The sequence below is a fragment of the Curtobacterium sp. MCLR17_007 genome (genome assembly GCF_003234655.2).
Lineage (GTDB): Bacteria > Actinomycetota > Actinomycetes > Actinomycetales > Microbacteriaceae > Curtobacterium.
Genome location: NZ_CP126271.1, coordinates 1,417,220 through 1,474,890 on the forward strand (window position 1 = coordinate 1,417,220; position 57,671 = coordinate 1,474,890).

General features: G+C 70.6%; 48 protein-coding genes (1 of these 48 cut by a window edge). 41 read left to right on the top strand and 7 right to left on the bottom strand.

Features of this window, described 5'->3' with window-relative positions:
• Window positions 1–140 precede the first annotated feature (140 nt).
• The 3 genes from DEJ13_RS06745 to DEJ13_RS06755 all read left to right on the top strand — a co-directional run bounded on the left by DEJ13_RS06745 (window position 141) and on the right by DEJ13_RS06755 (window position 2,066).
• Window positions 141–620: an FHA domain-containing protein gene (locus tag DEJ13_RS06745; protein WP_056125493.1), complete on the top strand. Its 480-nt coding sequence runs from the start codon at window positions 141–143 to the stop codon at window positions 618–620.
• Window positions 620–1,324: a transcriptional regulator FtsR gene (ftsR, locus tag DEJ13_RS06750; protein ID WP_056125492.1), complete on the top strand. Its 705-nt coding sequence runs from the start codon at window positions 620–622 to the stop codon at window positions 1,322–1,324. The genes DEJ13_RS06745 and ftsR overlap by 1 nt, the downstream gene beginning before the upstream one ends.
• 217 nt (window positions 1,325–1,541) lie before the next feature.
• Window positions 1,542–2,066, top strand: coding sequence for a MerR family transcriptional regulator (locus tag DEJ13_RS06755; protein ID WP_414835831.1), 525 nt, complete (start codon window positions 1,542–1,544; stop codon window positions 2,064–2,066).
• Window positions 2,067–2,718: 652 nt separating this feature from the next.
• On the opposite strand, the gene DEJ13_RS06760 is transcribed toward DEJ13_RS06755, so the two are convergent.
• Entirely contained in the window at window positions 2,719–3,531 is an 813-nt protein-coding gene (locus DEJ13_RS06760; RefSeq protein WP_056125490.1) for a ParA family protein, read from the bottom strand.
• A gap of 60 nt (window positions 3,532–3,591) precedes the next feature.
• Here DEJ13_RS06760 and DEJ13_RS06765 point away from each other — a divergent pair, with 60 nt between their 5' ends.
• The 3 genes from DEJ13_RS06765 (at window position 3,592) to DEJ13_RS06775 (ending at window position 7,793) form a co-directional block, all read left to right on the top strand.
• Entirely contained in the window at window positions 3,592–7,002 is a 3,411-nt protein-coding gene (locus tag DEJ13_RS06765) for a pyruvate carboxylase (protein ID WP_111106754.1), read from the top strand.
• 1 nt (window position 7,003) lies between these two features.
• Window positions 7,004–7,507, top strand: coding sequence for a peptide deformylase (locus DEJ13_RS06770; protein ID WP_056125485.1), 504 nt, complete (start codon window positions 7,004–7,006; stop codon window positions 7,505–7,507).
• Between the two features lie 151 nt (window positions 7,508–7,658).
• Complete coding sequence (locus tag DEJ13_RS06775) at window positions 7,659–7,793, top strand: hypothetical protein (protein ID WP_258374075.1); 135 nt, start codon at window positions 7,659–7,661, stop codon at window positions 7,791–7,793.
• 112 nt (window positions 7,794–7,905) lie between these two features.
• On the opposite strand, the gene DEJ13_RS06780 is transcribed toward DEJ13_RS06775, so the two are convergent.
• Window positions 7,906–9,771 carry an AMP-dependent synthetase/ligase gene (locus tag DEJ13_RS06780; RefSeq protein ID WP_111106755.1) on the bottom strand — a complete coding sequence of 622 codons (1,866 nt, stop codon included), beginning with the start codon at window positions 9,769–9,771 and terminating at the stop codon, window positions 7,906–7,908.
• A gap of 122 nt (window positions 9,772–9,893) precedes the next feature.
• Between DEJ13_RS06780 and DEJ13_RS06785 the strand changes: the two genes are divergently transcribed.
• The 3 genes from DEJ13_RS06785 (at window position 9,894) to DEJ13_RS06795 (ending at window position 13,056) form a co-directional block, all read left to right on the top strand.
• Complete coding sequence (locus DEJ13_RS06785) at window positions 9,894–10,847, top strand: ROK family glucokinase (RefSeq protein ID WP_056125482.1); 954 nt, start codon at window positions 9,894–9,896, stop codon at window positions 10,845–10,847.
• 36 nt (window positions 10,848–10,883) lie between these two features.
• Window positions 10,884–11,609 (top strand): lysophospholipid acyltransferase family protein, encoded by a 726-nt coding sequence (locus DEJ13_RS06790; protein ID WP_056125480.1) that lies wholly within the window; start codon window positions 10,884–10,886, stop codon window positions 11,607–11,609.
• Between the two features lie 61 nt (window positions 11,610–11,670).
• Window positions 11,671–13,056, top strand: a complete 1,386-nt coding sequence (locus tag DEJ13_RS06795; protein ID WP_111106756.1) for a class II 3-deoxy-7-phosphoheptulonate synthase — start codon at window positions 11,671–11,673, stop codon at window positions 13,054–13,056.
• 470 nt (window positions 13,057–13,526) lie between these two features.
• On the opposite strand, the gene pknB is transcribed toward DEJ13_RS06795, so the two are convergent.
• The gene (gene pknB / locus DEJ13_RS06800; RefSeq protein ID WP_056125477.1) at window positions 13,527–15,548 is read right to left on the bottom strand and encodes a Stk1 family PASTA domain-containing Ser/Thr kinase; all 2,022 of its coding nucleotides are present in this window, start codon (window positions 15,546–15,548) and stop codon (window positions 13,527–13,529) included.
• A 127-nt stretch (window positions 15,549–15,675) separates the two neighbouring features.
• Window positions 15,676–16,917, bottom strand: coding sequence for a LysM peptidoglycan-binding domain-containing protein (locus DEJ13_RS06805; protein WP_258374076.1), 1,242 nt, complete (start codon window positions 16,915–16,917; stop codon window positions 15,676–15,678).
• Window positions 16,918–17,115: 198 nt separating this feature from the next.
• Here DEJ13_RS06805 and DEJ13_RS06810 point away from each other — a divergent pair, with 198 nt between their 5' ends.
• The gene (locus DEJ13_RS06810; RefSeq protein ID WP_111106792.1) at window positions 17,116–17,448 is read left to right on the top strand and encodes an Rv2175c family DNA-binding protein; all 333 of its coding nucleotides are present in this window, start codon (window positions 17,116–17,118) and stop codon (window positions 17,446–17,448) included.
• Window positions 17,449–17,511: 63 nt separating this feature from the next.
• Here the strand turns inward: DEJ13_RS06810 and DEJ13_RS06815 are convergent, their stop codons facing one another.
• Window positions 17,512–18,630 (bottom strand): polyprenyl synthetase family protein, encoded by a 1,119-nt coding sequence (locus tag DEJ13_RS06815; protein WP_056125474.1) that lies wholly within the window; start codon window positions 18,628–18,630, stop codon window positions 17,512–17,514.
• An 83-nt stretch (window positions 18,631–18,713) separates the two neighbouring features.
• Here DEJ13_RS06815 and DEJ13_RS06820 point away from each other — a divergent pair, with 83 nt between their 5' ends.
• The 25 genes from DEJ13_RS06820 to DEJ13_RS06940 all read left to right on the top strand — a co-directional run bounded on the left by DEJ13_RS06820 (window position 18,714) and on the right by DEJ13_RS06940 (window position 47,315).
• Window positions 18,714–19,100, top strand: a complete 387-nt coding sequence (locus tag DEJ13_RS06820; protein ID WP_056125471.1) for an SCO2097 family morphological protein — start codon at window positions 18,714–18,716, stop codon at window positions 19,098–19,100.
• A gap of 493 nt (window positions 19,101–19,593) precedes the next feature.
• The gene (gene mraZ / locus DEJ13_RS06825; RefSeq protein WP_056125468.1) at window positions 19,594–20,025 is read left to right on the top strand and encodes a division/cell wall cluster transcriptional repressor MraZ; all 432 of its coding nucleotides are present in this window, start codon (window positions 19,594–19,596) and stop codon (window positions 20,023–20,025) included.
• A 105-nt stretch (window positions 20,026–20,130) separates the two neighbouring features.
• A complete protein-coding gene (gene rsmH, locus DEJ13_RS06830; RefSeq protein WP_111106758.1) occupies window positions 20,131–21,102 on the top strand; it encodes a 16S rRNA (cytosine(1402)-N(4))-methyltransferase RsmH in 972 nt (323 codons plus the stop codon).
• 1 nt (window position 21,103) lies between these two features.
• On the top strand, window positions 21,104–21,817 hold the full coding sequence (gene ftsL, locus DEJ13_RS06835; RefSeq protein ID WP_111106759.1) for a cell division protein FtsL: 714 nt from the start codon (window positions 21,104–21,106) through the stop codon (window positions 21,815–21,817).
• 60 nt (window positions 21,818–21,877) lie between these two features.
• The gene (locus DEJ13_RS06840; protein WP_258374077.1) at window positions 21,878–23,647 is read left to right on the top strand and encodes a peptidoglycan D,D-transpeptidase FtsI family protein; all 1,770 of its coding nucleotides are present in this window, start codon (window positions 21,878–21,880) and stop codon (window positions 23,645–23,647) included.
• Between the two features lie 35 nt (window positions 23,648–23,682).
• A complete protein-coding gene (locus DEJ13_RS06845; protein ID WP_056125461.1) occupies window positions 23,683–25,305 on the top strand; it encodes a Mur ligase family protein in 1,623 nt (540 codons plus the stop codon).
• Window positions 25,302–26,777, top strand: a complete 1,476-nt coding sequence (locus DEJ13_RS06850) for a UDP-N-acetylmuramoyl-tripeptide--D-alanyl-D-alanine ligase (protein ID WP_111106760.1) — start codon at window positions 25,302–25,304, stop codon at window positions 26,775–26,777. The genes DEJ13_RS06845 and DEJ13_RS06850 overlap by 4 nt, the downstream gene beginning before the upstream one ends.
• On the top strand, window positions 26,774–27,877 hold the full coding sequence (gene mraY, locus DEJ13_RS06855) for a phospho-N-acetylmuramoyl-pentapeptide-transferase (protein ID WP_111106761.1): 1,104 nt from the start codon (window positions 26,774–26,776) through the stop codon (window positions 27,875–27,877). Before DEJ13_RS06850 ends, mraY begins: the two co-directional genes overlap by 4 nt.
• Window positions 27,870–29,405 carry a UDP-N-acetylmuramoyl-L-alanine--D-glutamate ligase gene (gene murD / locus DEJ13_RS06860; RefSeq protein ID WP_181437016.1) on the top strand — a complete coding sequence of 512 codons (1,536 nt, stop codon included), beginning with the start codon at window positions 27,870–27,872 and terminating at the stop codon, window positions 29,403–29,405. Before mraY ends, murD begins: the two co-directional genes overlap by 8 nt.
• Window positions 29,406–29,466: 61 nt before the next feature.
• Window positions 29,467–30,666: a putative lipid II flippase FtsW gene (gene ftsW, locus DEJ13_RS06865; protein ID WP_258374078.1), complete on the top strand. Its 1,200-nt coding sequence runs from the start codon at window positions 29,467–29,469 to the stop codon at window positions 30,664–30,666.
• A complete protein-coding gene (locus DEJ13_RS06870) occupies window positions 30,663–31,778 on the top strand; it encodes a UDP-N-acetylglucosamine--N-acetylmuramyl-(pentapeptide) pyrophosphoryl-undecaprenol N-acetylglucosamine transferase (protein ID WP_111106764.1) in 1,116 nt (371 codons plus the stop codon). Before ftsW ends, DEJ13_RS06870 begins: the two co-directional genes overlap by 4 nt.
• Window positions 31,775–33,214 carry a UDP-N-acetylmuramate--L-alanine ligase gene (murC, locus tag DEJ13_RS06875; RefSeq protein WP_111106765.1) on the top strand — a complete coding sequence of 480 codons (1,440 nt, stop codon included), beginning with the start codon at window positions 31,775–31,777 and terminating at the stop codon, window positions 33,212–33,214. Before DEJ13_RS06870 ends, murC begins: the two co-directional genes overlap by 4 nt.
• Window positions 33,211–34,398, top strand: a complete 1,188-nt coding sequence (locus DEJ13_RS06880; protein WP_111106766.1) for a cell division protein FtsQ/DivIB — start codon at window positions 33,211–33,213, stop codon at window positions 34,396–34,398. The genes murC and DEJ13_RS06880 overlap by 4 nt, the downstream gene beginning before the upstream one ends.
• Before the next feature lie 192 nt (window positions 34,399–34,590).
• Window positions 34,591–35,757, top strand: a complete 1,167-nt coding sequence (gene ftsZ / locus DEJ13_RS06885; protein ID WP_111106767.1) for a cell division protein FtsZ — start codon at window positions 34,591–34,593, stop codon at window positions 35,755–35,757.
• Between the two features lie 7 nt (window positions 35,758–35,764).
• Complete coding sequence (locus tag DEJ13_RS06890) at window positions 35,765–36,463, top strand: YggS family pyridoxal phosphate-dependent enzyme (RefSeq protein ID WP_111106768.1); 699 nt, start codon at window positions 35,765–35,767, stop codon at window positions 36,461–36,463.
• Between the two features lie 46 nt (window positions 36,464–36,509).
• On the top strand, window positions 36,510–37,079 hold the full coding sequence (locus DEJ13_RS06895) for a cell division protein SepF (RefSeq protein WP_111106769.1): 570 nt from the start codon (window positions 36,510–36,512) through the stop codon (window positions 37,077–37,079).
• Window positions 37,080–37,186: 107 nt separating this feature from the next.
• Complete coding sequence (locus DEJ13_RS06900) at window positions 37,187–37,483, top strand: YggT family protein (RefSeq protein ID WP_056125443.1); 297 nt, start codon at window positions 37,187–37,189, stop codon at window positions 37,481–37,483.
• A 197-nt stretch (window positions 37,484–37,680) separates the two neighbouring features.
• Entirely contained in the window at window positions 37,681–38,373 is a 693-nt protein-coding gene (locus DEJ13_RS06905; RefSeq protein ID WP_056125441.1) for a DivIVA domain-containing protein, read from the top strand.
• A gap of 2 nt (window positions 38,374–38,375) precedes the next feature.
• Entirely contained in the window at window positions 38,376–39,041 is a 666-nt protein-coding gene (gene lspA / locus DEJ13_RS06910) for a signal peptidase II (protein WP_258374079.1), read from the top strand.
• Window positions 39,038–39,967: an RluA family pseudouridine synthase gene (locus DEJ13_RS06915; protein WP_056125439.1), complete on the top strand. Its 930-nt coding sequence runs from the start codon at window positions 39,038–39,040 to the stop codon at window positions 39,965–39,967. Before lspA ends, DEJ13_RS06915 begins: the two co-directional genes overlap by 4 nt.
• Before the next feature lie 144 nt (window positions 39,968–40,111).
• Complete coding sequence (gene dnaE / locus DEJ13_RS06920; protein ID WP_056125844.1) at window positions 40,112–43,594, top strand: DNA polymerase III subunit alpha; 3,483 nt, start codon at window positions 40,112–40,114, stop codon at window positions 43,592–43,594.
• Between the two features lie 6 nt (window positions 43,595–43,600).
• Window positions 43,601–44,419, top strand: coding sequence for a hypothetical protein (locus DEJ13_RS06925; RefSeq protein WP_111106771.1), 819 nt, complete (start codon window positions 43,601–43,603; stop codon window positions 44,417–44,419).
• A complete protein-coding gene (gene hisD, locus DEJ13_RS06930; RefSeq protein ID WP_111106772.1) occupies window positions 44,416–45,723 on the top strand; it encodes a histidinol dehydrogenase in 1,308 nt (435 codons plus the stop codon). The genes DEJ13_RS06925 and hisD overlap by 4 nt, the downstream gene beginning before the upstream one ends.
• Before the next feature lie 12 nt (window positions 45,724–45,735).
• Window positions 45,736–46,233, top strand: coding sequence for a transcriptional regulator NrdR (nrdR, locus tag DEJ13_RS06935; protein WP_111106773.1), 498 nt, complete (start codon window positions 45,736–45,738; stop codon window positions 46,231–46,233).
• Window positions 46,230–47,315 carry a quinone-dependent dihydroorotate dehydrogenase gene (locus tag DEJ13_RS06940; protein WP_111106774.1) on the top strand — a complete coding sequence of 362 codons (1,086 nt, stop codon included), beginning with the start codon at window positions 46,230–46,232 and terminating at the stop codon, window positions 47,313–47,315. The genes nrdR and DEJ13_RS06940 overlap by 4 nt, the downstream gene beginning before the upstream one ends.
• Before the next feature lie 814 nt (window positions 47,316–48,129).
• On the opposite strand, the gene DEJ13_RS06945 is transcribed toward DEJ13_RS06940, so the two are convergent.
• On the bottom strand, window positions 48,130–48,720 hold the full coding sequence (locus DEJ13_RS06945; RefSeq protein ID WP_082518149.1) for a DUF3043 domain-containing protein: 591 nt from the start codon (window positions 48,718–48,720) through the stop codon (window positions 48,130–48,132).
• A 72-nt stretch (window positions 48,721–48,792) separates the two neighbouring features.
• Here DEJ13_RS06945 and DEJ13_RS06950 point away from each other — a divergent pair, with 72 nt between their 5' ends.
• From DEJ13_RS06950 to DEJ13_RS06975, 6 genes are all read left to right on the top strand, one after another.
• Complete coding sequence (locus tag DEJ13_RS06950; protein WP_111106775.1) at window positions 48,793–50,253, top strand: dipeptidase; 1,461 nt, start codon at window positions 48,793–48,795, stop codon at window positions 50,251–50,253.
• A 183-nt stretch (window positions 50,254–50,436) separates the two neighbouring features.
• Entirely contained in the window at window positions 50,437–50,826 is a 390-nt protein-coding gene (locus tag DEJ13_RS06955; protein ID WP_056125427.1) for a HesB/IscA family protein, read from the top strand.
• Between the two features lie 298 nt (window positions 50,827–51,124).
• The gene (gene ctaC, locus DEJ13_RS06960) at window positions 51,125–52,024 is read left to right on the top strand and encodes an aa3-type cytochrome oxidase subunit II (protein WP_056125425.1); all 900 of its coding nucleotides are present in this window, start codon (window positions 51,125–51,127) and stop codon (window positions 52,022–52,024) included.
• A gap of 11 nt (window positions 52,025–52,035) precedes the next feature.
• Window positions 52,036–53,772 (top strand): aa3-type cytochrome oxidase subunit I, encoded by a 1,737-nt coding sequence (gene ctaD, locus DEJ13_RS06965; RefSeq protein ID WP_056125424.1) that lies wholly within the window; start codon window positions 52,036–52,038, stop codon window positions 53,770–53,772.
• A gap of 4 nt (window positions 53,773–53,776) precedes the next feature.
• Window positions 53,777–54,193 (top strand): cytochrome c oxidase subunit 4, encoded by a 417-nt coding sequence (locus tag DEJ13_RS06970; RefSeq protein WP_056125422.1) that lies wholly within the window; start codon window positions 53,777–53,779, stop codon window positions 54,191–54,193.
• Between the two features lie 189 nt (window positions 54,194–54,382).
• Window positions 54,383–55,756, top strand: coding sequence for a glucose-6-phosphate dehydrogenase (locus DEJ13_RS06975; protein WP_111106776.1), 1,374 nt, complete (start codon window positions 54,383–54,385; stop codon window positions 55,754–55,756).
• A gap of 91 nt (window positions 55,757–55,847) precedes the next feature.
• Here DEJ13_RS06975 and DEJ13_RS06980 read toward each other — a convergent pair whose 3' ends face one another.
• Window positions 55,848–57,671: the 3' portion of a glycoside hydrolase family 15 protein gene (locus DEJ13_RS06980; protein ID WP_258374081.1), read on the bottom strand. Its footprint extends 75 nt past the window's final position; 1,824 of the gene's 1,899 nt are visible here — the last part of the coding sequence; its start codon lies off the right edge, out of view; it ends in the stop codon at window positions 55,848–55,850.

The following is a 57,671-nucleotide window of genomic DNA, read 5'->3' on the forward strand; positions in this document are numbered from 1 at the left end:
CCCGCACCGAGCCTCCGGTCCGCCACCTGGCGGACACCGCGTGTCCGCTCGCCGCGGACAGTCCGTGTCACCCGTCCACGGGGCTCTCGACGGACCTCTGGTTTCCGATACGCTTGGACGCCAAGAGGAGGAGGTCCACGATGCCAGATCCAGTGGTCCCGCAGCCCGAGGGACAGAAGACCCCGGAGCAGCGGCTGGTCGACACGACGCTGACCTTCAGCATGGAACTCGGAGCGGCACTCACGCCCGAGTCCGGTGTCTCGCCCGAAGAACGCGACGCGATCAACGCGCTGCCGTCCGGTTCCGCGCTGCTCGTCGTGCGCCGCGGCCCCAACGTCGGCGCCCGGTTCCTGCTCGACTCCGACGTCACGACGGCCGGCCGGCACCCCGACGCCGACATCTTCCTCGACGACGTCACCGTGTCGCGCAAGCACGCGCAGTTCCTGCGGAGCGGCACGAGCTTCACCGTCAAGGACAACGGCTCGCTCAACGGCACCTACTTCGACGGGGAGCGCATCGACGAAGCGCCGCTCGCCGACGGGGCCGAGGTGCAGGTGGGCAAGTTCCGCCTGACGTTCTACGCGTCCCGCGTCGACCTGGCGCGCCTGGCGAACGCGTAGTGGCTGCGCGCTCGGCCGCGGTGCGGTCGGGTTCGCCTGCTGCGGACCTGCTGACGATCGGGCAGGTCCTGGCTCGGCTCAAGCCGGAGTTCCCGGACCTGTCGAGTTCGAAGCTGCGCTTCCTCGAGGAGCGCGAACTCGTGACGCCGATCCGGACCGCCAGCGGGTACCGCAAGTTCTCGCCCGCCGACCTCGAGCGCCTGCGGGTCGTCCTGGGGCTGCAGCGCGACCACTACCTGCCGCTCAAGGTCATCAAGGAGTACCTCGCCGACCTCGACGCCGGGCGCGAGCCCGTGCTGCCGGGTGGCGGTGACGGACCGAAGCCGTCGATCCTCGGGGGCGAGAAGCGCTACTCCCGCGACGACCTCGTCCGAGCGGCCGGCGCGTCGCCGATGCTGCTGTCGGACGCCGTCTCCGCGTCGCTGCTGCCGGCGTCCGACACCTTCGGCGAGGACGCGGTCGTCGTCCTCAAGGCCCTCGTCGAGCTGCAGCGCACCGGCATCGAGCCGCGCCACCTCCGGACGTTCCGCAGCACCGCCGAGCGCGAGGTCGGCCTCATCGAGTCGGCGCTGATGCCCGTCTCACGCCGTGGGGACGCCACCGCGAAGGCCAAGGCACTCGAGGCCGCGCGCGAGATCGCCGGGCACCTCGAGGTCATCCGTTCCAACCTCATCCGCGCGGCGATCGGGCGGATGGACGCATGAGCGTGCGAGGTGCGAGGCCTGTCGTTCCGTCGGTGCGTGGGCGTATCCTCGACACGCCGGACGCGCCGAGTCGGATGTCCCGCGCGGGAGCCGTCGGAGTCGCTACCGTTGACCTCGGCACAACTCTCAACCCGTCGTTGAAGCTTCGGGTGAGGGCTCGATCGTCCTGGAAGGCAGTCCAATGAGTGGGAACGAAACCCCCGGTACCCCGTCAGACATGACGCGGTACGACCTCGGTCTGCTCTTCACCGACGGCCTGCCCGAGCACGACGAGCAGAACGGCTACCGCGGCACCGTCGCCGCCAAGGCCGCCGGCATCAGCTACCGCCAGCTCGACTACTGGGCCCGGACCGAGCTCGTCGAGCCCACGATCCGCGGGGCCGCCGGTTCCGGGTCGCAGCGGCTGTACGGCTTCCGCGACATCCTCGTGCTCAAGCTCGTGAAGCGCCTGCTCGACACCGGCATCTCGCTCCAGCAGATCCGCACCGCCGTCAACCAGCTCCGCGAGTCCGGCGTCTCCGACCTGGCACAGACCACGCTGATGTCCGACGGTGCATCGGTGTACCTGTGCACCTCGGACGACGAGGTCATCGACCTGGTCTCGCGCGGGCAGGGCGTGTTCGGCATCGCGGTGGGCAAGGTCCTGCGCGAGGTCGAGACCTCGCTCGTCGAGCTCGACGCGACCCCGGCGGCCGACCCCGCCGACGAGCTCGCCGCGCGCCGCGCCACCCGCGCTTCCTGACGCACGCGTCCCGCGTGACCCCTGCGCCCGCGTGACCCCTCCAGGTTCCACAATTCGCGCATCTCAACGCTCGTGACAGTCGACTCGTGCCACCTCGAGGGACGTGAGCGGCGAGTCGTGGAACTCCGGCAGTGTGCGAGGCGGATCGAGGCTGCACCTCAGGGGCACCTCACGCGTCCGACGTCGCGGGACATGCCGTGCGAAGACGCCTGACGTCGCACAGTCCGTCGCTCGGGCGCGGCTCGGGCGGCAGTTCGGGCGACCTCGGTGCCCGCGAACGGTGAGCGCGTGATCGGGATGTGGCGGTCGCCCTCCCTGCAGGACTGACGCTCGACATCTCACGACATGCCGCGCGCAGGACGACCACGTCGCACGGTCCGCCGTGCGGAACACGATCAAGCGGCAGTTTGCGCGACCTCGGCAGACGCGGACGGCCCGAGGGGGTCAGGCGGGAGCGCCGTCGGCGCCGTGTGGGGCTGTGCCGATCTGCCCGGGGTCAGGCGGGAGCGCCGTCGGCGCCGTGTGGGCCTGTGCCGATCTGCCCGGGGTCAGGCGGGAGCGCCGTCGGCGCCGTGTGGGGCTGTGCCGATCTGCCCGGGGTCAGGCGGGAGCGCCGTCGGCGCCGTGTGGGGCTGTGCCGATCTGCCCGGGGTCAGGCGGGAGCGCCGTCGGCGTAGGGGCCGATCTTCCCCGTCCGCATGATCCGCTCGAGCAGCTGGTCGAAGTTGCGCGCCATCTCCTGGGCGGACTCGCCGGGCCACACGTGCAGGGGCTTCGCGGCACCCTGGGCCTGCTGCAGCGACGTGCGCTCCGGCAGCTGCGGTGAGAGCACGAGCGGCCCGAACATGTCGCGGAGTTCCTTGATGCGGAACTGGTGCTCGAGGGACTGCACGCGCGCCCGGTTGACGATGATGCCGAGGGGCTGCAGGCGGGGCGAGAGCCCGCGGCGGATCTCCTCGATCGCGCGGAGCGCCCGGTCGGCAGCGGCCACGGAGAACAGGCCCGGCTCGGTGACGACGGTGACGCGGTCGGATGCGGCCCAGGCGGTACGGGTCAGGGCGTTGAGCGACGGTGCGCAGTCGATGAGCACCAGCTCGTAGTCCTGCTCGACGTTGGCGAGTGCCTCTTCGAGCTTCCAGATGTCGCGGATGGAGGGGTGCGGGCCGTCGAAGTTGATGGCCGAGGGTGAGCCCACCAACACGTCGATCTTGCCCTGCGAACCCTTCGTCCAGCCGGACGGCGCGATGGCCTGGCGGACGATCTTCTCCTTCGGGTTCTCGAGCACGTCCGCCACGTTCAGGTGACCGGCGATGTTGATGTCGAGGCCGGTGGAGACGTCGGACTGCGGGTCGAGGTCGACGACCAGCGTTCGCAGGCCCTTGGCGAACGCGGCCGAGGTCAGACCGAGTGTGACCGTCGTCTTGCCCACACCGCCCTTGAGAGAGCTCACGCTGAGTACATGCACGTTGAGCAACGTTACCGCCAGTAGGGTTGTCCCACCTGACCCAGCGCTGAAAGGGCCCGCGTGTTCCGCAAGATCCTGGTCGCCAACCGTGGCGAGATCGCGATCCGTGCCTTCCGTGCGGCGTTCGAACTCGGTGCCCGCACCGTCGCTGTCTACCCGTACGAGGACCGCAACTCGTTGCACCGCCTCAAGGCGGACGAGGCCTACCTGATCGGGGAGCGCGGGCACCCGGTGCGCGCCTACCTCGACGTGGCGGAGATCATCCGTGTGGCGCGGGAGTCCGGTGCCGACGCGATCTACCCCGGGTACGGCTTCCTCTCCGAGAACCCCGACCTGGCGGCGGCTGCCGAGGCCGCGGGCATCACCTTCATCGGCCCCGGGCAGCACGTGCTCGAGATGGCCGGCAACAAGGTCACGGCCAAGGAGCACGCGATCGCCGCCGGGGTCCCCGTGCTCGCCAGCACGCCGGCCAGCCGCGACGTCGACGAGCTCGTCGCGGGCGCCGAGGCGGTCGGCTTCCCGGTGTTCGCGAAGGCCGTCGCCGGCGGTGGTGGCCGTGGCATGCGGCGTGTCGAGACGGCTGCCGAGCTCCGACCCGCACTCGAAGAGGCCATGCGCGAGGCCGACAGCGCGTTCGGCGACCCGACGATGTTCCTCGAACAGGCCGTCCTGCGCCCGCGGCACATCGAGGTGCAGATCCTCGCCGACGCCTCGGGCACCGACGCCGGCACGATCCACCTGTTCGAGCGGGACTGCTCCGTGCAGCGCCGCAACCAGAAGGTCGTCGAGATCGCCCCCGCGCCGAACCTCGACCCCGCGGTCGCCGCTGCGCTGCACCGCGACGCCGTCGCCTTCGCGCGCTCGATCGGCTACGTGAACGCCGGCACCGTCGAGTTCCTGCTCGACACCGTCGGCGAGCGAGCCGGCCAGCACGTGTTCATCGAGATGAACCCGCGGATCCAGGTCGAGCACACCGTCACCGAAGAGGTGACCGACGTCGACCTGGTCCAGTCGCAGATGCGCATCGCCGCGGGGGAGACCCTGGCCGACCTCGGGCTCGCGCAGGACACCGTCGCCGTGCACGGTGCCGCGCTGCAGACCCGCATCACGACCGAGGACCCGACGCAGGGCTTCCGTCCCGACACCGGTCGCATCACCACCTACCGCAGCCCCGGTGGCGCCGGTGTCCGTCTCGACGGCGGCACGGTCGCCACGGGCGCCCAGATCAGCCCGCACTTCGACTCCATGCTGGCGAAGATGACGTGCCGCGGGCGGGACTTCGCCACCGCGGTCAGCCGGGCCAAGCGTGCCCTCGCCGAGTTCCGCATCCGGGGCGTCAGCACGAACATCCCGTTCCTCCAGGCCGTGCTCGACGACCCGGACTTCGCGCGCGGGGACATCTCGACCGCGTTCATCGAGGAACGCCCGCAGCTGTTCGGCGGGCACGTGTCGAAGGACCGCGGCACGAAGGTCGTGAACTGGCTGGCCGACGTCACCGTCAACCGGCCGAACGGCGTCCGCGGCGCCCAGACCGTGGACCCGGCGCGGAAACTGCCGACCATCGACCTGACCACCCCGCCGCCCGCGGGGCAGCGACAGCGCCTGCAGGAGCTCGGTCCCGCCGGGTGGGCGAAGGCCCTCCGCGACCAGACCCCGCTCGCCGTCACCGAGACGACGATGCGCGACGCCCACCAGTCGCTCCTGGCCACCCGGGTCCGCAGCAAGGACCTGGTCGCCGTCGCCCCGCACGTCGCCCGTCTGACCCCGCAGCTCCTCAGCATCGAGGCCTGGGGCGGTGCGACCTACGACGTCGCCCTCCGGTTCCTCGGCGAGGACCCGTGGGAGCGACTGGACGCACTGCGCCAGGCGATGCCGAACATCCCGATCCAGATGCTGCTGCGCGGCCGCAACACGGTGGGCTACACGCCGTACCCGACCGAGGTCACGGACGCGTTCGTCGCCGAGGCGGCCGCGTCCGGCGTCGACGTCTTCCGCGTCTTCGACGCCCTGAACGACGTCAGTCAGCTCCGACCCGCCCTGGAGGCCGTGCTCGCGACCGACACGGCCGTCGCCGAGGCCGCGCTCTGCTACTCCGGCGACCTGTTGGACCCGGCCGAGGACCTCTACACGCTCGACTACTACCTGCGTCTCGCCGAGCAGATGGTCGAGGCCGGTGCGCACGTCATCGGGATCAAGGACATGGCGGGGCTGCTCCGCGCCGGCGCCGCCGAGCGCCTGGTGACCGCGCTCCGCGAGCGCTTCGACCAGCCGGTCCACGTGCACACGCACGACACGGCCGGCGGGCAGCTCGCCACGCTCCTGTCCGCGGCGCGGGCCGGGGCGGACGCGGTGGACGTCGCAGCCGCGCCGATGGCCGGCACCACCAGCCAGCCGAGCATGTCCGCGCTCGTGGCCGCTCTGGCGCACACCGAGCGGGACACGGGCCTGTCGCTCGCCGCCGTCGGTGACCTCGAGCCCTACTGGGAGGCGGTCCGACGGGCGTACGCCCCGTTCGAGTCCGGTCTCGCCGGGCCGACCGGGCGGGTGTACAAGCACGAGATCCCGGGCGGTCAGCTCTCGAACCTGCGTCAGCAGGCCATCGCGCTCGGCCTCGGCGACCGCTTCGAGCAGGTCGAGGACTGGTACGCCGAGGCGAACCGGATCCTCGGACGCCCGACCAAGGTCACGCCGTCCTCGAAGGTCGTCGGTGACCTGGCCCTGCAGCTCGCGGCGGTCGACGCCGACCCCGTCGACTTCGAGCAGAACCCACACAAGTACGACATCCCCGACTCGGTGATCGGCTTCATGGCCGGGGAGCTCGGCGAACTGCCGGGCGGCTGGCCAGAGCCGTTCCGCTCCAAGGTGCTCGCGGGCCGCGACGTCACCCCGACGATCACGCCCGTGCCCGACGACGAGCGTGCGCACCTGGCCGTCGCGGGGCAGGACCGCCGACAGGCGCTCAACCGCCTGCTCTTCCCCGGTCCGACCGAGGCCTTCCAGCGGGTCCGCGACGAGTACGGCGACCTGTCCGTGGTCCCGACGATCGACTACCTCTACGGTCTGGTGCCGGGCGAGGAGCACGTCGTCGCGCTCGGCAAGGGCGTCGACCTCTTCGTCGGCCTCGAGGCGATCGGCGAAGCTGACGACCGCGGCGTCCGCACCGTGATGGCGACCCTGAACGGGCAGCTCCGTCCGGTGTACGTGCGCGACCGTTCGGTCGAGGTCGAGACGAAGGCCGCCGAGAAGGCGGACCGGACCGACCCGAAGCACTTGGCCGCGCCGTTCTCCGGCGTCGTCACGCTCAAGGTCGCCGTCGGTGACGTCGTCGCAGCCGGGCAGGCCGTGGCGAGCATCGAGGCGATGAAGATGGAAGCGGCCATCACGGCTCCCGTCGCGGGGACCGTCGGCCGACTCGCGATCCCGGTGACCCAGCAGGTGGACGCCGGAGACCTCCTGGTGGTGCTGCAGTAACGTGACCGTCCGTCCCATCCGCCTGTTCGGCGACCCCGTCCTCCGTTCGCCCGCGGACCCGATCGCTCCCGCAGCACTCGGGTCGCCCGGCATCCGCGATCTGGTCCAGGACCTCATCGACACCGTCAAGGAGCCCGGTCGTGCCGGGGTCGCCGCACCCCAGATCGGCGTCGGGCTGCGCGCCTTCTCGTACAACGTCGACGGCGAGGTCGGGTACGTCCTGAACCCCGAGGTGGTCGAGGTGTCCGGGGAACCCGAGCTGATGGACGAGGGCTGCCTGTCCGTGCCCGGCCTGGCGTACCCGACCAGTCGGCACCCGTACGCCAAGGTGCGTGGGGTCGACGTCGACGGCAACCCCGTCGAGGTCGAGGGGACGGGCCTGATGGCCGAGGCCCTGCAGCACGAGGTCGACCACCTCGACGGCACCGTCTACGTCATGACGCTGGCCCCCGACACGCGCCGCGAGGCACTCCGCGACATCCGCGCGCAGGACTGGTTCCACTGATCCGGGGCGCACGTCCCGCTGGCCGGCGGCGTGCGGTTCACCGCACGATCGTGACACCCGGACGCGGGATTGTCGTCATGTCCTGACGAAGCGGTACCGTATCCGGGTCGGACTCCCTGCCGACACGGTCACCCACACCCCAGGACGCACGATGGCCCCTCAGAACGACGAGCTCAGCTCGCACCGCACCCGCACCAACCGCCGGCCCGAGCCGGCCCCCACGACGACCGCTGCGACGGCCGTCCTCGAGCCGATGGACGCACCGGAACAGGCCGCCGCAGTCTGACCCGGGGGACTGGTCCCGGTCTCCTGACAGGAGGCCCGGTGCCGGTCTCGTCGACCGGCACCGGGCCTCCCGACATCCTGCTGACGGTCGTGGCGGGCCGCAGCCCGTCCACTCACCGTCGTCGACGTCCCTGGACCACCGGCGTCGCCGTGGTCTGGACCTTCGAGCCCGCGTAGATGTGCTCGACGTCCGCGGCGAAGTCGCGCATCACGACCGCGCGCTTGATCGTCAACTTGGGCGTCAGGTGGCCCGACGCCTCGGTGAGCTCGGTGTCCAGGATCGTGAACGAGCGCACGGACTCGGCGCGCGAGACGCGGCCGTTCGCCGCGTCGATCGCCTCCTGCACCGCCCGGTGGACGCGGTCGTCGTAGGCGGCTTCGTGCGCGGAGAGCGCCGGCTCGATCCCGCGCGAGGCGCACCAGCCGGGCAGCATGTCCCGGTCGAGCGTGACGAGGGCGGCGACGAACGGCTTGGCCTCGCCGACGACGACGACCTGCCCGACGAGCGGGTGCTCACGGATGCCGTCCTCGAGCGGCGCCGGTGCGACGTTCTTGCCGCTCGCGGTGACGATGAGCTCCTTCGCGCGACCCGTGACGGTGAGGATCCCGTCCCCGTCGAGGCGGCCGAGGTCGCCCGTCCGGAACCAGCCCGCGGCGAAGGCCGCCGCCGTCGCCTCGGGGTTGTTCCAGTAGCGGTCGAAGACGTCCACGCCGCGGATCAGGATCTCCTCGTCGTCGGCGATCCGGACCTCGACGCCGGGCAGCGCGCGCCCGACCGACCCGATGCGGAGCTCACCGGCGCGGTTCACGGTCGCCGGAGCCGTGGTCTCGGTGAGCCCGTAGCCCTCGAGGATCAGCACCCCGATCGACCGGAAGAAGTGCGACAGCCGGGGCGAGAGCGGGGCGGAACCGCTGATCGCGTACTGCACCCGTCCGCCCATGGCGTCGCGCAGCCTGCTGTAGACGAGCCGGTCGAACAACCGGAAGCGCAGGCGCAGGCCGAGCGGGACGCGACCGGTGGCGAGTGCCTCGGAGTGCGCGACCGCGGTGGCCGCCGCGGCGCGGAACACCTTGCCCCGCCCGCCGAGGTCGGCCTTCTGCTCGGCCGAGTTGTAGATCTTCTCGAAGACGCGGGGAACGGCGAGCAGGAACGACGGTCGGAAGGTCGACACCGCACGCATCAGGTCCTTCGTGTCCGGCTCGTGCCCGACGAGCACCCCGGTCGAGATGCTCATCACGGCGATGAACCGCGCGAAGACGTGGGCGAGCGGGATGAACAGCAGGGTCGAGGACCCGTCGGCCACCACCTCGGGCATGGCCGCGGTCGCACCCTCGACGGTTGCGGTGAAGTTGTCGTGGCGCAGGACGCAGCCCTTCGGCCGCCCCATCGTGCCCGAGGTGTAGATGATCGTGGCGTCGTCGTGCCCGTGCACGTCGGCCGTCCGGGCGTCGAGTTCGTCGTCGGTGACGTCCTCGCCGAGCCGGATCAGGTCGTCGAGGCCGCCGCCGTCGATCGTCCAGTGCTGCCCGAGGTGCGGCAGGTCCGCGGCGATCCCGGCCACGCGGCGCGCGTGCTCCTCCTGTTCGACCACGACGGCGACCGACTCGGAGTCGCCGAGGATCCAGCGGACCTGGTCGGGGGAGCTCGTCTCGTACACGGGCACCGACACGAGCCCGGCGGTCCACACCGCGAAGTCGACGAGCGTCCACTCGAGTCGGGTGCGCGACAGGATGGCCACGTGTGCGCCCGGCTCGAGCCCCGCGGCGACGAAGCCCTTCGCGATGCCGCGGACGCGCCGCTCGACCTCGGCGGCACTGATGGTGGTCCACGTGTCGCCGTGCCGTTCCGCCAGGATCGGTCGGTCCGGGGTGGCCCGTGCCCGATCGGCGAGCAGGCGTGCTGCCGAGCCGTGGTCCGGGGCGGCCGGAGCCGCGTCGTGGTGTGACTCGCTGGTGGGTACGGGTCGCTGATCGTTCACGGCAACTCCCTTGTCGACCGGTTCGATGGCGAGGTCGTCTCATGTTGACGCCTCTGTTCCCAGCATAGAGGCGGATGTCGCACGTTCGATGCGCACGCAGCGAACCGGTAGGCTCGGTCTTCGTGCACGCCATCGGAATCGACATCGGGGGCACCAAGATCGCGGGAGCGGTCGTCACGGAACTGGGCGAGATCGTCGCCGAGGACCGCGTCGCCACGAACGCTGCGGACCCGGACGCCATGCTGGACGACGTCGTCGCGATGGTCTCGCGACTCCGCGCCGCGAACGACGTCGGCGCGGTCGGCGTCGCCGCCCCGGGCTTCATCGACGCCTCGCAGTCGATCGTCTACTACACGCCCAACATCCGGTGGCGGAACGAGCCCCTGCGGCAGAAGCTGCAGCAGCGACTCGGCGACCTGCACATCACCGTCGACAACGACGCCAACGCCGCCGGGTGGGCCGAGTTCCGCTTCGGCGCCGGGCGTCTGGTGTCCGACATGACCATGCTGACGATCGGCACCGGGGTCGGCGGCGCGATCGTCACCGAGGACCGCCTGTTCCGCGGCGGCTTCGGCACCGGTGGCGAGATCGGCCACCTGCGCATCGTCCCGAACGGCCTGCCCTGCGGCTGTGGTGCCCGTGGGTGCATCGAGCAGTACGGCTCCGGCCGTGCCCTCCAGCGCATGGCGAACGACGTCGCCGACGCCGGCGGCATCGGCGTCGCACTGGCCCAGGCGCGTGACGACAACGGCGGCCAGCTCGACGGCGCGGTCGTCGGCGAGCTCATCCTGGCCGACGACCCCGGGGCCCTGGCGGCTCTGCGTCGTCTCGGCCGGCACCTCGGCGAGGCCTGCGCGTCCCTGTCGGCCGTGCTCGACCCGCAGCTCTTCGTCTTCGGCGGCGGCGTCGCCAGCGCGGGGGAGCGCCTGCTCGACCCGATCCGTCAGGCGTACCTCAACAACCTCCCGGCCCGCGGGTACCACCCGGAGCCGGACTTCGTGATCGCGGAACTCGTCAACGACGCCGGTGTCGTCGGTGCCGCGGACCTCGCGCGGATCCACGCCCGTACCGCCTGACGCCCGCTGCCCGCCCCACCCACGACGGAGTCGACGATGCTCTACTGGCTGCTGAAGAACTTCCTGCTCGGCCCGCTCATCCTGACGCTGTTCCGGCCGTGGGTGGTCGGTCGTGAGCACGTCCCGACCTCGGGGCCGGTCATCTTCGCGTCGAACCACGTCTCGTTCATCGACTCGGTGATCCTGCCTGCCGTGCTCGACCGTCGCATGTCCTTCCTGGCGAAGAGCGACTACTTCACCGGCCGGGGGCTCAAGGGCTGGGCGACCAAGACCTTCTTCAACGCGATCGGCCAGCTGCCCATCGACCGGTCCGGTGGCAAAGCCTCCGAGGCGTCGCTCCGGACCGGCCTGCAGGTGCTGGCGCGCGGCGAGCAGCTCGGCATCTACCCGGAGGGCACCCGCAGCCCCGACGGCAAGCTCTACCGCGGCCGCACCGGCATCGCCCGGATGATCCTCGAGGGCCGCGTGGTCGTGGTCCCCGTCGCGATGATCGGCACCAGAGAGGTGCAGCAGATCGGCCAGCGCTTCCCGAAGTTCAAGCGCGTCGGGGTCGTGTTCGGCAAGCCGCTCGACTTCTCGCGCTTCCAGGGCTTCGAGACCGACCGCTTCATCCTGCGGAGCGTGACGGACGAGGTCATGCACGAGCTCGCCGGGCTCAGTCGCCAGGAGTACGAGGACGTCTACGCGACGAGCGTCAAGGAGCGGGCCAGCTCCGCACGCGAGCAGGTCATGCGAGAGCGCCGCAGCACCCCTGCACGGTAGGGTGGGACGGTTCCGGCGTCCCGTCGGACCACCGCCAGCGAGAGAACACCGAGGTACCGCCTTGTCCGAGTCGACCGACTTCGTCGCCCTGCAGGAACCGGACGCGATCGACGGTCTCGACTACTGGCGCACCCTCCCCATCAAGCAGCAGCCGACGTGGCCGGACCAGGCAGCGGCCGAAGCCGCTTCCGCCGAGCTCGCCACGCTGCCGCCGCTCGTCTTCGCCGGCGAGGTCGACCAGCTCCGCGACCGGCTCGCCGCCGCGGCCCAGGGCAAGGCCTTCCTGCTGCAGGGCGGTGACTGCGCCGAGACCTTCGCGGGTGCCACCGCCGACTCGATCCGCGACCGCGTCAAGACGATCCTGCAGATGGCGGTCGTGCTGACGTACGGCGCCTCGATGCCCGTCGTCAAGATGGGCCGGATGGCTGGTCAGTTCGCCAAGCCGCGGTCGAGCGACCTCGAGACACGCGGCGACGTCACGCTGCCGGCCTACCGCGGCGACATCGTGAACGGCTACGACTTCACGCCGGAGTCCCGCCAGGCCGACCCGCGCCGCCTGGTGCAGGGCTACCACACGGCCGCGTCGACCCTGAACCTGGTCCGCGCCTTCACGCAGGGCGGGTTCGCCGACCTGCGCCAGGTGCACTCGTGGAACAAGGGCTTCGCGTCGAACCCGGCGAACGCCCGGTACGAGCACCTCGCCCAGGAGATCGACCGCGCGATCCGGTTCATGGGTGCCTGCGGGGCCGACTTCGACCAGCTCAAGCACGTCGAGTTCTTCGCCTCGCACGAGGGCCTGCTCATGGACTACGAGCGTCCGATGACCCGGATCGACTCGCGCTCCGGGCTGGCGTACGACACCTCCGGTCACTTCATCTGGATCGGGGAGCGCACGCGGGACCTCGACGGGGCCCACGTGGACTTCCTGTCGCGGGTCCGCAACCCGATCGGCGTCAAGCTCGGTCCGACCACCACGGTCGCCGACATGGAAGCCCTGATCGAGAAGCTCGACCCGAACCGCGAGCCCGGCCGTCTCACGTTCATCACCCGCATGGGCGCCGGACGCATCCGCGACGAGCTCCCCAAGCTGCTCGAGGCCATCAAGGGCATGGACGCCAACCCGCTCTGGGTGACCGACCCGATGCACGGCAACGGGCTGACGACCCCCACGGGCTACAAGACCCGCCGGTTCGACGACGTCGTGGACGAGGTCCTCGGCTTCTTCGAGGTGCACCGCGAGGCCGGCACCTACCCGGGCGGCATGCACGTCGAGCTCACGGGTGACGACGTCACCGAGTGCCTCGGCGGCTCCGAGCAGATCGACGAGGCCACCCTCGCCACCCGCTACGAGTCGCTGTGCGACCCGCGCCTCAACCACATGCAGTCGCTGGAGCTCGCGTTCCTGGTGGCCGAGGAACTGGGCGCGCACCCGTACCCCGCGCGCTAACAGCGCGAACTGCAGACGGGAGGCCCGGTGCCAGCTGGCACCGGGCCTCCTGTCCGTCGGAGTGTCGCCCCCGCGACCACCCCTTGCACGAGCGCACCGGAAGCGACAACGTGCGCGGCTCTGCGCGTCGCTTCCGCCTGCGCGGTGTCGCTTTCGCGACAGTGCGGCGTCGGCTGCGGACGGGAGGCTCGGTGTGGGCTGGTACCGGGCCTCCTGTCCGTCGGAGTGTCGCGAAAGCGACAACGTGCGCGGTTCTGCGCGTCGCTTCCGTCTGCGCGGTGTCGCTCCCGCGACAGTGCGGCGTCGGCTGCGGACGGGAGGCTCGGTGCGGGCTGGTACCGGGCCTCCTGTCCGTCGGAGTGTCGCGAAAGCGACATCGTGCGCGGTTCTGCGCGTCGCTTCCGCCTGCGCGGTGTCGCTCCCGCGACGGCCCCGCTCTGCCCGTGCCCGAATCCGACCGCCGCAGCGTCCTACTGGTCGTAGGACAGCCGGACCGTGTCGCCCTTGTGCACCGTGGCGTTCGCGCCGGGGTCGGTGCCCGTGACGGGGAGCTTCGACTTCCAGTCGTAGAAGCCGCAGAGGATGTTCGTGCAGTCCGGGTACGTCACCTTGAGCCCGAGGTTCTCGAGGGTCGAGGCGGCCTGGTCGATGGTCTTGCCCTGCACGTCGGGCAGCGTGATCGGCGCGGGACCCTTCGAGACGACCAGGTCGATCGCGGTGCCCTTGACGACCGGGTCGGCCTCGGCCTTCGCGGAGATGACCTGGCCGGAGGGGACGTCCTCGTCGTACTGGTCGGTCTGCGACCCGACGGTCAGCTCGACGCCCTCTAGCGTGCTCTGCGCCTGCGCGGCGGTCTGCCCCGTGACGTCGGGGACCGCGCCGAGCGACACCGTCAGCGTGATGGGTCCGCGTTCGCCGTACTCCTGCACCGTCGTCAGGTCGACGGTGTTGCCGTCGGTGTCGCGCCCGGTCGCCGCGATGACCGTGTCCTTGGCGACGTCGGTCGAGAACTGGTACTGCGGGTCCTGCAGGTCGAAGTCGTCGTCGAGCGCCGCCTGTGCCGTGGTCGCGGACTGGCCGACGATCGTGGGGAGGGCGATCATCTTCGGTCCGTTCGACACCAGGATCTGCACCTGCGTGCCCTTGCGGACCTCGCGCGCCGCGGCGGGGGCGGTCGCGGAGACCTCGCCCTTGGCGACGACGGCGTCGAACCGCGCCCGGGTCTGGTCAGCCGCACGGAGTCCCTCGGCCTCGAGCATCTGGCGGGCTTGCGAGACGGACTTGCCCGCGACCTGGGGGATCCGGACGTTGCCGCCCGGTCCCGGGCCGAACCACCAGCCGATCCCGGCGCCGACGACGATGAGCAGGACGACGACCACGAGGGCGATCCAGCCGCGCTTCGAGCGCCTGGTCGTCTTGTCGGCGAGCCGCTGGCTGGCGGGAGAGAGCGCGCCCGGCGTCTGCCCGGTGCGCCGCGGCCCGGGGGCGTTCCGCCCGCGACCGCTGCCGTTCGGTCCCGTCCCGCCGCCGGTCCCGGCCTGGGGCGGGATGACGGTGGTGGCGTCGGTCGCGTCCGGTCCGGGGGCGCCGGCCGGGAGGATCGCCGTCGCGTTCTCGGGACGCAGCACGGCCGTGCGGTACTGACCGGTCGCCCGCTGCTGGTTGCCGTTGATGTGCTCGAGCATCTCGCGGGCGTCGCGGGGGCGGTCGTCCGGGTCGCGGGCGGTGGACCACGCGACGAGGTCGTCGAGTTCGGACGGCACGCCCGGCACGGCACGGCTCGGCGCGGGCACGGTGTCGTGGGCGTGCTGGTACGCGATCTGCATCGGCTGGTCGCCCTTGTACGGCTGCTCGCCGGTGAGCATCTCGTAGAGCATGATGCCGACGGCATAGACGTCGCTGCGGGAGTCGGCGGCGCCGCGGGTGACGAGTTCGGGGGAGAGGTAGGCGATCGTGCCGAGCAGCGCGGCCCCGGTGGCGGTGTTCTGGGTCGACGCCCGGGCCAACCCGAAGTCGCCGAGCTTGATGCGTCCGTCGTCGGCGAGGAGCACGTTCTCGGGCTTGAGGTCACGGTGCACGATCCCCGCACGGTGCGCCGAGGCCAGGCCGGCGAGCACGGCGCGCAGGATGTCGGTCGTCTGCTCGGGCGTCAGCGCGCGGTGCTCCTGCAGCAGGTCCCGGAGGGTGATGCCCGGGATGTACTCCATGACGATGTACGCGGTGTCGGCCTCGGCGCCCTGGTCGTACACGCCGACGAGGTTCGGGTGGGACAGCCGCGCGGCCGAACGTGCCTCTTGGATGAAGCGCTCACGGAAGGCCGCGTCGTCGGCCAGGTGGCCGTGCATGATCTTGATCGCGACACGTCGCTCGAGGCGGACGTCCGTGGCGAGGTAGACGGTCGCCATGCCCCCGCGCGCGATCCGGGATCGCACACGGTACCGCTGATCGATCATGCGACCGATCATCGGGTCCGTGGCGGCGTTCGTGGTCATCGGCGGCATTCTACGAAGCGTGGGCGGGGACCTCCGCATCGGCGCACCGGTCGTGATGCAATCTCGATCTCGAGGATGAGTCCGGTCCGCGGACGTGCCCCGCTGCCGGCGCCGTCCGCGTCCGGGCTCAGAGCGTCGCCAGCCAGGCGGTCGCGGCCTGCTCCCACTGGGCGTACGCCTTCGGGTACGCCGACATCTGCACGGCCTGCGCCGCGTCGGTCACGCTCTTGGTGGACCAGTCGGAGACGTCGAGCAGACCGCGGGTCGTCCCGGCGTTCGGGTTGGACCGTCCTCCGAAGAAGAGGCGGGCGGCGTAGGTCGGGTCCTGCAGCTGGGCGGCGGTGCCCCATCCCTGACTCGGTCGCTGCTGGAACAGGCCGACCGAGTCGCGGTCGCCGTGCGGCAGGTTCCGCAGACTCGACTCCTGCATCGCCGCGGAGAGCGCGACGACCAGGCCACGCTGCGGGACGCCCAGCGACCGCCCGACGCGCACGATCGTCTCGGCGTTCGCACGCTGCTCGGCCGTGAGCGCCGTGCCCGACGCCGTCGGCGCGGCTCCGGCCGTCGGCAGCACGAGCGTCTTGCCCGCGTAGATCGTGCTCGTGTAGGTCAGGCCGTTGGCCGACAGCAGTGCCGAGACCGACACGCCGTGCGCGGCCGCGATGGTCGCGATCGTCTGGCCGGCCGTGATCGTGACGGACCCGGCCTTCGCGGCGGACGCTGCCGGTGCCGTCCGCGCCGGGGCGGCAGGCGCGGCGGCACGCGGAGCCGCACCGGCCTTCGGCACCGTCAGGGTCTGCCCCGGGAAGATGACGCTGCCGAGGGACAGCGCGTTCGCGCCGAGCAGCGCGCTGGTCGACACACCCACCCGGGCCGCGATGCCCGAGATCGTGTCGCCCTGCTTGACGTGGTAGGTCGACGAGGTCGAGGAGGCCGTGCTCACCGTCGCGACCGCGGGCGCCGACGCGAGGTGCAGCGTCTGGCCGGGGTGGATGATCGTGTTCCAGCCCAGGCCGTTGCGCACCAGGACCTCCTGCGCCGACAGGCCGAAGCGGGCCGCGATGCCCGACACGGTGTCGCCCTGCTGGACGGTGTAGGTGGTCGGGGCGCCCCGGACCGCCGACACGGTCGTCGCGACGGTCTGCGCGGGTCGTGCCACGGCCGGGCTGTACACCGAACGGTGGCCGACGTTGTGGTCCTCGTCGACGTGGCGCTTGGCGTTGCCGTCGTCGTCGTGGCGCGGTTCGGCGTGCGCGACCGGACCGGTCAACCCGGCGGTGACGGCGATCGTCCCGGCCAGGACGATCGGCATGGTGGCGAAGCGGGCGGATCGTTGGCGTCGAGCGTGGTCGTCTGCTGCGGTGTCCACGGGGTGCTCCTGTCTCCGGGTGAGCCGTGCGCGCACGCGGGAGCGCATTCACAGGCGACTCCACGCTGGCATGTCGTGAATCGCAAGTCAACCAGAGAGCTGGATGTGGTGTGCGTGACGGATGTGACTCATGTGGTGGTTCGCGAGCAGGCGGCACTCTGGCACGATGAACGTGTGAGTGCCACACCCACGGACGACATGTCCCTATCCGAACGCTGGCTGACGGTCCCGGACCTGGTCGAGCTGCTCGGCGTGAGCCCCGGCCGCGTCCACCGCCTGTTCGAGCAGCACACGCTGCTGCCGGCGCGCGTCGGCGGCGTGCTGCGCGTGCCGAGCGAGTTCCTCGACGAGGGCGAGCCGATGCCCGAGCTCCGCGGCACGCTCATCGTGCTCTCCGACAACGGGTTCTCCGACGACGAGGCCGTCCGTTGGATGCTGACCGTCGACGACGTGCTCGGCGTCGCGCCGATCGTCGCGTTGCGCGCCGGCCGCAAGGCCGAGGTGCGCCGCGTGGCGCAGTCGCTGCTCTAGCCCCGACGGACAGCAGGTCCGGTGCCAGCTGGCACCGGACCTGCTGTCATGGCCGTTGTCCGGTCAGGCGGAGCGGCGGCTGACCGTGTCGGCCAGCGACGCGAGCTGCTCGCGCGCGGACGGTGTGAGCGGCGCGGCGTCGAGCGCCGCCTTGGCGCGCTGCACGTGCCGGTCGATCGAACGCTCGACCGCGGTCACCGCGCCCGACTCGGTCAGGGTCGCGCGGAGCATCTGCACCTGGGCCTCGTCGAGGTCCGGGTCGCCGAGCAGCTCGTCGAGCAGCGACCGCGAGCCACCCGGCAGCGCCTTGCGGGCCGTCGCGATGAGCACCGTGCGCTTGCCCTCGCGCAGGTCGTCGCCGGCCGGCTTGCCCGTGACCTCCGGGTCACCGAAGACGCCGAGCATGTCGTCGCGGAGCTGGTACGCGACGCCGAGGGGGAGGCCGAACGAGCGCAGCCCCTCGAGCTGCGACTCCGAGGCGCCGGCGACGAGCGCGCCGATGACGAGCGGCGCCTCGACCGAGTACTTGGCGGACTTAAACACGACGACCCGCTGCGCTCGGAGCAGGTGTTCGGCCTCGTCGACGGTCGGCCAGGCGGTCTCCTCGTGGATGTCGAGGTACTGGCCCGCGGTGACGTCGAGCCGCATCGCGTGGAACTCCTGTCGCACGACGCGCGCCCGTGCGGGGTCGAGCAGTGCCAGGCCCTCGTCGAAGACGGCGTCACTGAGGGACAGCAGCATGTCGCCGAGCAGCAGCGCGGAGTTCGTGCCGTAGAGCGCGCGGTCACCCACCCAGCCGGAGTCGGCGTGTCGGGACTCGAACCGTCGGTGCGCCGCCGGACGCCCGCGACGGGTGTCCGAGCGGTCCATGATGTCGTCGTGCACGAGGGCGGCCGCGTGGAAGACCTCGAGCGCGGCGGCGACCGTCACGACCGCTTCGGCCGTCGTCTGCCGTGAGCCCTCGGCCAGGGGGTCGAACGACCCGGAACGACCCGCCACCGACTGCCACCCCCAGTAGCAGAACAGGGCCCGGAAGCGCTTGCCGCCGGAAAGGAGGTCTCGGGCGAACTCGTCGAACGGAGCAAGGTCCGGACTGATCGCGGCGAGTCGATCGCGCTGCTCGTCGAGCGCCCGATCGATCCGCGCCGAGACGAGGTCCACTAATCGCGTACTCTCAGCCACGGTGCCTACCCTAGTGGAGTGGTCGGGACATAGAATCGGCCAACCAACCACGCGTTGATCCCAGGGACAAAGAGGGAATCAAGATGCCACTCTCGGAGCAAGAGCAGCGACTTCTCGAAGAGATGGAGCGCAGCCTCTACCAGAACGACTCCGACTTCGTGGCGCGCGTCACCCGGCGACAAGGGCGTCCGACGTACACGTCGATCACGCTCGGGGTTCTGGGCGCGCTCGCTGGAGTCGCCGTCGTCATCCTCGGGCTGGTCTTGCGCCAGCCCCTCATCGGAGTCCTCGGCTTCGTCGTCATGCTCGCCGGAGTGCTGTTCGCACTCCGACCCGGCATGCGCGCGCCGCGTTCGTCCTCCAAGCCCTCGCGGACGGCGTCGTCCGGTGGGACTCGGGGGAGCAGCTCCGGTGGGTCCTTCATGGACCGGATGAATGATCGATGGGACAAGCGCAACGATCCCAGTTGAGACAATGAACTGACTTCCCGGAACGGGGTCGGCCCACAGGGGCCGGCCCCGTTCTGTGTGTCCGGGCGCCGTTCCGTGCTGGGGCTGTCTCGCACGCAGCAGGCGGATTCGTGCGCAGGAAGCCGGTTCGCGCATGGGCGGTCGGAAGTTCCCACCACCCACGCGCGATCCGTCCTCCCATCGTGCGGGTGACGGGGTGAGGTGACCGACCGACGGACGGGAGGCTCGTGGCGACGGCGCCACGAGCCTCCCGTCCGTTCTGCATGCCGCTCCACCGCGCCGCCAGGGCTGCGAAAGTCCTCCACTTCGCTCCACCGCTGCTCCCGACGCCCCGAGGCCCGGAATCCCGGGCTTCTGGTGAGCATGGACGTCCGGCTCACCGCCCCAGAAGGGGGCACAGCGCTGATTTCGGGGAGCAGAAGGCCCCGTGGTGGAGGGAAGTGGAGTACCGTGGGGTTCATCGACGACCGGTGGAGCTGAGGGGAGGCCCCGAGTGCTGCTCGGTACCCATGCCCCGAAGCTCGACGAGAAGGGTCGCGTGATCCTCCCCGCCAAGTTCCGGGACGAACTGTCCGGGGGGCTCGTGATGACCCGCGGCCAGGAGCGGTGCGTCGTGGTCTTCAGTGCTCGCACGTTCGAGGAGATCCACGAGCGCATCCGCCAGGCGCCGATGACGTCGAAGCGCACCAGGGACTACATGCGCCTGTTCCTCTCGGGGGCCAGCGCAGAACAGCCCGACAAGCAGAACCGCGTGACGATCCCGCAGAACCTCCGTGAGTACGCGGGGCTCGAGCGGGACCTCACGGTCATCGGCTCCGGTGACCGTGCCGAGATCTGGTCGACCACCGCGTGGGAGACCTACTACGCCGAAGCCGAAGAGGCCTTCGCAGAGAACGACGAGGAGGTGATCCCGGGCATCTTCTGATCCGCGGATCGGGACTCCCAGCCGTCTGCCCTGATGCACCTTCCCCGGTGTCAGGTCGGTATGGATGGGGATCCGGGTCAGCGGCCCAGGAGATCAGGGCTGCACATGACAGACCACATCGACGGCGACACCCCCCAGCGGTTCCCGCACACCCCCGTGATGCTCGAGCGCATCGTGGACCTCTTCACCCCCACGCTCGACGGCCCCGGCAAGGTCGTCGTCGACGCGACGCTCGGCATGGGCGGCCACTCCGAGGGGCTCCTCGAGCGGTTCCCGGAGCTGACGCTGATCGGGCTCGACCGCGACACCGACGCACTCGGCATCGCGGGGGAGCGCCTGGCGCGCTTCGGCGACCGGGTGCACCTGGTCCACACCGTCTACGACGAGATCGACGCGGCGCTCGACGAGGTCGGCGTGCGCGAGGTCGACGGCGTGCTGTTCGACCTCGGCGTCTCGTCGCTGCAGCTCGACCGGGCCGAGCGCGGTTTCGCGTACAGCCAGGACGCACCCCTCGACATGCGCATGGACCGGACGCAGGGCATCACCGCCGCCGAGGTCCTCGCCGAGTACGACGAGCGCGAACTCCGCCGCATCTTCCAGCGCTACGGCGAGGAGAAGCTCGCCGGCCGCTACGCCAAGGCGATCGTCGAACGGCGCGCCGAGCAGCCGTTCACGATGTCCGGCGACCTGGTCCAGGTCCTGCACGACGCCACCCCGGTGGCGATCCAGCGCCAGGGGCACCCGGCCAAGCGGGTCTTCCAGGCGCTGCGCATCGAGGTCAACACCGAGCTCAGCGTCCTCGAGCGGGCGATCCCGGCGGCGCTCGACGCCATCGCGGTCGGCGGCCGGATCGTCGTCGAGTCGTACCAGTCCCTCGAGGACCGCATCGTCAAGCGGGCGCTCGTCGCACGGACCACCTCGAGCGCCCCGACCGACCTGCCGGTGGAGCTCCCCGAGCACGCCCCCACCTTCGCGCTGGTCGTGAAGGGCGCGGAACTGGCCGACGAGGCCGAACGCGCAGCCAACCCCCGAGCAACACCCGTGCGACTCCGCGCGGCCGAGCGGATCCGGAAGTGACATGAGCACGAACCTCGCACTCGTCGACCCTGCCGTCCTCCCGTCGCGCACGCCGCGTCCGTCGGGCGACCGACACCGGCCGGAGCTCGTCGAGGTCACGTCCACCAGGGCCCAGCGTCGCGCTCGTCCGAAGGTCGCCTACGCGATCGTCGCGGTGGCCGCGCTCGGGACCCTGCTCCTCGCGCAGCTCGGCATCAGCATGGTGCTCAGCCAGGGCGCCTACGAACTGAACTCCCTGTCGGCCGAGCAGACGTCGCTGAGCCGGACGCAGCAGTCGCTCTCCGAGGACCTGCGCGTACTCGACTCGCCGCAGAACCTGGCTCGCAACGCGCAGTCGCTCGGCATGATCGCGAACTCGACGCCCGTGTACCTCGACCCGAAGACGGGTCGTGTCTACGGCACCCCGACCCCGGCCACGCCGGACGAGGCCACGGGCAACACCGCCAACCAGGTGCCCAACTCGCTGCTCGACGACGTGCCGCTGGTCGCGAAGCCCGGCGACACGGCGACGAGCAAGGAGAACGGCCCGGCGGCCGGCAGCACCGCTGACACCACGGGCACCGCCGACGCCGCGGGCACGACCGGCGCTGCCGGTGCGGCGTCCGGCACGGCCGACGCTGAGAAGACCGACGGCGCCAGCGCGTCGGCCGGGGGTTCCTCGTCGCCGTCCGTAGAGTCCGACCCGAACCAGCTCCAGGCACCCTCCACCCGGTGACCTGCGGGTCAACCAGGTGACCTCCGGGTCAGCAGAACCAGCCGGGAAGGACCGCACCGCGTGACGAAGACGATCCGCAACCGCCGACTCCGTTACAGCGTCGTCATCGTCGCCGTGATCGCCCTGGTGGCGGTCTTCGTGATCCGCCTCGTCGACATCCAGGTCGTCCAGGCGGCCGAGCTGAACAAGGCCTCGAGCGCCAAGCGCAGCATCCCGGTGACCCTCTACGGCACGCGCGGATCGATCGTCGACCGCAACGGCACCGCACTCGCCGACAGCGTGACGCGCTACAACATCACGACGGCCCCGCGGCTGGTCAAGGACTTCGAGGGCAAACTCGGCGGCACCCGCGTCAAGGACGTCAGCGTGGCCGACGCCCTGACCGCCATCGCGAAGGCCACGGACGGCGACGCCGCGGCGATGCGGAAGTCGATCGACGCCGACCCCACGTCCGACTTCGCGTACCTGGTCAAGGGCCTCGACGTGAAGCAGTACGAGGCGGTCCGTGCGCTCGACGTGCCCTGGCTCTACCCGCAGCAGCAGTCGGCCCGCACGTACCCGACCGGTGCGACCACGGGCAACATCACCGGCTTCATGGGCACCGACGGCGCGCAGGCCGGGCTGGAGTACGCCTACGACAAGTGCCTGGCGGGCACCAACGGCTCGCAGACCTACGAGCGCGGCGAGGACGGCGTCCAGCTGCCGGGCAGCACGGTGACGACCAAGCAGGCCAAGGACGGCGGGACCCTGCAGACGACGATCGACAGCGACCTGCAGTACATGGCGTCGCAGGACATCGCGGACGCGGCCCAGAAGCTCCAGGCGGTGTCGGCGACCGCCACGGTGACCAAGGTGAAGACCGGCGAGGTCCTGGCGGTCGCGGACTACCCGACCGTGGACCCGAACGACGTCGACGCCACGACGGACAAGGGCGCGTTCGGCTCGCGAGCGCTCACCGACTCGTACGAGCCCGGCTCGACGATCAAGGCGGCCATCGCGGCGGCGCTCATCGACCAGGGCAAGGCCACCCCGACCACCGGGGTCGTCGTCCCCTACGAGCGGACCTTCCCGTGGGGCGGGACGATCCACGACGCCGAGTACCACCCCACCGAGAACCTGACCCTCACCGGCATCCTCCGCGACTCGTCGAACGTCGGCATCACCGAGCTCGGCTCACGACTGACCGACCAGCAGCGCTACGACGTCATGAAGAAGTTCGGCCTGTTCCAGCCGGAGTCGGCGATCGACTACCCGGGCCAGCCGGGCATGCAGTACGGCGCGAGCCCGAACTGGGACCAGCAGACGGGCATCAACTCGATGTTCGGGCAGGGCATCTCGACGACGGCGATGCAGGTCGCGAGCATCTACCAGACCATCGCGAACGAGGGCGTCCGGATCCCGCTGCACTTCGTCAAGGGCTGCACCACGGCCGACGGCACCACGATCGACGCGCCCGACGTGCAGAGTGAGCGCGTCGTGTCCGCGAACGCGGCCACCCAGGTGACTGACATGCTGCAGAGCGTGGTCACGGGCGGCACCCTGGTGGGGATGAAGCCGATCTCCGGCTACAACATCGCCGCCAAGACGGGCACCGCCGAGGTGGCCGAGGGCAGCAAGGGCTACGGCTCCCAGCGCATCATCTCGGTGGCCGGAATGGCACCCGCCGAGGACCCCCAGTATGTTGTCACGGTGACGTTCACGAAGCCGCAGACGAGCAAGTTCTCGAGCGGAGCGGCTCCGGCGTTCCGCACACTCATGTCCCAGGTGCTCGAGAAGTACCGCGTCGCCCCCTCCACGACCGAGGCGCAGACCTACCCCTCCACGTGGTAGTCCAGGCCGTCCCCGTGGTGAGGAAGAAGGAGCACTTGTCCGCACGGATCCCCCCGGTCCTCCGACCCGAACACCCGACCCCGAGGGCCGTGGCCGAGCTGGCCAACGGCTTCGGCCTGCGGGTCGTCGGGTCGCTGGACGCCGTCGAGACGACCGGCGTGACCCTGAGTGCTGCCGAGGTGCAGCCGGGTGACCTGTTCGTCGGCGTGCACGGCGCGAACCGCCACGGTGCCGAGTTCGCAGCCGAGGCCGCCGAGCGCGGAGCCGTCGCGGTGCTCACCGACGCCGAGGGTGTCGACGTCGCCCAGGGGTCCGGACTGCCCGTCCTCGTCGTGGACGACCCCCGTGCGGCGCTCGGCGACGTCGCGGCATGGGTGTACCGCACCCACCCGGACGAGGCCACGGACCTGCCGCAGCTCTTCGCGGTCACCGGCACCAACGGCAAGACCAGCACGTCGTACATCCTCGAGGGCATCCTCAAGCAGCTCGGCCTGGTCACGGGACTGAGCTCCACCGCCGAGCGTCACATCGGCTCGCTCAGCGTCACGAGCCGCCTGACCACCCCCGAGGCGAGCGAGATGCACGCCCTGCTCGCCCGCATGCGCGAGAGCGAGGTCCGCGCGGTCGCCGTCGAGGTGAGCGCGCAGGCCCTCAGCCGCCACCGCGTCGACGGCATCGTGTTCGACGTCGTCGCGTTCACCAACCTGAGTCACGACCACCTCGACGACTACGCCGACATGGAGGAGTACTACCAGGCCAAGCTGCCGCTGTTCCAGCCGGAGCACGGCCGTCGCGGCGTCGTCTCGCTCGACACCGACTGGGGTCAGCGCGTCGTCCAGGACTCCCGCATCCCGGTCACCACGATCACGGTGCACCCCGAGGTCGAGGCCGAGTGGCACGTCGACATCGTCGAGGCACACGCGGCCTACACCGAGTTCCGGCTGACCGGACCCGAGGGCCGCGAGCTCACCACCCGCGTGCCGCTCATCGGCTGGCACATGGCTGCCAACGCCGCGCTGGCGATCGTCATGCTCGTCGAGGGCGGTTTCGAGCTCGGGGCGATCGCGCACGCGCTCGAGAGCGGCCACCGGCACTACGAGGACGCCGGCGACGGCACCGTCAGCGCGATCGAGTGCTACCTGCCCGGCCGGACCGAGCGCGTGTCCGGCGACCGCGGCCCCAGCGTCTACGTCGACTTCGGCCACAGCCCCGACGCGTTCCTCAACACGCTCGCCGCCGTCCGGCAGTTCACGCCGGGCAAGGTCGTCATGCTGTTCGGCGCCGACGGGGACCGCGACACCACCAAGCGCGCGGACATGGCCCGGGTCGCTGCCGAGGGCTCCGACATCCTCGTCGTCACCGACCACCACCCGCGCTTCGAGGACGCCGCCTCGATCCGGAAGACCCTGGTCGACGCCGCCCGCGCCGCGCTGCCCGAGCACGAGATCCACGAGGTCAGCCCACCCGAAGCGGCGATCCGCACCGCCGTCGGACTCGTCGGCGAGGGCGACTCGATCCTCTGGGCCGGTCCCGGACACCAGGACTACCGCGACATCCAGGGCGTGCGCACCCCGTACTCGGCCCGCGACGAAGCCCGCGCGGCACTCCGTGAGGCCGGCTGGGAGCCGAACGCCGGCCCGGTGGAGGACGCGCGATGATCGCCCTGTCCCTCGCCGAGGTCGCCGCCGCGATCGACGGCGAGCTGCTCCGCGGTGCCTCCGAGTCCGTCGTCGACGGTCAGGTGGAGACCGATTCCCGCCTGGTCCGGCCCGGCAGCGTCTTCTTCGCGCTGCTCGGCGAGGAGACCGACGGCCACCGCTTCGTGGCCGCTGCGGCCGAGGCCGGTGCCGCACTGGTCGTCACCGAGCGGCCCGTCGACCTGCCCGACGGCTCCACCACCGCACAGATCGTCGTCCGTGACGGGTACGCCGCCCTCGCCGCGCTCGCGCACGAGGTCGTCGCCCGGGTCCGCGCCTCGAGCGCCGACCGCGTCGACGACGACGGCTCGCCCGCACCGCTCCGGGTGGTCGGCATCACCGGCTCGAACGGCAAGACGAGCACCAAGAACATGCTCCGCACGATCCTGTCCGGACACGGCGAGACCGTCGCGCCCGAGGGCTCGTTCAACAACCACGTCGGCGCGCCGATCTCGATGCTGCGCATCACCCACGACACCCGGTACCTGGTGGTCGAGATGGGTGCGAGCGGCAAGGGCCACATCGCCAAGCTCGTCCGCGTGGCCGAGCCGGACACCGGTGTCGTCCTCAAGGTGGGCCTGGCGCACGCGGGCGAGTTCGGCGGCATCGAGGCCACGCAGCGCGCCAAGTCCGAGATGGTCACCGACCTGCCGGACTCGGCGACCGCCCTGCTGAACGTCGACGACGACCGGGTCGCCGCGATGCGCGACCTGACCGCCGCCCACGTCGTGGGCTTCGGTACGTCTGCCCAGGCCGACTACCGCCTGTCCGACGTCGTGACGGACCGCGACGGCACCCGCTTCACGCTCACCGCGCCTCCAGGACGCTCTGGAGGACCGGCGCAGGTCCCCGAGACCGTCGACGTCCGCCTCGCCATCCTGGGCGAGCACCACGCCATGAACGCGACGGCCGCCCTGGCCGTCGCCCACCGCTGGGGCGTCCCGCTCGCCGACGGCGCCGCGGCACTCGCGTCGATGACGCGCGCCGAGCGCTGGCGCATGGAGCTGCTGCAGGGCGGACCCGAGGGCGTCACCGTCATCAACGACGCCTACAACGCCTCGCCCGACTCGATGTCGGCCGCGCTCCGCACCCTGGCGCAGGTCGTGCGGCCGGGGGAGCGGACCATCGCCGTGCTCGGCGAGATGGCCGAGCTCGGCGAGTTCTCGGTGGAGGAGCACGACCGCATCGGTCGGCTCGTCGTCCGGCTCGGCATCGGGCAGCTCGTGGTCGTCGGCCGCGGTGCGATGCCCATCCACCAGGCCGCCACCCTCGAGGGGTCGTGGGACGGCGAGTCCGTGTTCATCGAGGACGTCGACGACGCCGTCCACACGCTGCAGGAGATGGTGCGCCCCGGCGACGTCGTCCTGGTGAAGTCGTCGAAGTCGGCCGGGTTGCGCTTCCTCGGCGACCGCCTCGGAGGTGTGTCCGCATGATCGCCCTCTTGATCGCCGGCGCGGTGTCGCTGGTGTTCACACTGCTGCTCACGCCGCTGTTCATCAAGCTGTTCCACCGGCTCGGCTGGGGACAGTTCATCCGCGACGACGGACCGCAGTCGCACCACACCAAGCGCGGCACCGCGACCATGGGCGGCATCGTCCTGATCCTCGGGACGGTGATCGGCTACTTCGTCGGGCACCTGGTCGGCCGCGACTCCGTGACGCTCTCCGGCATGCTCGTGCTCTTCCTGATGGTGGGACTCGGCTTCGTCGGGTTCGTCGACGACTTCCTCAAGGTCCGGCGGCAGCGCAGTCTCGGGCTCGGCGGCTGGGCCAAGGTGCTCGGCCAGGTCATCGTCGGGGTCATCTTCGCCACGGTGGCCCTGGTGGTCCCGTCCTCGACCGGCAAGCCGCCGGCGTCGACGATGGTCTCCGCCATCCGGGACATCCCCTGGCTCGACTTCATGGCGCTCGGGACGGTCATCGGCACGATCCTGTTCCTGGCGTGGATCGTGCTGCTCACGGTGTCGACCTCGAACGGCGTCAACGTGGCCGACGGGCTCGACGGTCTGGCCACGGGATCGAGCATCCTGGCGATCGGGTCCTACGTGATCATCGGGTTCTGGCAGTCGAACCAGATCTGCGGTGGTTCCCGGCTCGACGCCGACACCGCACACGCCTGCTACACCGTGACCAACCCGCTCGACCTCGCTGTCGTCGCGGCGGCGGTGTGCGGCGGCCTGATCGGCTTCCTCTGGTACAACACGTCCCCGGCACAGATCTTCCTCGGGGACACCGGGTCGCTCGGCCTCGGCGGTGCCCTCGCCGGTCTCGCGATCCTCAGCCGCACCGAGCTGCTCCTGATCCTGATCGGTGGTCTGTTCTTCATCGTCACCGGGTCGGTCATCCTGCAGCGGGCGTACTTCAAGATCACCCACGGCAAGCGCATCTTCCGGATGAGTCCGCTGCACCACCACTTCGAGCTCAAGGGCTGGGCCGAGGTCACCGTCGTCGTGCGGTTCTGGATCATCGCCGGACTCTGCGTCGCCGCGGGTGTCGGGCTCTTCTACCTGGAATGGATCGCGCGCGTTGGCTGAACGACTCGACGGCCTCGACAGCTGGTGGTCCGAGGGTTGGAAGGGCCTCGACGTCGCCGTGCTCGGGCTCGGCGCGACCGGGTTCTCCGTCGCCGACACCCTGGTCGAGCTCGGCAGCTCGGTCACGGTGTACTCGTCGGACGCCCCGGCGGACAGCGTCGAGCTGCTCGACGTGATCGGAGCGCGGTTCGTCCAGACCCCGCTCGACGCCGTCCCCACGTCGCTCGCCGAACAAGCCCCTGACCTCGTGGTCGTGTCACCCGGCCTCCCGCCGCACAACCCCACCGTGCAGTGGGCGGTCACCAACAGCACCGTGTGGGGCGACATCGAGCTCGCCTGGCGGGTGCGGGACAAGGTCGTCCGGGGCCCCGTCGCCGCCCCGTGGGTGACGATCACCGGCACGAACGGCAAGACCACCACGACCCAGCTCACCACCGCGATGTACGAGGCCGAGGGCCTCCGCGCGGTCGCGTGCGGAAACATCGGCGTGCCGGTGCTCGACGTCGTGCGCGATCCCGACGGGTTCGACGTGCTCGTCGTCGAGCTCTCGAGCCACCAGCTGCACTACATGGCGGACTCCGGCGACGGCGCCGTGCTGCCGCTCGCGTCGGCGTGCCTGAACATCGCCGACGACCACCTCGAGTGGCACGGGTCCGCCCGGGCGTACCGGGCCGCCAAGGCCAAGGTCTACGAGCGCACCGTGCTGGCCTGCGTCTACAACGTCACCGACGACGCCACCCGCGCGATGGTCGAGGACGCGGACGTGGTCGAGGGGTGCCGCGCGGTCGGGTTCACGCCCGGCATCCCGGGTCCCAGCGAGGTCGGCGTCGTCGAGGACGTGCTGTGCGACCGCGCCTTCACCGAGGACCGCCGGAACAGCGCGCTCGAGCTCGCGACCCACGCCGACCTGGTGCAGGCCGGGCTCGACAGCCCGCACATGACGATGAACGTGCTCGCGGCGGCGGCACTGGCCCGCGCCGGGTCCGTCCGACCGAGTTCGATCCAGCGCGCGGTCCAGGCCTTCCGAGCCGACCACCACCGCACCGAGCGCGTCGCGACGAGCGCCGACGGCATCGTCTGGGTCGACGACTCGAAGGCGACGAACCCGCACGCGGCCACCGCCTCGCTGTCGTCCTTCGAGTCCGTCGTGTGGATCCTCGGCGGGCAGTTCAAGGGCGTCGACATCGACGGACTCGTCGCGCGGTTCGGTCCCGCCGCGCGCGGCGTCGTCGTGATCGGCACCGACCGGACCCCCGTGCTCGAGGCATTCGCGCGACACGCGCCGACGGTACCGCTCCTGCAGGTCGAAGCACCGGACACTGATCAGGTCATGCCCGAGGCGGTCCGGCATGCCGCGTCGGTCGCGAGACCGGGCGACACGGTCCTCCTCGCACCGGCCGCTGCGTCGTTCGACCAGTTCGGTTCCTACGCGGACCGGGGTCGCCGGTTCGCGGCGGCGGTCCACGAGCACCTGGGAGGAAACGCCGATGGCGACGACACCGACGGACCTTCCGACCACTGCGCGTAGCGGCCGGAGCACGAGCGGTCAGCCGAGCAGGACGCGTCGTCCGAACGGTGCGGTCGTCGCGGTGAAGAACGTCTTCGTCGCGGAGTCCAGCACCTTCTACTCGATCCTCGGCGTCACGCTGTTCCTGGTCGTCTTCGGCGTCGTGATGGTGCTGTCGTCCTCGAGCGTCGAGCAGTACGCCAAGACGCACGACTTCTTCGGCGCCTTCACCCGCCAGGGTCTGTACGCGATCATCGGCGTGCCGCTCATGCTCGTGGCGAGCCGGATCCCGACCGGCGTGTGGCGGAAGTACTCGCGCTGGGTCATCGTGCTCGGTCTCGTCGTGCAGGCGGCGGTCGTGCTGACGCCGCTCGGCTACTCGATCCAGGGCAACCGGAACTGGATCAAGCTCGGCACCTTCACCGCCCAGCCGTCCGAGATCCTCAAGCTCGCCCTCGTGCTCGGCATCGGCACGATCGTCTACCAGAAGCGCTTCAAGCTCGACCAGTGGAAGCAGATCCTGCCGCCCATCGGCCTCGTGACGGCCGGCTCGATCGGCCTCGTGCTGTTCGGCGGTGACCAGGGGACCGCGATGGTCATGATGATCCTGGTCTTCGGCGCGATGTTCGTCGGCGGGGTCCGGCTGCGGCACATCGGTCTCGGCGTCGGCGCGATCCTGGTCCTGCTGCCGTTCATCACGATGGCGTCGAGCTCCCGGTCGTCCCGCATCAGCGCGTGGTTGTCGGGCTGCACCGACACCAGCCAGTACCAGGACCTCTGCTGGCAGCCCGTCCACGGCATGTGGGCGCTGGCGTCCGGCGGCGTGTTCGGCGTCGGCCTCGGCAACTCCAAGGCGAAGTGGTCGTGGCTGCCCGAGGCGGACAACGACTACATCTTCGCGATCATCGGCGAAGAGCTCGGCCTGATCGGTGCCGTCGTCGTCCTGGCGCTGTTCGTCGTGCTCGCCGTCAGCATGGTCCGCATCATCCGGCTCTCCGACGACGCCTTCGTGCGCACCGTCACCGGCGGGGTGCTCGCGTGGATCATCGGCCAGGCGCTCGTCAACATCGGGGTGGTCCTCGGGCTGCTCCCCGTGCTCGGCGTCCCGCTCCCGCTCATCTCGGCCGGTGGGTCGGCGCTCATCATGACCCTCGTGGCGATCGGCGTCGTGCTCTCCTTCGCCCGTGACCTGCCGAGTCGGCACGACCTCGCTGCCCGCGGTGCGGCGCGACTGCCCGACGCTGCGCGCGGCGTCCCGCTCGTGGACGGTCGACGCCGATGAGCACGTACCTCTTCGCCGGCGGGGGCACCGCCGGGCACGTCAACCCCCTGCTCGCCGTCGCCGACCGGCTGACCGAGCGGTCACCGGACGACCGGGTGATCGTGCTCGGGACGGCCGAGGGACTCGAGTCCCGCCTCGTCCCGATGCGTGGGTACGAGCTCCTGACGATCCCGCGCCTGCCGTTCCCGCGCAAGCCGAACGCCGCGGCGCTGCGGTTCCCCGGGGCGTTCTGGCGGGCCGTCCGGCAGACCGAGGCGATCATCCGCGACCGCGGCGTCGACGTCGTGCTCGGTGTCGGGGGCTACGCCTCCGCGCCGGCCTACATCGCGGCGAAGCGGACCGGCACGCCGATCGTCGTGCACGAACAGAACGCCAAGCCGGGCCTGGCGAACCGACTGGCGGCGTTCCTGACGCGGCACGTCGGGGTCACGTTCGCGAACACGCGACTGCGACACGCCCGTGTCGTCGGCATGCCGCTGCGCCGCGAGGTCGAGTCCCTCGACCGACGGGCGAGCCGTGCCGCGGGACTCGCCGAGTTCGGCCTCGACCCCGCGCGGCCGGTGCTGCTCGTCACCGGCGGGTCCTCGGGCGCGCGCAGCATCAACCGCACCGTGAACCGCTCCGCCGCCAGCATCGTCGGTGCCGGATGGCAGGTGCTGCACGTCGTCGGTGGCAACTCCGACATCGGTCCGAGCGACCTGGACGGCTACACGGTGCTGCCGTACTGCGACCGGATGGACCTGGCGTACGCGGCGTCGGACTTCGTGGTCTCGCGCTCCGGCGCGGGGATGGTGTGCGAGCTCACCGCGGTCGGCTTGCCCAGCGTGCTCGTGCCGTACCCTGTCGGCAACGGCGAGCAGCGGCACAACGCCCGCGACGTCGTCGAGGCGGGCGGCGCGGTGCTCGTGGCCGACGAGGAATTCGACCAGGACTGGGTGACGTTCCACCTGCTGGACATCCTGCAGGACCGTGCCCGCATCGCGGACATGGCGGTCCGGGCAGGCAGCGTCGGCCACCGAGACGGTGCCGACCGCATGACCGACCTCGCCCTCGACGCAGCCCGGTCCGTCAGCAGCGAGCGCGCCGGCAGCACCACGGAGGAGCAACCATGACCATCAAGCCGGACCTGACCCAGCCGATCCCGGACGACCTCGGCACGGTCCACTTCGTCGGCATCGGCGGCTCCGGCATGAGCGGCATCGCGCGGCTGTTCCTGGCGGCCGGCCACACCGTCACGGGCAGCGACTCCCGCGAGACCGCCACCACCGGCCGCATGCGCGAACTCGGCGCCGAGGTCCACATCGGCCACGACGCCGCGAACGTCGGTGCCGCGGACACGATCGTCGTCACGAGTGCGCTCTGGCCTGACAACCCCGAACTGCTCGAGGCCCGGCGCCGCGGTCTGCCCGTGCTGCACCGGTCGCAGGCCCTCGCCGCGCTCATCGCCCAGCACCGCCTGGTCGCGGTCGCCGGCGCCCACGGCAAGACCACCTCGACGGGCATGATCGTGACCGCGATGGTCGAGCTCGGGCTCGACCCGAGCTTCGTCAACGGCGGGGTGATCCAGTCGCTCGGCACGAGCTCGGCCCCCGGTTCGAGCGACCTGTTCGTCGTCGAGGCCGACGAGTCCGACGGCTCCTTCCTGCTCTACGACGTCGCCGTCGCGCTCATCACGAACGTGGACGCCGACCACCTCGACCACTACGGCACGGAAGCCGCCTTCATCGACGCCTTCGTCGAGTTCGCCGCGAAGGCCGGCGAGCGGGTCGTCGTCTCGAGTGACGACGCGGGCGCGAAGCGCGTCACCGAGGGCGTGCGAGCCCGCCCGGACGCGCCGCAGGTCACGACCTTCGGCGAAGCCGTCGACGCCGACGTCCGGATCGAGCGCATCGTCGAGTCCGCCGGCGTCGAGGTCGACTTCCGTGCCGACGGCCGCTCGCACCACCTGACCCTGCGCGTGCCCGGACGGCACAACGCGGTCAACGCCGTCGGCGCGTTCGCCGTGCTGGTCGGGCTGGGCGTCGCGCCCGAGGACGCGGTGCGCGGGCTCGAGGCCTTCGGCGGCACCGAGCGTCGGTTCGAGCTGCACGGTGTCGAGCGCGGCGTGTCGGTGTACGACGACTACGCGCACCACCCCACCGAGGTCGCGGCGGCACTCCGGGCCGCGCGCAACGTCGTCGGCGACGGTCGGATCATCGCGATCCACCAGCCGCACCTGTACTCGCGCACGCAGCTGATGGCGGGCGACTTCGCGAAGGTCTACGAGGACCTCGCCGACCACACCGTCGTCCTCGACGTCTACGGTGCCCGTGAGGACCCGGTCCCGGGCGTGACCGGCGCCCTGGTGCAGGAGCGCTTCGTCGACCAGTCCCGCGTCGAGTACCTGCCCGACTGGGCCGACGCCTCGGCCCGCGCGGCCGAGGTCGCGCGGGACGGCGACATCATCATGACCCTCAGCTGCGGTGACGTGTACCGGATCATCCCGCAGGTGCTCGGCGCACTCCAGGACGACAGCGCGCTCCGGGTCGACGGAGCACCCGCCCGGTGAAGCGTCCCGAGGGCTTCGACGAGCGTCCGGCCGCGCCGGCTGCTCCCGCCGAGGCGGAGCACGCACCGCGCGAGCGACGGGTCCCGCGCATGCCGCGGCTGTCGGTCCGTCGCGGCGCGGCCGACACCCGGGAGGCCCGGCCCGACACCGACGCGCCGGCTGCGGCCGACGAGACGGTCGCACCGGACGTCCCCACCACCTCCGCCCTGCGGGCGTCGCACCCCGTCGCGGACGTCGCGCCCGCGCAGGACGGGGCGCGACGTCCGCGCGGGGGTGCGACGGCGGGCGAGGGCGACCAGCTCGCCGGCGTGACCGACGTGATCGACCTGCACCGGCCCTCCAGTCCGCCGCATCCGGACACGGACGCACCCGACGCGCCGATCGGCTCGAAGGTCCGCGCCGCCGAGACCGCGCGCGAGGCGCGCGCGGCCCGCAAGCGTCGCCGCCTGCTCGAGCGCACCGAGGTGCGGCGGTTCACGAGGCGCTCCCGGCACCGGCGCGCCGTCGGCATCACCGCGGCGAGCGTGGTGCTGGTGCTCGGCGTGTCGATCCTGGTCGCGGTGTTCTCCCCGCTGATGGCGCTCCGCACGATCGAGATCAAGGGCACCAGCCGTGTGGACGACACGCAGCTGCGTCAGGCGCTCTCGGACCAGATGGGCACCCCGCTCGCACGGCTCGACTTCGACGCGATCAAGAAGGACATCGCGGGCTTCCCGCTCATCGAGAGCTACGTCACCGAAGAGGAACCGCCGCACACCCTGGTCGTCACGGTGACCGAGCGCACGCCCGTGGTCGCCGTGAAGTCCGGCGACGCGTTCCAGCTGGTCGACCCCGCCGGCATCGTCGTCCAGTCCTCGCCGACGCAGCCGGAGACGATGCCCGTCGCGGACATCGGCCGCACACAGCTCGGCTCGAGCGTGTTCCGCACCATGACCGAGGTCGTCCTGGCGCTGCCCTCGGCTGTGCGCTCGCAGGTGTCGGGTGTCGCGGCGTCGACCGCGGACGACGTGACGCTGACCATGAAGGACGGGTCGCGCGTCGTCTGGGGGAGCCCGGACGACTCGGACGCCAAGGCGGCGCTCCTCGACGCCCTCGTCAAGGACCACGCGACGCGCGACCCGGGGACGGCCGTCGAGTACGACGTCTCGGCGCCGGACAACGGCATCATCCGCGCACAGTCCTGACCCGTTCGGACGGCCCGGGTCGTGCCGGCCGCGGGGAGCAGCGAGAATTGCGGGACCACATCGCCGACACGCGGCGTGGCGGGACGACACCGCGGGGAGCGCCCCCGTAGCGTCGTCGCAAGCACCACACCTAGCAGCAAAAACCCCCAACTTCAAGTGGAGGTTGAGGGTTCAACCGGAGGCCGGACTGACGTGACCACGAACCACAACTACCTCGCCGTGATCAAGGTCGTCGGTGTCGGCGGCGGCGGCGTCAACGCCGTCAACCGCATGATCGAGCTGGGCCTCCGAGGGGTCGAGTTCATCGCGATCAACACCGACGCCCAGGCACTCCTGCTCAGTGACGCCGACGTCAAGCTCGACGTGGGCCGCGAGATCACCCGCGGCCTCGGCGCCGGCGCTGACCCCGAGGTCGGCCGTCGTGCCGCCGAGGACCACGCCGAGGAGATCGAAGAAGCCCTCGCCGGTGCCGACATGGTCTTCGTCACGGCCGGTGAAGGCGGTGGGACCGGCACGGGTGGTGCTCCCGTCGTGGCCCGCATCGCGAAGTCCATCGGCGCGCTCACCATCGGTGTGGTCACGAAGCCGTTCAGCTTCGAGGGCAAGCGTCGTCAGTCCCAGGCCGAGAACGGCGTCGCCGGGCTCAAGGACGAGGTCGACACGCTCATCGTCGTGCCGAACGACCGCCTGCTCGAGATCTCCGACCGCGGCATCTCGATGGTCGAGGCCTTCGCGACCGCCGACCAGGTCCTGCTGGCCGGCGTCCAGGGCATCACCGACCTGATCACGACCCCGGGTCTGATCAACCTCGACTTCGCCGACGTCAAGAGCGTCATGCAGGGTGCGGGTTCCGCGCTCATGGGCATCGGGTCTTCGCGCGGGGCCGACCGGGCCATCAAGGCCGCGGAGCTCGCCGTCGCGTCGCCGCTGCTCGAGGCGTCGATCGACGGCGCGCACGGTGTGCTCCTCTCCATCCAGGGTGGTTCGAACCTCGGCATCTTCGAGATCAACGACGCGGCCCGCCTGGTGCAGGAGGCCGTCCACCCCGAGGCGAACATCATCTTCGGTGCGGTCATCGACGACACGCTCGGCGACGAGGTGCGCGTCACGGTCATCGCGGCCGGCTTCGACGGCGGCGAGCCGTCGTCCCAGGTCAAGGAGCGTCGCGCCAGCTGGGTCGACGCGGAGTCCAACGCGACCGCTCCGGTGGCCGGTGGCGGCTCGACCGCGATCGAGGACTCGACGACCTCGACCCGCTCGTGGGCGTCCTCCGACCACGAGCCGCCGACGCAGCGCGCCGCGGACCCGGCCTTCGACGGCGACGACGACGAGCTCGACGTCCCCGACTTCCTGAAGTGACCCCGGCGTGACGGACGGCTCCCCGAGCCTCCAGGACCGGCTGTCCTCGGTCCGCGACGGCATCGCCGACGCGGCCAGGGCAGCCGGTCGTGCGTCCGACGAGCTGACGCTGATCGTGGTGACGAAGTACCACCCGGCGTCGCTCGTCCGCGAGCTCGCGGCCCTCGGCGTCACCGACGTGGGGGAGAACCGCCACCAGGAGGCCCAGGCCAAGGCAACCGAGCTCGCGGACCTCGGGCTGACGTGGCACTTCGTCGGCCAGCTGCAGTCGAAGAAGGCCCGACAGGTCCGCCGGTACGCCCACGTCGTGCAGTCACTCGACCGCGACTCCGTGGTCGACGCCTTCGCCCCGACCGAGTCCGAACCGGACCCACCCGTGATCGACGGCTTCGTCCAGGTGAACCTGACCGACGACCCCGACCGGGGTGGCGTGCAGCCGGACGACGTCGAGGCGATGGTCGAGCGCGTCCTGCGCACCGGCACGATCGCACTGCGCGGCGTCATGGCCGTCGCACCGCTCGACGAGGACCCACGCCGGGCCTTCGCCCGGCTGCGCGGCATCTCCGAGCGCGTGCGGCGGATCGCACCCGGTGCGACCGACATCTCGGCCGGGATGAGCAACGACCACGCCGAAGCCATCGCCGAGGGCGCGACACACCTGCGGATCGGAACGGCAATCACGGGAAAGCGGCCGAGCGCGCCCTAGCCTCATGGCAGGGCATCCACGAGCACGCACACCCCTGGAGGGAACCATGGCCGGTCCGTTGAAGAAGACGATGGTCTACCTCGGCCTCGCCGACGAGGAACTCGAGTACGAGGACGAGCAGCAGCCGACGCAGCACCAGCAGCGCGCGCAGCCGCAGACCCCCGCACCCGCGGCATCGCAGCACGAGGCACCGGCGGCAGCGCCCGCGGCAGCCCCCGCCGCGGCCCCCGTCGAGACGAAGGCCCCGCACACCCAGCACCAGCGCGGCGCACAGGTCACCCCGCTCCGCCGCTCGCACACGACCGCACAGAAGGCGACCCCGGTCCAGGAAATGAACGAGATCCTCACCGTCCACCCGCGCGAGTACAAGGACGCCCAGTCCATCGCCGAGAGCTTCCGCGACGGGATCCCCGTCATCATCAACCTCTCGCAGATGACCGAGTCGGACGCGCGGCGCATGATCGACTTCGCGAGCGGCCTGTCGCTCGGGCTGTACGGGAAGATCGAGCGCGTCACGAACAAGGTCTTCCTGCTCTCCCCGGCCCACGTCGCAGTGAGCGGTGAGGCGCCCGAGGTAGAGTCCGACATCGAGGCGTCCTTCTTCGCCCAGTCCTGAGTCGTCGCGTCCCGGGGTCTCCCTGACCCCGAGGCGCCGCCCAGGCCCACCCGCCCTGTGTCCGGCGCTCCAGCAGTGCCGTGCACCCGAGACGAGCGAGCCGAACCGTGTCCGTGATCTTCACGCTCCTGTACTTCCTGCTCCTGCTGTACTTCTTCGTGCTCTGGGGGCGGTTCGCACTGGACATGGTGCAGTCCTTCAACCGCTCGTGGCGCCCCCGCGGCGGCATGCTCGTCGTCGCAGAGGTGGTCTACACGACCACCGACCCGCCGATCCGCACCGTCCGTCGTGTGCTCCCGCCGCTGCGCATGGGCGCGGTGGCCCTCGACTTCGGGTGGTCCATCGTGATGCTCGTCACGATCATCCTGATGAGCATCGTCCGGGTCATCTCGGTCACGGTCTGACCACCAGCCCCACGCATCGACTGGCCGCGACACGCGCCACGCCCAGTCGGTGATCACGGTTCCGGTCCAGCGTCGGTGTACGGTGGTCGGGATCGATGCCCGCGCATGTGGGCATCCGCACCGTGAGTTCGCGCCTGGTACATTCGGGCGCACCGTTTCGGTTCCACACGTTCAGCAGTTCTATTGAGGTGACGGCAATGGCTTTGACGCCGGAAGACGTAGTCAACAAGCGGTTCCAGCCGACCAAGTTCCGCGAGGGCTACGACCAGGACGAGGTCGATGACTTCCTGGACGAGGTCGTCGTGGAGCTGCGCCGTCTGACCGCAGAGAACGAGGAGCTCCGGCAGCGCCTGCAGGCCGCCGAGTCGGCGCCCAAGCCGGCCGCTGCCGCCGAAGAGGCTCCTGCCCCCGCTCCGACCCCCGAGCCCGAGCCGGCCCCCGTCGCCGCCGCTCCGGAGCCCGCGCCGGTCGCCGCCGCCGCGCCGACCACCACGGTCAACCCGGACGACGACACCGAGGGCACCACGAACCTCCTGACGCTCGCGCGCCGTCTCCACGAGGAGCACGTCCGCGAAGGCGTCGAGAAGCGCGACGCGCTCATCGCCGAGGGTCAGGCCCAGGCCGCTCGACTGGTCTCCGAGGCCGAGGCGAAGCAGCGCCAGATCATCGCCGACACCGAGAACACCAACCGCCAGCGCGTGCAGGTGCTCGAGGGCGAGCAGCGCCAGCTCGAGGGCAAGATCGACGAGCTCCGCACCTTCGAGCGCGACTACCGTGCGCAGCTCAAGAGCTACATCCAGGGCCAGCTGAGCGAGCTCGACGCATCGTCGGGCACCGAGCAGTCGGGCCTCACCCCCGCGCCGGCATCGGCGCAGGGCTTCGGCAACTGACGTTGTCCCAGCAGCAAGACCAACGAGCGAAGGTCAGTGTCCGCGCGATCGCGGCACTGGCCTTCGCCGCTGTCGTCGTGGTGGCGATCGACCAGGTCGCGAAGGCCATGGTCGTCGCGAACCTGCCGTACGGACAGGTCGTCCCGGTCCTCGGCGGCGCGCTGCAGTTCCTCTACGTGCGGAACCCCGGCGCCGCGTTCTCGTTCGCGGTGAACATGACGTGGGTGTTCTCGATCGTGTCGGCCGCGGTCGTCGTGGCGATCATCGTCTTCGCGCGGCGCATCCGGTCCATGTGGTGGGCGATCGTGCTCGGCATGCTGCTCGGGGGAGCGCTCGGCAACCTGCTCGACCGGCTGTTCCGTGAACCCGGCTTCGGCCGCGGACACGTCGTCGACTTCATCTCGACACCGTGGATGATGCCGGCGATCTACAACGTCGCCGACTCCTTCATCTGCATCAGCATGGTGGTCTTCGTCCTCCTGGTCGTCCTCGGGGTCAACCTCGACGGCACCAGGACGGTCTCGACGAAACGCGCAGGTACGGACGGCCAGGAGGCCCCGGCCGGGTCCGCGACGGACGCTGCAGTGACCCCGCCGGTCGCGTCCACCGACGCGGCGGAGCCGAACCGGTCCTCCCGGCCCGACCAGCTCGGCCACGACGCGACGTGAGCGAGCAGCGTCAGCTCCCCGTCCCGGACGGGCTCGCCGGTGAGCGCGTCGACGCGGCCATCGCGAAGCTCCTCGGCTTCAGCCGCTCCTTCGCCGCCGAGGTCGTGACGGCCGGTGGTGTCCGCGTCGACGGCGTGGTCGTCGACAAGTCCGATCGGCTGCAGGCCGACTCGTGGCTCGAGGTCGAGTGGACCCCGAAGGAAGCCCCGCGCATCGTGCCGGCCGTCGTCCCCGGGATGACCATCGTGCACGACGACGACGACATCGTCGTGGTCGACAAGCCCGTGGGGGTCGCCGCGCACCCGTCGCCCGGGTGGGACGGTCCGACCGTGCCCGGCGGCCTCGCGGCCGCGGGGTTCACGATCGCGACCTCCGGAGCCGCCGAACGCGCGGGGATCGTGCACCGGCTCGACGTCGGCACCTCGGGGCTGATGGTCGTCGCGAAGTCCGAGCTGGCCTACACGAGCCTGAAGCGGGCGTTCAAGGAGCGCACCGTCGACAAGGTGTACCACGCGCTCGCGCAGGGGCACCCGGACCCGACCACGGGCACGATCGACGCACCCATCGGGCGGCATCCGTCGAGCGACTGGAAGTTCGCGGTCACCTCGGACGGCAAGCCGAGCGTCACGCACTACGCCACGCTCGAGGCCTTCCGGTCGGCGACGCTGCTCGAGGTGCACCTGGAGACCGGTCGGACGCACCAGATCCGCGTGCACATGGCGGCGACTCGGCACCCGCTCGTCGGGGACACGACGTACGGGGCCGACCCCGTGCTGGCCGCCGAGCTCGGGCTGACGCGGCAGTGGCTCGACGCGGTCCGGCTCGGGTTCGCGCACCCGCGCACCGGCGACTGGGTGGAGTTCCAGGCGTCGTACCCGGAGGACCTGCGGCTGGCGCTCGAGCGCATCCGGAGCGCGTCGGTCTGACACGCGGGCGGTTCCCTCGACACGCCCATGGGTGTCGTCGGCCGCGGTTAGGCTGTCTGCGTCCCACACGCAGTTCGTTCGACCGGAGGCCCCGTGGCGAGTTCCGACTCCTTCGTCCACCTGCACGTGCACAGCGAGTACTCGATGCTCGACGGCGCAGCGCGACTGAACGACCTGGTCGCGGAGACCGCAGCGCAGGGCATGCCTGCCGTGGCGGTGACCGACCACGGCAACATGTTCGGTGCGTTCGAGTTCTGGAAGGCCGCCAAGGCCGGGGGCGTCAAGCCGATCATCGGGACCGAGGCCTACATCACCCCTGGGACGCACCGGTCCGACAAGACCCGCGTGCGCTGGGGCGACGGCGGCGGTGACGACGTCTCCGGTGCGGGCTCGTACACACACATGACGATGTTCGCCGAGAACACCACGGGCATGCACAACCTGTTCCGGCTGTCGTCGAAGGCCTCGCTCGAGGGCTACTACTTCAAGCCGCGCATGGACCGCGAGCTCCTCAGCGAGCACCACGAGGGCATCATCGCGACGACGGGCTGCCCGTCGGGCGAGGTCCAGACGCGCCTGCGCCTCGGGCAGTACGACGAGGCGATCAAGGCCGCGGCCGACTTCCGCGACATCTTCGGCAAGGAGAACTACTTCGCCGAGATCATGGACCACGGTCTCGAGATCGAGCGACGGATCATGGGCGACCTGATCCGTCTGGCGAAGGACCTGGGCCTGCCGCTGGTCGGCACGAACGACCTGCACTACACGCACTCGCACGACGCTAAGTCGCACGCGGCGCTGCTCTGCGTGCAGTCTGGCTCGACGCTCAACGACCCGAACCGCTTCAAGTTCGACGCCGACGAGTTCTACCTCAAGACCCCGCAGCAGATGCGGCACCTGTTCCGCGACAACATCGAGGCCTGCGACAACACGCTGCTCATCGCCGAGCGGTGCGACGTCGAGTTCGACACCTCCGCCAACTACATGCCGAAGTTCCCGGTCCCCGAGGGCGAGACCGAGCACTCGTGGTTCGAGAAAGAGGTGGCGAAGGGCCTGCAGTACCGGTACCCCGGCGGGATCTCGGACGAGGTCCAGGCGCGCGCCGACTACGAGGTCGGCATCATCAACCAGATGAACTTCCCGGGGTACTTCCTGGTGGTCGCGGACTTCATCAACTGGTCGAAGGACCACGGCATCCGCGTCGGTCCGGGCCGTGGTTCCGGTGCCGGCTCGATGGTCGCGTACGCCATGCGCATCACCGACCTCGACCCGATCCGGCACGGCCTGATCTTCGAGCGGTTCCTCAACCCGGACCGCGTCTCGATGCCCGACTTCGACGTCGACTTCGACGACCGGCGCCGCGGCGAGGCGATCAAGTACGTCACCGAGAAGTACGGCTCGGAGCGCGTGGCGCAGATCGTGACGTACGGCACGATCAAGGCGAAGCAGGCGCTCAAGGACTCGTCGCGCGTGCTGGGCTTCCCCTTCGGCATGGGCGAGAAGCTCACCAAGGCGATGCCGCCGCCCGTCATGGGCAAGGACATCCCGCTCACCGGGATCTTCGACAAGGAGCACCCCCGCTTCAAGGAAGCGGTCGACGTCCGCACCGTGGTCGAGACCGACCCCGAGGCCAAGACGGTGTTCGACACGGCACTCGGGCTCGAGGGGCTGAAGCGCCAGTGGGGCGTGCACGCGGCCGGCGTCATCATGTCGAGCGACCCGCTGATCGACATCATCCCGATCATGAAGCGGGAGCAGGACGGCCAGATCGTCACGCAGTTCGACTACCCCGCGTCCGAGTCCCTCGGCCTGATCAAGATGGACTTCCTGGGGCTCCGCAACCTCACGATCATCAGTGACGCCCTCGACAACATCAAGAGCAACCGGGGGACCGACCTCGACCTCGAGACCATGGGCCTCGAGGACCCCGAGGCGTACGCGCTCCTGCAGCGCGGCGACACCCTCGGCGTGTTCCAGCTCGACGGCGGCCCGATGCGCGGTCTGCTGCGCCTGATGAAGCCCGACAACTTCGAGGACATCTCCGCGCTCATCGCCCTGTACCGTCCGGGGCCGATGGGGGCGAACTCCCACACCAACTACGCGCTCCGCAAGAACGGCGAGCAGCCGATCACGCCGATCCACCCCGAGCTCGAAGAGCCGCTCAAGGACATCATCGGCACCACCTACGGCCTGATCATCTACCAGGAGCAGGTCATGGCCATCGCGCAGAAGGTCGCGGGGTTCTCCCTCGGCCAGGCGGACATCCTCCGCCGCGCGATGGGCAAGAAGAAGAAGTCCGAGCTGGACAAGCAGTACGCGGGCTTCGAGAAGGGCATGCAGGACAACGGCTACTCGGCCGCTGCCATCAAGACCCTCTGGGACATCCTGCTGCCGTTCTCCGACTACGCGTTCAACAAGGCGCACTCAGCGGCGTACGGCGTGGTGTCGTTCTGGACCGCGTACCTCAAGGCGCACTACCCGGCCGAGTACATGGCCGCGCTGCTGACCAGTGTCGGCGACGCCCGCGACAAGCTCGCGCTGTACCTCAACGAGTGCCGCCGCATGGGCATCCGGGTCATGCCGCCGGACGTGAACGAGTCGATCGGGTTCTTCGCCGCCGTCGGCGACGACATCCGCTTCGGCATGGGCGCCATCCGCAACGTCGGCTTCAACGTCGTCGACGACATCGTCCAGGCCCGCACCGAGAAGGGCGCGTTCGAGTCGTTCCACGACTTCCTGCGCAAGATCCCGATCTCGTCCGCGAACAAGCGCACGGTGGAGTCGCTCATCAAGGCCGGCGCGTTCGACGAGTTCGGCGACAGCCGCCGAGCCCTCGTCGAGATCCACGAGGGCGCGGTCGAGGCAGCCGTCAAGGTCAAGCGCGACGAGGTCCACGGCAACGTCGGGTTCGACTTCGACTCGTTGTTCGCCGAGGTCGCCGAAGAGCAACCCGCCATGGCCGCCGTGTCCCAGGTGCCGGAACGGCCGGAGTGGTCCAAGCGCGACAAGCTGGCGTTCGAGCGGGACATGCTCGGGCTGTACGTGTCCGACCACCCGCTCGCCGGGCTCGAGATCGAGCTCGCGAAGCACCAGTCGATCACCATCGCCGACCTGATCGGCGCCGACGACTCGGTCGAGGGCGAGACGGTCACGGTGGCCGGGCTGCTGACGAGCGTGCAGCACCGGGTGGCCAAGACCAGCGGCAACCCGTACGGCATCGTGCAGATCGAGGACTTCGGCGGCGAGATCGGCGTGATGTTCCTGGGCAAGACCTACCAGGAGTTCGGACCGTCGCTCGTCGCCGACTCGATCGTGGTGCTGCGCGGGCGGGTCAACGTCCGCGACGACGGCAAGGCCCTGCACGCGGTGAGCATGTTCCAGCCGGCCCTCGGCGACGTGATGGGCTCCGGTCCGCTCACGCTGACGCTGCCGGAACGGCAGGCGACGACCACCACGGTCACCGAGTTGGCTGCCGTCCTCGGTCGCCACACCGGCGACACCGAGGTGCGGCTCCGCCTGCTCAAGGACGACGTCGCCCGCACCTTCGAGCTGCCGTTCCCGGTCAACCTGACACCCGACCTGTTCGGCGAGCTCAAGAGCCTGCTCGGCCCGCGCTGCCTGGTCTAGCACCGGATGACCGAGCACGCGGCACCGCGCCCCTCGGACGCGGTGCTGCGTGCGTTCGGCGTGGCGGGCGTCCCGCTCGAACGGCTGCCCGGCGGGCAGGGACAGACGTGGCGTGCGGGCCAGGTCGTGTTCCGTCCGCACGGCGACGCCCTGGAGGCCCGGTGGCGGTCCGACACGCTCGCCCGCCTCGAGCACACGGCCGTGTTCCGCACGCCGCGTCCGGTCGCCGCGACGGGCGGCGGCTGGCTCGTCGACGGCTGGGAGGCGTGGGAGTGGCTGCCGGGCGCGACCGACCCCACACGAGTGGACGACGTGATCGCCGCCGGTGCCGCGTTCCACCGGGCACTGGTAGGACTGCCCCGTCCCGGCTTCCTCGACGACGTCGGCGGTCCGTGGGCCGAGGCCGACCGGCTGGTGTGGGACGGTCTGCTGCCGGCCGACCCGACGCTCGACCGTCTGGCGCGGTCGTTCCGTCCCGTCGTGTCACCGTCGCAGCTCATCCACGGGGACCTGCTCGGCAACGTGCTCTTCGCCCGTGGGCAGCCACCCGCCGTCTTCGACTGGGCACCGTACTGGCGCCCGGCGGGACTCGGCGCCGCGATCGCGGCGGTCGACGCCGTCTGCTGGCACGGGGTGTCGATCGACCGCCTCGACGCGCTCGGCACGGGTGTCCCCGAGTGGTCGCAGCTGCTGGTCCGGGCGCTGGCCTTCCGCATCGCCACCCTGCACCTGCTGGGGGCGTGGGACCGCGCCCAGGCCGACCACCACCGGCCGGTCGTCGACGCGCTCGTGCAGGGTGCCGCCGGTACGCTGGTCGTCTCATGATGCAGCGAATCGACCTCCGTGGTGGCCTGCCCGCCCGCGCCGAACTCCTCCGTCTCATGCCGCGTGCCGTCGGCGACATCGCGGCCGCCGTGGACGCCGCACAGGTCCTGGTCGACGACGTCAGGTCCCGCGGTGCGGAAGCGTTGCGCGACCAGGCCGAGCGGTTCGACGGGGGAGCACCAGCCGACGTCCGGGTCCCCGCCGCCGAGATCGCCGCGGCCGTGGCGGGCCTGACGCCCGCGCTGCGCGAGGCCCTCGACGAGGCGATCCGCCGGGTCCGCGCCGCCAGTGCCGCGCAGGTCCCCGCAGCGTCGGTGACCACACTCGCCGACGGCGCCGAGGTGCACCAGCGCTGGCAGCCGATGCGCCGCGTCGGCCTGTACGTGCCCGGTGGCAAGGCCGTCTACCCGTCCAGCGTCGTCATGAACGTCGTCGCGGCCCAGGTCGCCGGGGTCCGCTCGATCGCCCTGGTGTCCCCGCCGCAGCGCGACCACGGTGGCGCCGTGCACCCGACGATCCTGGCGGCTGCCGGGCTGCTCGGCGTCGACGAGGTCTACGCGATGGGCGGTGCCGGCGCGGTCGGCGCACTGGCCTACGGCGTGTCGGCGATCGGTCTCGAGCCCGTCGACCTGGTCACCGGCCCGGGCAACAACTACGTCGCCGCGGCGAAGCGCCTGGTGCGCGGCGTGGTGGGCATCGACTCCGAGGCCGGTGCCACCGAGATCCTCGTGATCGCGGACGACACCGCCGACGCGGGGTTCGTGGCCGCCGACCTCATCAGCCAGGCCGAGCACGACGAACAGGCCGGCAGCGTCCTCGTGACGACGTCCGCGGCGTTCGCCGACGCGGTCGAGGCTGCCATCCCGCAGCGCACGGCCGTGCTGGGGACGGCCACGCGCCTCCAGACCGCACTCGACGGTCCGCAGTCCGCCGTCGTGCTCGTGGACTCGCTCGCCGATGCGGCCACCGTGAGCAACGCGTACGGACCCGAGCACCTCGAGATCCAGACCGCCGACGACGACGCCGTGCTCGCCGACATCGACGCGGCCGGTGCGGTGTTCGTCGGCCCGAGCACGCCGGTCAGCCTGGGCGACTACCTGGCGGGCTCGAACCACGTGCTGCCCACCGGTGGCCAGGCCCGCTTCGGGTCGGGGCTGTCCGCGTCGACGTTCCTGCGCCCGCAGCAGGTCGTCCGCTACACCGGTGCGGCCCTCGCCGAGGTCGCGCCGCACATCGTCGCCCTCGCGACCGAGGAGCAGCTGCCCGCGCACGCGGCAGCCGTGACGGAGCGCGTGAACCGATAGCCTGGGGGAGACATGTTCTGCCCCTTCTGCCGCCACCCGGACTCCCGCGTCGTCGACTCCCGCACCAGCGACGACGGCACGTCGATCCGCCGCCGCCGCCAGTGCCCGAACTGCGGGCGACGGTTCTCGACGACCGAGACCGCCTCGCTCAACGTCGTCAAGCGCAACGGGGTGCTCGAGCCGTTCTCGCGCGAGAAGATCATCTCCGGCGTGCGCAAGGCGTGCCAGGGGCGTCCGGTGACCGACTCGGACCTGGCCGTCCTGGCGCAGCGCGTCGAGGAGATCGTGCGGTCGTCGGGCGCCAGTCAGATCGAGGCGAACGACATCGGCCTGGCCATCCTCGACCCGCTGCGCGAACTCGACGAGGTCGCGTACCTGCGCTACGCCAGCGTCTACCAGGCGTTCGACTCGCTCGAGGACTTCGAGTCCGCGATCGGTCAGCTGCGCGTCGACCACCACGGTGGTGCCACCGGTCACGCGCCGGCCTCGGCCGCCGGGGCCGGCGCGTGAGCGGCGTCGGGGAGCGACTCGTCCGGAACGGGTACCGCGTCGTCTTCCGGTCCGTGTTCGCGAACATGGACCCCGAGCGCGCGCACCACATCGCCTTCGCGGTCATCCGCTGGTTGCCGCGCGTGCCGTTCCTCGCCAGCACGGTCGAGCGGTACTCCCGACCCGCGGCGGCGGACGGCATCACCACGATGGGCATCCACTTCCCGTCGCGCTTCGGGCTGGCTGCCGGCTTCGACAAGGACGCGCACGGCATCGCCGGGCTCGGGTTGCTCGGGTTCGGCCACGTCGAGGTCGGCACGATCACCGCGAAGCCCCAGCCGGGCAACGAGAAGCCCCGCCTGTTCCGGCTGGTCGGCGACCGGGCGCTCATCAACCGCATGGGCTTCAACAACCGCGGAGCCGCCGCTGCCGCGCGGCGGCTCGAGCGTGCTCGCCGGAACCCGGGACGGCCCGTCATCGGCGTCAACATCGGCAAGAGCCGGGTCGTCGACGTGGCCGACGCGGTCGAGGACTACCTCGAGTCGACCCGGCTGCTCGCGCCGTTCGCCGACTACCTCGCGGTCAACGTGAGTTCACCGAACACGCCCGGGCTGCGTGGTCTGCAGGAACTCGACCAGCTCCGCCCGCTGCTGACCGCCGTGCGGGACGCCGCGGGCAAGACCCCCGTGCTCGTGAAGATCGCGCCTGACCTGAGTGACGCGCAGATCGACGCGATCGCAGGGCTCGCCGTGGACCTCGGTCTCGCGGGCGTCATCGCGAACAACACGACCATCGCGCGGACCGGGCTGTCGGCATCGGCTGAGTCCGTCGCACAGATCGGGGCTGGTGGGCTTTCCGGAGCGCCGATCGCCGAACGCTCGCTCGACGTGCTGCGCCGGGTGCGGGCCGTGGTGCCGGCGGACTTCTGCGTGATCGCCGTCGGGGGAGTCACCTCCGAGGCCGACGTGCAGGCGCGGCTCGATGCGGGGGCCACCCTCGTGCAGGGCTACACCGCGTTCCTCTACGAGGGCCCGACCTGGGCGACCCGCATCAACCGGCTGCGTCGGCGGCGGTTGCGGCGCGAGGCGCGCGAGTCGCGCTGACGCTGGCCCCGGCCGCGGGTCCTGGCGGGTGTGTGCGATCGGTGCCGGTGCCGGTGCCGGTGCCGGCCTGCCACCCCCCAGGTTCCGTAATTCTGGCATCTCGAAGCGCGCGACCGGTCGCTTTCCGCACTTCGACGGTTGTCCCGCGGAGAGTTGTGCCACTTCGGCGGCGTGCACGGACCGATGCGGATGATGCCGTCTCGTGATCGACCGGGGCCGAGGATCTGGTCTCGTGAACGATCGGGGCCGAGGGGTCACGACCTGCCGCTCACGTCCGCTGAGGTGTCCCGATCCGTCGGTGTGCGGCGTCGAGGACCGCGAATTCTGGCATCTCGGCGGCGCGCGGGCGGCGCGTTGTGACAAGTCGACAGGACGTCTGGACGGGAGGTGCGGGGCGGACCCGCCTTGCGCCTCCCGTCCGCTGTGATGGCGGGGCATGGACGCGCCTGCCGAGGGGTCACGACTTGCCGCTCACGTCCGCCGAGGTGTCCCGATCCGTCGGTGTGAGGCGCCGGGGGCCGCAAATTCTGGCATCTCGGCGGCGCGCGGGCGGCGCGTTGTGACAAGTCGACGGGGCGTCTGGACGGGAGGCGCGGGGCGGACCCGCCTTGCGCCTCCCGTCCGGTGGGGTGGCGGGGCATGGACGCGCCTGCCGGGGGGTCACGACTTGCCGCTCACGTCCGCCGAGGTGTCGGGTTCCGTCGGTGTGCGGCGTCGAGAGTGGCGAATTCTGGCATCTCGGCGGCGCCGCCCGCCACCCGCGCACGACGAAGCGCCGCCGACCGAGGGCCGACGGCGCTTCGAGGGGCTGGACTCAGGCTGCGGGGTACTGACCGCGCTTGACCTGGGGCTTGGGCAGGCGGAGGAACCGCAGCTGCCACGCCCGCGTCAGGATGTAGAGGAACGTCCCCTTCTGGAACTGGCCGAACTTCGCCGTGAGCTTCTTGCGCAGGATGGCCCAGAGCACCACGCAGTCGAGCAGGAAGAGGGCGACGAACGCCCACACGAGCAGCAGTGCGTAGGACGCGGCGGCGGTCTGTGACGCGACGAAGCCGACGATCAGGAAGACCACCAGCACGGGCATCATCACCTCGCCCACGTTCCACCGGGCGTCGATGTAGTCACGCACGAACCGGCGCTGCTCGCCCCGGTCCTTGGCGGGCAGGTAACGCTCTTCGCCGTTGGCCATGCCGACGCGGGCCTTCTCGCGCTCGGAGTTCAGCCGTGCGCGGGCGGCCTTCTTGTCGACCGGCGTGTTGCCGACGAGGGGGCGGCGGTTGGCGGCTTCGCGCTCGCGACGCGACGGCGTGGGACGGCCCTTGCCCTGGTCGGGCAGCCCCTGTTCGAGCAGTTCCTCTTCCGAGGGGTTGACTGTCGTGTTGGTCTTGGGTGCTGCCTTGGCCACGATGATTCCTGCTGTCGGTGAGCGGTGCGCCGAGGAACGCCCCGGTGCTGGTTCTCCTCTAGATTACCGGGCATGACCGACACCCAACAGTCCGCGCCCGCGACCGACCCCGCGCTCCTCGACGCCCTCCGCGAACAGGTGCAGGGCGACCTGCCCACCACGATCGCCGACCTGTCGGCGCTGGTGCGGATCCCGTCGGTGTCGTGGTCGGCGTTCGACCCGGCGCACGTCCGGCGCAACGCCGAGGCCGTCGCGGAGCTCGCGCGGGGCACGGGCGTGTTCGACGAGGTCCGCATCGTCCGGAGCGCCGTCGACGGTGACACCCCGGACGGCGCGTCCGACGCGACCGGCACCGACCACGACGGCGTCGAGCTGGGGCAACCGGCGGTCCTGGCGGTGCGCCCGGCCCGGAACGGCAAGCCGACGGTGATGCTCTACGCCCACCACGACGTCCAGCCCCAGGGCGACGACGCCCTGTGGGAGACCCCGCCGTTCGAGCCGACGCTCCGTGGGGACCGCCTGTACGGCCGCGGTGCCTCCGACGACAAGGCGGGGGTGATGACGCACATCGCGTCGCTCCGCGCGCTGCACGCCCGGTTCGGCGACGACCTCGACCTCGGCATCGTGCTCTTCGTCGAGGGCGAGGAGGAGTTCGGCTCCCGCTCCTTCCGCACGTTCCTCCGCGAGCAGAAGGAGCACCTCGCCGCCGACGTGATCGTGGTCGCCGACAGCGACAACTGGTCGACCGAGGTCCCGGCGATCACCGTGTCGCTGCGCGGCAACGTCACGTTCAAGCTCACGCTGACGACGCTCGAGCACGCCAGCCACAGCGGCATGTACGGCGGCGCCGCCCCGGACGCGATGCTCGCGATGGTGCGGCTCCTGTCCTCGCTGCACGACGACCAGGGCTCGGTCGCCGTCGACGGTCTGACCGCGTACGACGCTCCCGTCCCCGCACGCTCCGAGGACGAGTTCGCCACCGACGCGGCCCTGGTCCCCGGGGTCAAGCCGGTCGGAACCGGCGACGTGCTGTCGCGCATGTGGTTCCAGCCGGCGATCACGGTCACGGGCATGGACGTGCCGAGCGTCGCGAACGCCTCGAACACGCTGCTGCCCTCGGTGTCCGCGCGGGTGTCGGTGCGGGTCGCGCCGGGCCAGCCCGCGACCGAGGCGTACGCCGCCGTCGAGCGCCACGTGCACTCGCACACGCCGTTCGGTGCGCGCGTCGAGATCAGCGAGCCGGACGCTGGCGACGGCTTCCTGGTGGACACCAGCGGATGGGCCGTGCGCGAGGCCCGTACGGCCATGACCGAGGGCTGGGGCGCCGCGCCGGTCGAACAGGGCATCGGCGGCTCGATCCCCTTCGTGTCCGACCTGGCCGCGGAGTTCCCGGACGCACAGATCCTGGTCACCGGTGTCGAGGACCCCGACACGCGGGCGCACAGCCCGAACGAGTCGCAGCACCTCGGCGTGCTGCACCGCGCGATCGCGAGCGAGACGGTCCTCTTGGCCCGGCTGGCGACGCGCGGCTGACGCGCGCAGGGACGGACGGGAGGCCCGGGTCGGCTCCGCCACGGGCCTCCCGTCCGACTCGTGCCCAGTCCCGCTCCGGCACTGCTTCTCCACAGGGCGGCGCCACATGGTGCGGACCGTCGGGGGCGGTGCTTACAATCGGGGGAGGCGCGGTGATCTGCACCGCCCGGAGGGAGACGCGCGATGAGCGACACCATCACGAGCGAAGCCACCGCGATCGACACGACCGCCACGGACGACACGGCCACGCACGGCGTGCAGCTCAGTGGCGCCGCCGCGGGCAAGGTCGCCAGCCTCCTCGAGCAAGAGGGCCGCGACGACCTGCGTCTGCGCCTCGCCGTCCAGCCCGGCGGCTGCTCGGGTCTGATCTACCAGCTGTACTTCGACGAGCGGCTGCTCGACGGTGACACGACTGCCGCGTTCGACGGTGTCGAGGTGGTCGTCGACAAGATGAGCGTGCCCTACCTCGACGGCGCCACGATCGACTTCGAGGACACGATCCAGAAGCAGGGCTTCACCATCGACAACCCGAACGCCCAGGGCAGCTGCGCGTGCGGTGACAGCTTCCACTGATCCCACCGCGATCTGCGGACCGACGCGGACGGGGAGTGACCGACAGGTCGCTCCCCGTCCGCGTTTCGCGTTCGATCGTCCACCGACCGCACCGAGTCCGAGGTGACCAGGGAAAAGGGCTCCAGCACCTGCGCCGATCGCGCCCCCAGGTGTGTCGCGTGTGCACTGAGCGTCACCGGCTGCGAGTAGGCTAGGAGTGTCCCACCCAAGCTGGGAGCCAGCCATGGAACACCTCGGTGGTCCGCCGTCGGTCTCCGACGAGCTGAGCCCGCAGCTTCAGTCTTTCCGAGAGGTAACAGTGCGTTCGAATCGCCGTATACGTTGGGCGGCCGTCCCGGTGGCCGTCGGTCTGGTCATCGCACTGGCGGGCTGCTCGCAGCAGCAGCTGAACGGATGGCTCCCCGGTACCGAGGAGACGAAGGACGTCACGAACCACACGAGCCGCGTCGTCGGCCTGTGGACCACCAGCTGGATCGTGCTGCTGGCCGTCGGTCTCATCGTGTGGGGCCTGATCATCTGGGCCGCGATCGTGTACCGCCGCCGGAAGGGCCAGACCGGCCTGCCCGTGCAGATGCGCTACAACATGCCGCTCGAGATCTTCTACACGATCGTGCCGCTCATCCTGGTGCTGGGCTTCTTCGCCTTCACCGCGAAGGACCAGGCCGCCATCGAGAAGCCGTTCGCGCAGCCCGACACCACGGTGCACGTCTACGGCAAGCGCTGGGCGTGGGACTTCAACTACATCGACCAGAACAACCCTTCCGAGAGCGTCTACTACCAGGGCATCCAGGCCCAGGAAGAAGAGAACGGCAACGGGGCGATCGACGAGTCGCAGCTGCCGACGCTGTACCTGCCGGTCGGCAAGAAGGTCAAGATCGAGCTGGACTCGCGCGACGTGGACCACTCCTTCTGGGTCATCGACTTCCTCTACAAGAAGGACATGCTCCCCGGCAAGACGAACTACGAGTACTTCATCCCGCAGAAGGAAGGCACCTACCAGGGCAAGTGCGCCGAGCTCTGCGGCGAGTACCACTCCCTGATGCTCTTCCAGGTCAAGGTCGTGTCGCCCGCCAAGTACCAGGCGTACCTCGACACCCTCAAGGACCAGGGCAAGGTGGGCCTGCTCGGCAACGAGTACAACACCAACACGAACCAGCCTGACAACAAGGCGCCCGTCACGGCGTCGGACGACAAGTAGGGGCTCGCCAGATGACAACGTCATTCGTCGGCCAACCGACAGCGACCGCGACGCCGGACTTCCAGGCGTCCAAGGTCGGTCGGAAGGGCAACATCATCGTCCGGTGGATCACCTCCACGGACCACAAGACCATCGGGTACATGTACCTGATCACGTCGTTCCTGTACTTCCTGCTCGCGGGCGTCATGGCACTCGTGATCCGTGCGCAGCTCTTCGAGCCTGGCCTGCAGGTCGTCGCGACGAAGGAGCAGTACAACCAGCTGTTCACGATGCACGGCACGATCATGCTGCTGCTCTTCGCGACGCCGCTGTTCTCGGGCTTCGCGAACGCGATCATGCCGCTGCAGATCGGTGCGCCCGACGTCGCCTTCCCGCGACTGAACGGCTTCGCGTTCTGGCTCTACTTCTTCGGCGCGCTGATCGCCGTCGGTGGCTTCCTCACCCCGCAGGGTGCGGCGTCGTTCGGGTGGTTCGCGTACGCGCCACTCAGTGACACGACGTTCACACCAGGGCTCGGCGGCACGTTGTGGGTGTTCGGCCTCGGCCTCACCGGCTTCTCGACGATCCTCGGCGCGGTGAACTTCATCACGACGATCATCACGATGCGTGCCCCCGGCATGACCATGTTCCGCATGTCGATCTTCACGTGGAACACCCTCGTGACGTCGCTGCTCGTGCTCATGGCGTTCCCCGTGCTCGCCGCCGCGCTGTTCGGCCTCGGCCTCGACCGCGTGTTCGACGCGCAGATCTTCAACCCGGCGAACGGCGGAGCGCTGCTCTGGCAGCACCTCTTCTGGTTCTTCGGGCACCCAGAGGTCTACATCATCGCGCTGCCGTTCTTCGGCATCGTCTCCGAGGTCTTCCCGGTCTTCAGCCGCAAGCCGATCTTCGGGTACAAGACCCTGGTCTACGCGACCATCTCCATCGCGGCCCTGTCGGTCACGGTGTGGGCGCACCACATGTACGTCACCGGTTCGGTGCTGCTGCCGTGGTTCTCGCTCATGACGATGCTCATCGCGGTCCCGACCGGCGTGAAGATCTTCAACTGGGTCGGCACGATGTGGCGCGGTTCGGTCACCTTCGAGACCCCGATCCTGTGGGCCATCGGCTTCCTGATCACCTTCACCTTCGGTGGTCTGACCGGCGTCATCCTGGCGTCGCCGCCGCTCGACTTCCACGTGTCCGACTCGTACTTCGTCGTGGCGCACTTCCACTACGTGGTCTTCGGCACCGTCGTGTTCGCGATGTTCTCCGGCTTCTACTTCTGGTGGCCGAAGTGGACCGGACGCATGCTCAACGAGCGGCTCGGCAAGATCCACTTCTGGCTGCTGTTCATCGGCTTCCACACCACGTTCCTGATCCAGCACTGGCTGGGCGTCATCGGCATGCCGCGTCGCTACGCGACCTACCTGCCGAACGACGGGTTCACGTGGATGAACCAGCTGTCGACCATCGGTGCGATGATCCTCGGCATCTCGTTCCTGCCGTTCATCTTCAACGTCTACGTCACCGCACGGAACGCGCCGAAGGTCGCCGTGAACGACCCGTGGGGCTACGGTCGCTCGCTCGAGTGGGCGACCTCCTGCCCGCCGCCGCGGCACAACTTCACGTCGATCCCGCGCATCCGTTCTGAGTCCCCGGCCTTCGACCTGAACCACCCCGAGGCCGGTGTCCCGGTGGGTGTGGGTCCCGCGAAGGACGCCCCGGATGCCCCGACCTACGACGCCGCGAAGGGCGAGGTGAAGTAAGGCGATGCGCGCCAACGTCAACCTGTTCTGGATCCTCTTCGGGTTCTTCATCCTCGCGGACGCCGCCTACACGATCTGGGCGATCCTCTACTACGGCAAGCCCGAGCCCGTTGGCACGGTCGGCATCGGTCTCGTCGGCATCATGTCCGCGTTCATCGCCTTCTACCTCGGGCGGGTGCTCTCCGCCCAGGGCGGTGACCTGCCCGAGGACCGGCAGGACGCCAACATCGAGGACGGCGACGCCGAGCTCGGGCACTTCAGCCCGTGGTCGTGGTGGCCGATCCTGCTGGCCGGCGCCACGGCGTTGACCTTCCTCGGTGTCGCAGCCGGTCTGTGGATCGTCCCGTTCGGGCTCGCCTTCGTGGCGATCACCCTGGTCGGCTGGGTCTTCGAGTACTACCGCGGCAACTTCGGGCACTGACCCGCACCTGACGCACTTCGGGCGGCACCACTTCCGGTGCCGCCCGAACTGCGTCCGGACGACGTCCCCGACCGGGCGAGCACGACGGACGACCCCGTCCGTCGACATCGCCCTCCGGGGGAATCAACCGGTCCGCGCCCGGCTTGTGCCACACGGACCCCCACAACCTCGCGAAAGGAGTCACCTCAGGTGACCGACAAGCGCACCCTCATCATCTTCGGCGCAACGGGCGACCTCGCCTCCCGCCTGCTCCTGCCGGGCCTCGGCACGTTCCTGCAGAGCGGCCGGGCCGTCCCCGTCCAGCTGATCGGGACCGGGCGCAGTGAGCGTTCCCCCGAGCAGTGGCAGGACGTCGTCACGAAGTCCTTCGCGACACAGGACGTCAAGGGCCCTGAGGTCGACGCGACCCTGGAGTCGACGGCGTTCATCCAGGGCGACCCGACCGACCCGAAGCACCTGAAGGCGCTCCTCGACGCGGCCGACAACGAGCCGATCCTGTACTTCGCGCTGCCGCCGCAGATCGCGTCCGACATCTGCGAGGCGCTGCAGGAGGTCGAGCTCCCCGAAGGCACGACCCTGGCGTTCGAGAAGCCGTTCGGCACCGACGTCGCGAGCGCGAAGGCCCTCAACGAAACGGTGCTCAAGCTGGTCCCCGAGGACCGCGTCCACCGCACCGACCACTTCCTCGGTCGCACCACGGTGCTCAACATCATCGGTCTGCGCTTCGCGAACCGCCTGTTCGAGCCCATCTGGAACGCCGAGAACATCGAGAAGGTCGACATCTTCTACGACGAGACCCTCGGTCTCGAGAACCGCGCCCAGTACTACGACGAGGCCGGCGCGATGGTCGACATGATCCAGTCGCACCTGCTGCAGATCCTCGGCATCGTGACGATGGACGCTCCCGCGGAGATCGACGCCGTCGAGTTCCGTTCGTCCCTGGCCCGCGCGCTCCGGTCGACCCAGCTCAAGGGCGACGACCCCAAGGTCGCGTCGCGCCGTGCCGTCTACACGGCCGGCACGATCGACGGCAAGGACCTGCCGTCGTACCAAGACGAGGACGGCGTCGACAAGTCGCGCGAGACCGAGACCCTCGCCGAGATCTCGGTCGAGGTCGACACCGCGCGCTGGAAGGGTGTCCCCTTCACGCTGCGATCGGGCAAGGCCCTCGGCGCGAGCCGCAAGGAAGTCCTCATCACCTTCAAGCCCGTCACGCGCCTGCCCTCCGGGCTGAGCGGTCGGCCCAAGGCGGACACGCTGCGCATCGTGCTGAACCCGGACGAGATCGAGCTCACCGTGTCGGCGAACGGCGGTGGCAACCCCTTCGAGATGGGGCAGGTCACGCTGTCGTCCTCGTTCAGCGACGGCGAACTGACGCCCTACGGCGAGGTCCTGAACGGCATCTTCCACGACGACCCGCTGCTGTCGATCCGTGGCGACGTCGCGGAGCGCTGCTGGGAGATCGTCGAGCCGGTCGTCGCCGCCTGGAAGGCCGACGAGGTCCCGCTCGAGGAGTACCGCGCCGGTTCGCGCGGTCCCGCAGACTGGGAGTCGTCGTCCTGACGAACTGACCACGACACGGACGGGAGGCCCGGTGCCAGCTGGCACCGGGCCTCCCGTCCGTCTGCGGTGGGAGACCGACGGCGGTGACGGATCAGGCGGGCGTGCCGGCCTGCTCGCCCTCGCCGGTCACGGACCGGGTGGAGCCGTCACGCTGCGACACCCGGGTGCGGTGGCCGGCCGCCTTGCCCCGAGCCCGGTTGATCGCGTCCGACGCCGACACCAGGGTCAGGTGCGAGAGTGCCTGCGGGGTGTTCCCGATGTGGTGCCCGGTGGCGACGTCGATCTCCTCGGAGAGCATGCCGACGTCGTTCGCAGCACCGACGAGCACGTCCATGAGCCGTTCCGCGTCCTCGATGCGCCCCGAGGCCGCGTACTGCTCGACGAGCCAGAACGAGCAGGCCAGGAACGGGTGCTCGCTGCCGCGCAGGCCGTCGAACCCCGACGAGGTGCGGTACCGCAGGATCAGTCCGTCGTCGCCGACCCGGAGGTCGTGCTCGATCGCGGCGACCGTGCCGAGCATGCGTGGGTCGTCCGCCTTGCAGTAGCCGATCTGGGGGAGCACGAGCAGGCTGGCGTCGACCTCGTCGGTGTCGTAGTGCTGGCGGAAAGCGCCACGCTCGGCGTTCCACCCGTGCTCGTCGATCTCCGCGCGCACGGCGTCACGGAGCTGGCGCCACCGGTCGACCGGGCCCTCGAGTCCGAACTCCTCGACCGCGGCGACGCCGCGGTCGAACGCCGCCCAGATCATCGCGCGCGAGTGCGTGAAGCTGCGTCGCGGCCCGCGCATCTCCCAGATGCCGTTGTCCGGTTCCTTCCAGTGCTGCTCGACGTAGCCGAGGAGGGCGCGCTGCAGTGCCCACGAGTCCGCGTTCTCCTCGAGCCCCAGCTCGCGCGCGTCGTGCAGGGCCGCCAGGACCTCGCCGAACACGTCGCCCTGGTACTGCGTGTACGCGCCGTTGCCGATCCGGACCGGCTTGGACCCGAGGTAGCCGGGCAGTTCGTCGAGCTCGCGCTCGGGGAGCTCTCGCTCGCCGGCGATGCCGTACATGATCTGGACGTCGGCCGGGTCGCCGGCGATCGCGCGCAGCAGCCAGCGGCGCCAGTGCTTGGCCTCGTCCTGGTACCCGTGCGCGATCAGCGACGCCAGGGCGAGCGACGCGTCACGGAGCCAGACGTACCGGTAGTCCCAGTTCCGCTCGCCACCCGGGTCCTCGGGCAGGCTCGTGGTGACCGCGGCGACCACCCCGCCGGTCTCGGCATGCGTCATCGCCCGCAGGAACAGCAGCGACTGCCGGGTCGCGTCGGCGTACGGCCCCTCCACCTGGGTCTTGCCGCTCCAGTCGTGCCACCAGTCGATGGTCCGGGTGAGCGCCTGGTCCACGTCGAGCGGCTCCGGCGGCTCGCGGTGCGACGGGTACCAGGTGAGCACGGTGTCGATGACGTCGCCGTCGTGCACGGTCGCGTCGGCGACGTGCCGGTGGTCGTCCGCGTGGAAGCGGGAGCCACGCACCAGGACGGAGTCGGGACCGGCCGTGGCGAGCAGGGCGGGACCGTCGTCGTCGCCGACCTGTCGGACCCAGGGCAGGGCCCGGGCGTAGTCGAACCGGATGCGCAGCGTCTGGCGCAGGTCGACCGATCCACGCAGACCGCGGACCCGGCGGACGATGCTGGCACGGTGCGCGTCGATGGGCATGAACTCCGTGACCTCGACGACGCCGGTCGCGGTGGTCCAGACGGTGCGCAGGACCAGGGAGTCCGGGGCGTAGTGGCGCTCGGCACGTGCTTCTGCGTCGGTCGGACGGAGGGTCCAGTGACCGTCGTGCTCGTCACCCAGGAGTGCCGCGAACGTCGACGGACTGTCGAAGCGCGGCAGGCACGCCCAGTCGATGGTGCCGGCGCGGTCGACGAGCGCCGC

What these genes read in the sequence shown, in the direction of transcription:
- DEJ13_RS06745 (WP_056125493.1), top strand. Translation starts at nt 141, where the DNA reads ATGCCAGATCCAGTGGTCCCGCAGCCCGAGGGACAGAAGACCCCGGAG.
- DEJ13_RS06755 (WP_414835831.1), top strand. Translation starts at nt 1,542, where the DNA reads ATGACGCGGTACGACCTCGGTCTGCTCTTCACCGACGGCCTGCCCGAG.
- DEJ13_RS06775 (WP_258374075.1), top strand. Translation starts at nt 7,659, where the DNA reads ATGGCCCCTCAGAACGACGAGCTCAGCTCGCACCGCACCCGCACCAAC.
- DEJ13_RS06790 (WP_056125480.1), top strand. Translation starts at nt 10,884, where the DNA reads ATGCTCTACTGGCTGCTGAAGAACTTCCTGCTCGGCCCGCTCATCCTG.
- pknB (WP_056125477.1), bottom strand. Translation starts at nt 15,548, where the DNA reads ATGACCACGAACGCCGCCACGGACCCGATGATCGGTCGCATGATCGAT.
- DEJ13_RS06810 (WP_111106792.1), top strand. Translation starts at nt 17,116, where the DNA reads ATGTCCCTATCCGAACGCTGGCTGACGGTCCCGGACCTGGTCGAGCTG.
- DEJ13_RS06820 (WP_056125471.1), top strand. Translation starts at nt 18,714, where the DNA reads ATGCCACTCTCGGAGCAAGAGCAGCGACTTCTCGAAGAGATGGAGCGC.
- rsmH (WP_111106758.1), top strand. Translation starts at nt 20,131, where the DNA reads ATGACAGACCACATCGACGGCGACACCCCCCAGCGGTTCCCGCACACC.
- ftsL (WP_111106759.1), top strand. Translation starts at nt 21,104, where the DNA reads ATGAGCACGAACCTCGCACTCGTCGACCCTGCCGTCCTCCCGTCGCGC.
- DEJ13_RS06850 (WP_111106760.1), top strand. Translation starts at nt 25,302, where the DNA reads ATGATCGCCCTGTCCCTCGCCGAGGTCGCCGCCGCGATCGACGGCGAG.
- mraY (WP_111106761.1), top strand. Translation starts at nt 26,774, where the DNA reads ATGATCGCCCTCTTGATCGCCGGCGCGGTGTCGCTGGTGTTCACACTG.
- DEJ13_RS06870 (WP_111106764.1), top strand. Translation starts at nt 30,663, where the DNA reads ATGAGCACGTACCTCTTCGCCGGCGGGGGCACCGCCGGGCACGTCAAC.
- murC (WP_111106765.1), top strand. Translation starts at nt 31,775, where the DNA reads ATGACCATCAAGCCGGACCTGACCCAGCCGATCCCGGACGACCTCGGC.
- DEJ13_RS06895 (WP_111106769.1), top strand. Translation starts at nt 36,510, where the DNA reads ATGGCCGGTCCGTTGAAGAAGACGATGGTCTACCTCGGCCTCGCCGAC.
- DEJ13_RS06905 (WP_056125441.1), top strand. Translation starts at nt 37,681, where the DNA reads ATGGCTTTGACGCCGGAAGACGTAGTCAACAAGCGGTTCCAGCCGACC.
- dnaE (WP_056125844.1), top strand. Translation starts at nt 40,112, where the DNA reads ATGCTCGACGGCGCAGCGCGACTGAACGACCTGGTCGCGGAGACCGCA.
- DEJ13_RS06925 (WP_111106771.1), top strand. Translation starts at nt 43,601, where the DNA reads ATGACCGAGCACGCGGCACCGCGCCCCTCGGACGCGGTGCTGCGTGCG.
- hisD (WP_111106772.1), top strand. Translation starts at nt 44,416, where the DNA reads ATGATGCAGCGAATCGACCTCCGTGGTGGCCTGCCCGCCCGCGCCGAA.
- nrdR (WP_111106773.1), top strand. Translation starts at nt 45,736, where the DNA reads ATGTTCTGCCCCTTCTGCCGCCACCCGGACTCCCGCGTCGTCGACTCC.
- DEJ13_RS06950 (WP_111106775.1), top strand. Translation starts at nt 48,793, where the DNA reads ATGACCGACACCCAACAGTCCGCGCCCGCGACCGACCCCGCGCTCCTC.
- DEJ13_RS06955 (WP_056125427.1), top strand. Translation starts at nt 50,437, where the DNA reads ATGAGCGACACCATCACGAGCGAAGCCACCGCGATCGACACGACCGCC.
- ctaD (WP_056125424.1), top strand. Translation starts at nt 52,036, where the DNA reads ATGACAACGTCATTCGTCGGCCAACCGACAGCGACCGCGACGCCGGAC.
- DEJ13_RS06970 (WP_056125422.1), top strand. Translation starts at nt 53,777, where the DNA reads ATGCGCGCCAACGTCAACCTGTTCTGGATCCTCTTCGGGTTCTTCATC.